The sequence below is a fragment of the Achromobacter sp. GD03932 genome, assembly GCF_029839485.1.
Classification (GTDB): Bacteria; Pseudomonadota; Gammaproteobacteria; order Burkholderiales; family Burkholderiaceae_B; genus Achromobacter; species Achromobacter bronchisepticus_A.
Window position 1 is genome coordinate 168246 of record NZ_JAOCAT010000006.1, and the last position, 54084, is coordinate 222329.

Here is a 54084-nt window from a genome sequence, read left to right on the forward strand (position 1 = left end):
CCAACGACGGCTACACGCTGCTGATGTCGAACTCGGCGCCGCTGTCCATTTCGCCTGCCCTGATGCCGCAAGGCGGATACGACGCGCTCGCCAGCTTCGACCACATCGCCTACCTGGGCGCGGTGCCCGCCGTGTTCGTGGTCCACCCTTCCGTGCCTGTGTCCAGCTTCGCGGAGCTGACCGCCTGGATCCGCGCGCAGGACCAGCCGGTGCAGTACGGCAGTGGCGGACTGGCATCGGTGGGCCAGATCGTGGGTGAGCTGTATTCGCGGCAAACCGGCGCGCGCCTGCAGCACATTCCGTACAAGGGTTCGGGCGCGATGCGCAACGATCTGCTGGGCGGCCAGATCCGCTTCGCGGTGGATGCGCTGCCGCAGAACCTGCCGTTCCTGCGGTCCGGCCAACTGCGCCTGCTGGCGGTCACCACCGGCAAGCCGGTGCCGCAGGCGCCCGACATCCCGGCGGTGGGCGAGCTGGGCTATCCGGGCCTGATCGCCGAGAACTTCGTCGGACTGTCCGGACCCGCCGGCCTGCCCGCGGCGGTCTCGCAGCGCTTGAACGACGCCATCGCGCAGACGCTGGCCAGCGCCGACATCCGCGCCAGGCTGGAAGGACAGGGCTTCGTCCTGTCGCAAAAATCCCCCGCCGAGTTCACCGATTTCGTCCGTCGCCAGGCCGAAGCCTGGGGACCGGTGGTGCGTTCCACGGGAGCCAGCCTATGAGCGCCCGCCGCATGCTTGTGCTGTTCGGCCATCCTGGCCGCGGCGGCTTCAACGAAGCGGCCGTCCGTGGCGCGGAGCGCGCCGCGCAAGCGGGCCAGCCCCTGCAGCTGGAATGGATCTCCGACCACGACTCCGCCGCGCGCGCCGGGCGCATCGCGCAACTGTGCGACGCCGGCCCGGAGCTGGTCATCGTGCATGGCGGCCAGGGCGATGCCCCCGTGGCCGAGGTGGCGCCGCGCTACCCGCGCACGCAATTCGCCATCACCCAGGGGCACTACACCGCGGCCAACGTCGCGTCATACGAGATCCAGCAGGAGCACTCGGCTTTTCTGGCCGGCGTGTTGGCGGGCCTGCGCGCGGCCAACGGGCGGGCCGCCCATCTGTCCGGCGAAAAAGTGCGGCCCGGCCTGAAAGGCCGCGCCGCCTATGCCGATGGCGTGCGGCGCGTCACGGGCCGGGATCCGCTGACCGCCTTCTGCGGCAACCAGCACGATCCGGCGCTGGGCGCGGCCTGGGCCCGCGCGCTGTCCGCCCGCGACGCGCGCGTGCTGTTCGCCATGATGGACGGCGGCCGCGACGGCGTGACGCGCGTGTGCCGCGAAACGGGCGTCTGGCAGATCGGCAATGTGCTGGACTGGGTGGCGCGCGACCCGCAGGTCTATCTGGCATCGGCGCTGGCCGATTCGGGACTGTGCGTGCAGCGCGCCGCCGCGGACCATGCCGCGGGCGCGCTGGCGGTGGGTCGCGTGACCCGTTACGGCCTGGAGGAAGCCGCGTCGCTGCGGCTGGTGCTGGGCGCGAAGGTCGGCGCGGAAGAACGCCGCGTCCTGGATGAATGGGCGGGGCGGCTCGCAGCGGGAGCGCTGGACATCGCCTCTGACTACAGCGGGCCGGAATTCACGCTGCCCGCGCCGCCCCCTGCCCGCTACGCGGTCGCTTCGAACGCCTTGTGATAGGCCACGTCTCCTTGCGCCGGGCTCGTGTAGGCCTGCGCCATGAAGTACTCGGGCGGCACCCCGGGATAGGTCAGCGCGGGCGTCTGCGCAAAACCGAATCGCGTGTAGTACGCCGGATCGCCCATCACCACGCAGCCCGCCGCGCCCAGCGCCTCAAGGCGCGCCAGGCCGTCCCGGATCAAGGCCGCGCCTATGCCCCGGCCTTGCAGTTCCGGCAGCACCGCGACCGGCCCCAGACCGTACCAGTCCGCCGAGCCGTCGCTGATCGCCACCGGAGAAAACGCGATGTGGCCCGCGACGCGCCCGTCCACCCGCGCCACCAGCGACAGCGTCAGCGCGCCGGCCTCGCGCAGCGCGTTCGTGATGTAGCCTTCGGTCTGCTGGCTGTGGGGATTGTCCTTGAACGCAGCCTGCGTCAGCGCGAAGATCGCCTCGCGGTCGTTTGGTGTTTCGGGAAGGATATGCATGCCTCGACTCCTGTAGGCTCAGGCGCAAAGTGTAGCCGGGCATGGTCGCCATTCCGCATTGACGCCTGCCGGCACGGTGGCTACAGTGGCCGGCAGTCCGGCGCCGCGTCATCGCGGCGGCGTGCAGCCCCTTTCCGAACCGCCCGCGGCGCGCCGCGGCCCTACTCTGGACCCTTATGAACAGCTACCGTGTCGGCATCGCCGGCTTCGGCGCCATCGGCCAGGCCGTGGCGCAATCCCTGGACGCCGGCCTGCCCGGCCTGACGCTCGCGGCCATCGCGGTGCGCGATCCCAAGGCCCCGCCGGCCTTCGCCTGGACCCAGGCCACGCCCGCCTACACCACCATCGATGCGCTGCACGAACACTGCGACGTGGTCGTGGAATGCGCCCCCGCCGCAGTGTTCCGCGACATCGCCGAGCCCGTGCTGCGCGCCGGCAAGAAGATGGTGGTGCTGAGCTCGGGCGCGCTGCTGCGCCATGACGACCTGATCGAACTCGCCCGCCAACACCATGGCCAGATCCTGGTGCCTTCGGGCGCCATCCTGGGCCTGGATGCCATCACGGCGGCTGCCGAGGGCGTCATCCATTCCGTCACCATGATCACCCGCAAGCCGGTGCGCGGCCTGCTGGGCGCGCCCTACCTGACCGACAACAACATCGATATCGCGGACATCACCGAACCGCGCCTGATCTTCCGCGGCTCGCCGCGGGAAGCGGCGGTGGGCTTTCCGGCCAATCTGAACGTGGCGGTCAGCGTGTCGCTGGCCGGCATCGGCCCGGACAAGACCACGCTGGAAATCTGGGCCGATCCCTCGCTCGAGCGCAATCTGCACCGCGTCGAGGTCGTGTCCGACTCGGCCTCGTTCTCGATGGAAATCCAGAACATCCCCTCGGCCAATCCCAAGACCGGCCGCATCACCGCGCAAAGCGTGATCGCCGCGCTGCGCAAGCTGACCGGTCCGCTGCGGGTGGGTACCTGAATCGCGGCGGGCGCGGCGCTAGGCCGCCGCCCGCTGCGGCCCGTCCGCCGGGCGCAGGCGCTCACCTGCAGCGCCCGCCCGCGCCATCGGTCCCACCCGCCAGTTCCCCGCGCCATCCAGGTCCAGCCTGTGCGTATGGAACACGTCCAGCGTGCTGCGATGCCCCACGCTGACCAGCATGCATGACGGCAGCGCCTCGCGCAGCAGGCTGTACAGCGCATGCTCCAGCCCTTCGTCGGTAGCGGACGTGGCCTCGTCCAGGAACACGATGGCGGGCCGGTTGTAAAGCACGCGCGCGAACGCCACGCGCTGCTGTTCGCCGATGGAAAGCATGCGCGACCAATCCGCGACTTCATCCAGGCGCCCGGTCAGATGCCCCAGATTGACCCGCCGCAAGGCGTCGGCCAGGCGCGCATCGTCCTCGGGCTGTGCCAGCCCCGGATACGCGACCGCGCCGCGCAAATCACCCAGGGGTAGATAGGGCCGCTGCGACAGGAACAGGGCAGAGGCGCCCTGCGGCCGGCGCACCGAGCCCTGCGCATAGGGCCACAAGCCCGCCAGCGCGCGCAGCAAGGTGGTCTTGCCGCTGCCCGAAGGCCCTTTGATCAGTAGCGCCTGGCCCGGCCGCAAGCTCAGGTTCAGGTCGCGCAGCAGCACCGTGCCGTCCGGGCGCGCCACCTGCACCGATTCGATATCCAGGCCGTCCGGCAGGCTCTCCGTCTGCACCGCAGGCAGCGCGCGCGCGGCCTCGTTGGCGTCCAGAAAGCCATTCAGCCGGTCCAGCGTGGCGCGGTACTGCGCGAAGGTGTCGTAGGAGGTGCGGAAGAACGACAAGGAATCCTGCACCTGCCCGAAGGCCTGCGACGTCTGGATCACGTCGCCCAGCTTGATCGCGCCGCTAAAAAAACGCGGCGCCTGCAGGATGAACGGGAACACCACGGCCACCTGGCTCACCGACAGGTTGAAGCCGTCGAATTTCAGCCCCCGGTACACGCGCGCCCACAGGTTGGCGATGTAGGCCGAGAAACGCGTCCACAAGGTGGCGCGCTCGACGTTCTCGCCCTGATAGAACGCCACGTTCTCGGCGTTCTCGCGCAGGCGGACCAGCGCGTAACGGAAGTTCGCCGTCAGGCGCTCGGACAGGAAATTCAGCTTGATCAGCGGGCGCCCGATCTTGAACGCGAACAGCGTTGCCACGATGACGTACAGGTACACCATGAACACCATGGCGCGCGGAATCGCCACCCCCGCCACCGTCAAGGCGCCGGACAGTCCCCAGAGGATGGACGTGAACGCCACCAGCGAGACGACCGCGCTCAGCGCGCCGATCGCCAGCGTGCGCGAACCCGTCACGAACATGGCGATGTCCTGTTCGATGCGCTGGTCGGGGTTGTCGACCGGGGCATCGACGAAATGGCCGCGGTAGTAGGCGCCCGCGCCCAGCCAGTCGCGGGTCAGCCTGTCGTTGAGCCACACGCGCCAGCGGATGTCGAAGGCCTGCCCGGCATAACTGTCGGCCAGGGTACGCACCACGTGCACACAGGCCAGCACCGAAAAGATGCCCAAAAAGCGCCAGAACGCGCTCTGGTCCAGCGCCTGCAACGCGCTGTAGAAGCCGTTGTACCAGAACGAAAACAGCACCGTCATGCGCACGGCGAACATCGCCAGGAACAACAGCAGCGCCAGCGTCAACAGGGGCTGCCAGCTGCGCCTGGGATCGAGATACGGCCGCGCCAGCCGCCAGAACTTGCGTCCCCAATCCGTGTAGCGCGCAAGCAGGCCCCCGACCAGCATCAGCGCGATGGCCGAAATGCCGAACGCACGCGCCAGCCAGAGCCCGCTTTCCGTCAGTTGCTGCTGCCAGTTCAGGTCCATGAGTCGATTGCCCTCCGATACGCGTTTCTGGTTAGACGGGACGCGCGCATCGAGTTCCGGCGCGGGGACCGTTTTAAGCCAGGCTTAAGCGTTGCAGCTGGGTGATCGAAAGCCATCTGACAGCCAGCGCGCCGCGGCAAGGCGGCGTACGGCGGCTATCATGGACGCCTGAGCAGCAATACCGGCAGGTAAGGAACCATGGACAAGATCCGGCTAGACAAGTGGCTATGGGCCGCGCGCTTCTACAAGACGCGCAGCCTGGCCGTGCAGGAAATCGGCAAGGGCCGGGTATTGGTGAACGACCAGCCCGCCAAGCCCGCGCGCGAAGTCGCGCCAGGCGATCTGGTCACGGTGCGCAAGGAAGACCCGGCGCTGCATGTGCGGGTGATGGCGATCAGCGGCGTGCGCGGCCCCGCCCCCGTCGCGCGCCAGCTATACGAGGAAACGCCCGAGAGCGTGGCAGCGCGCGAGCGCGCAGCGGAAATGCGCCGCCTGGCGCCCGAGCCCGCGCTGGGCATAGAAGCCGGACGCCCCACCAAGCGCGACCGGCGGTTGATAGACCAGATGCGGGGCAAGTAGAGCCTCCGGGGCCGCCGGGGCGCTTACGCATGTCCCGGCCGCATTCCATAACGCTCAAGCGCCATCGTCCGCCAACACCGCCACCGTCTGCACGCTGGTGTATTCCAGCAGCCCTTCCAACCCGTTCTCCACGCCCAGGCCCGACTGCTTGCGGCCGCCGAACGGCACGTCCGGCGACATGGCGTGGATATGGTTGATCCATACCGTGCCGGTTTCCAGGCGCCGCGCGATGGACCGCGCCAGCGTCAGGTCCTTGGACCACACCGACCCGCCCAGCCCGTAGTCGGAGTCATTGGCGCGTTGGACAACGTCGTCGATGTCCCGGTATTTCAGCAAGGGCAGCACCGGTCCGAACGCCTCTTCCACCACGCTGCGCGCGTCGTCCGGCGGATTGTCCAGGATGGCGACCGGCACGAAATAGCCCTTGCCCTGCGGCACATCGCCGCCCGCCAGAAAGCGCACGCCGTTGCGATGCGCGTCGGCGATGAGATCCTTGACCCGCTCGTACTGCGGACGGTTCTGGATCGGCCCCAGACCGGTCCCCGGCTGCGCGCCATCGCCCATGACGACGCCCCTGGCGTGTTCCACCAACGCCGCGGCGAACTCGTCATAGATGGATTCGTGCACATACAGCCGCTTGGTGGCCAGGCAGAACTGCGAGGAATTGCGGAATGCTCCCCAGAACAGCTTGGCGGCCGTGTCGCGCACGTCCACATCCGGCAGCACGATGGCCGCATCGTTGCCGCCCAGCTCCAGCGTGATGCGTTTGAGCCTGCCGGATGCGCTCTGCATGACGCGCCTGCCCGTCGCGGTCGAGCCGGTAAAGGCGATCTTGTCGATGCCCGGATGCTCGGTCAGCCAAGGTCCCAGCCGGTCCCCGCCGCACACCACGTTCAGCGCGCCTGGCGGCAGCAGGTCGCGAAACAGCTCGCCCATCTTCAATGAAGTCAGCGGCGTGAACGGCGACGGCTTCAACACGACGGTGTTGCCCGCCAGCAAGGCCGGGGCGATCTTCCAGATGGCCAGCGTCATCGGAAAATTCCAAGGTGCGATCGCCGCCACCACGCCGATAGGCACATGGCGCGTCTCGAACACGCGGCCCGCGCCGTCGTCCAGCCGCGCCGCAGGCAGATCGCGCGCCGCGGTCGCACGCAGCCAGGCGACGCAACGGCCGACCTCGGCGCGCGCGTCGGCGTGGGGCTTGCCCTGCTCGCGCGTCAGCAGGCGCATGAAGCCTTCGGTGTACTCCTCCAGCCTGTCTGCCATGGCAAGAAGCGCGGCCTGGCGCCGTGCCAGGGACGTCTCGCTCCATGGCGCAAAGGCGCGCCTCGCGGCCGCGACTGCTTCGTTCAACTGCGCCAGCGACGCGTCCGGCACGGTGGCGATGCGTTCCTCCGTGGCGGGGTTGAGCACATCGAAGGTTTGCACCGACGTTTCCGCGCGGCCATCCACCGTCATGGAATAGCCGGAATCCAGATTCAGCTGCATGGTTCTATGCCTGTTTCGCGTTGGGTTGATCGGGACAGAGGACCTGGCGCCCCACCACGCGGCCGGCCGCCAGATCGAGAAGCGCTGCCTGAGCCTCCTGCAGGCAGCGGCAGGAAATCGGAATGGCGCGCGGCCCACGCTCCCGCACCAAGGCCATGAGTTGCTGCAGTTCGGCCAGCGTGCCGATGTAGGATCCTTCGATGCTGATGGCGCGCATGGGCACCAAGGCCGTCGACAGCGGCAACTCTCCGCCGAACAGCCCGATCAGGATCAATTGCCCGCCTTTGGCCAGCAGATCCATGCCCTGCTTCACCGTGCTGGCCGCGCCCACGCAATCGATCACCGCCCAGACCTCGCCCGCGGCGCGCCGAACCTCGTCCAGCGCGCTGGCGGCGTGCGCGTCCACGGCCAGGCTGGCGCCGGCGGCCAGGGCGGCGCCCCGGCGCGCGCCATCGGGTTCCAGCACGATCACCCGCGGGCATCCCAAAGCGCGCAGCAAGCTCACGCACATGAGGCCCAGGCCGCCTGCGCCGACCACCACGACCGCCTCCGCCTGCAGCACCTCCGGCGCAATCTTGCGGATGGCGCTATAGGACGTCAGGCCCGAACATGCGTAAGGCGCGGCCTGCTCAGGCCGCAGGTCGCCGATTTCAATCAGGTAGCGGGCGTCCGGCACCAGGATGTGGTCGCTATAGCCGCCCGGCCGGAAGATCCCCAGGAAGCGCGGCGCGGCGCACAGGTTTTCGCGCCCGCGCCGGCAGACCTTGCAGTCGCCGCAACCGATCCACGGATACACCAGATAGCGCTGTCCCGTGGTCACCCCATTCGCGTCTGGCCCGGCGGCGACCACCACGCCTGCCGTCTCATGGCCCAGGGTCAACGGCAGCGTGACGCCGCGCTGCTCCACGCGCAGGCGCTTGTCGCCGCCCAGGTCGTAGTAGCCCTCCCACGTATGCACGTCGGTGTGGCACACGCCCGCGGCAAGCACCCTCAGCAATACCTGCGCTCCCTGCGGTTCGGGCGCCGGGCGCTCGATCGGGACCAGCGGCTGGCCAAAGGCGGTTACGTCGTAGCTGATCATCGCATCACCTGCTTGATCAAGGGGCAGCCGCCGCGGTCCTCTGGCCGGAATGCGACGTCGCCCGGGATGACCGCAACCTGCTTATACAGATCCCACTCGCTGCGGGATTCCTCCGGTTTCTTCACTTCGAACAGGTACATGTCGCGCACCACCCGCCCGTCCGCGCGCAACCGTCCGTTGCGCGTCATGAAGTCGTTGATGGGCGTCTCCCGCATCTTGGCCATGACGGCGTCGGCGTCCTTGGTGCCGGCCGCCTTGACCGCGTTCAAGTAATGCAGCACCGCGCCGTAGGTACCGGCCTGGGTCATGGTCGGCTTGCGTCCGACCTTGTCCTGGAAGCGTTGCGACCAGGCCCGCGTGGCGTCGTTCTGGTCCCAGTAGAACGCCTCGGTCAACAGCAGCCCCTGGCCCAAGGGCAGCCCGATGGACTTCACGTCCGACAGGAACGCCAGCAGCGCCACCAGCTTCTGCTGACCGCCCGGTCGGCCTATGCCGAAGTCCGCCGCCTGCTTGATCGCGCTGATGACGTCGTTGCCGCCCAGCGCCAGGCCGATGATGCCCGCTTTGGAAGCCTGCGCCTGCAACAGATAGGAACTGAAGTCCGGCGTATTCAGGGGCGACCGCACCGCCCCCAGCACCTTGCCGCCGTTCTTCTCGATGACCGCGGAGGCATCGGCCTGCAGCGCGTAGCCGAACGAGTAATCCGCTGTCATGAAATACCATTTCTTGCCGCCCTGCGCGGACACCGCCGCGCCCGTGCCGTTGGCCAGCGCGTAGGTATCGTAGGTCCAGTGGACGGTATAGGGCGAGCACGCCTTGGCGGTCAGCTCCGACGTCGACGCGCTCGTCACCATGACGATCCTTTTCTTCTCGCGGCCGAGTTCGCTGATGGCCAGCGCCAGCGCCGACGTGGGCAGATCGGTGACCATGTCCACGCCATCCTGGTCGAACCAGCGCCGCGCCGCCGCGCTGGCGACGTCGACCTTGTTCTGGCCATCGGTGTACACCAGTTCGACCGGCTGGCCCAACACGCTGCCGCCGAAATCCTGCACGGCCATGCGCGCGGCCTCCACCAGCCCCTTGCCGCCGATGTCGGAGTACGCCGAGCTCATGTCCGCCATGACGCCGATCTTCACTGGGCCGCCGGCAGGCTGCGCTTGCACGCCTGCCGCAACGAGTGCGGCGCCCGCCAACGCGTACACCGTTTTCACGATTGCCATCGATATGTCTCCGTTATGAGTAAACGCCATTTGCGCAGCAACTGGCCTATTGCCCCGGCACGAGTCCTTTTGTATCGTAGGCACGCATTTTTCAGCTTCGTCCAAAGCGACGATTTTCGTGTTGCTTGCGGGTTTCCCCGAGCCGGCGGCGCGCAATCGTTCCTCACCCAACAGGCAGATCATGCGCCCTATGTTTTCGCCCGGACATGCGCTGGCCAGCGGCAAGCTCGGCGTCCCCGCTGCCCACCCCGACCATATCCCGCGTGTATCGCTGTGCGCGCAAATCTGCGCGCCCGGCAGCCCCAGGGTCGTCCTCGCGCGCGGCCCCGCCGGCTACGGCAAGACCACGCTGCTGGCTCAGTGCCAGACCCGGTTGAGCGCGCAATCCGTGCACGGCGCCTGGCTGACGCTGGACCGCGGCGATAACGATCTGCCGCGCTTTCTGCGATGCCTGACCGCCGCGCTGGAGCCCCTGGCCGCGCCGCCCGGGGCGCTGGCCGACCTGGAGGCCGACGACGCGCTGGCGCTCGCCCTCATCGAAGCCATCGCCACGCAGACCGCTCCCTTTGCGCTGGTGCTGGACGAGTTCGAGGCCATCGTCGCGCCAGGCGTGCTGGACTTCGTGCAGAACCTGATCAACCGCCTGCCGCCGCAGGGCCGGCTGCTGATCGGCTCGCGCCATGCCACCGGCCTGGAACTGGGACGCTTGCGGGCCGACGGCCGGCTGCTCGAAATCGACGCTGCCCAGCTCTGCTTTTCGCTGGAGGAAACCACCCTGTTCTTCGCCCGGCGCAACCCTGTGGTCACACGCGCCGAAATCGGCCAGCTTCACCACAAGACCGAAGGCTGGATCGCCGCGCTCTGGCTGGCCTGCGCCTCGCTGGCGCGGCAGGACTCCGCCGCGGCGTTCATCGAACGCTTTTCGGGCAGCGACCAGTCCGTCTCCGACTATCTGGCCCAGGATGTTCTTGCCGGACAGACGCCCGAGTTGCGGCGCTTTCTGCTGCGCACCAGCATCCTGAAGCAACTGAACGCGGCGCTATGCCAAGCGTTGCTGCCGGACCTGGACTGCGGTCGCATCCTGCGCGAACTCGAGGACGGGCAGGTCCTGCTGTCGCGCTCCTCCGCGGACGCGGCTCAATACCGCTACCACGGCCTGTTCGCGAGCCATCTGCAATCCACACTGCGGCAGCAGGATCCAGCGGACATCCCCGCGCTGCATCTGGCGGCGTCCCGCTGGTACGCCGAGCAAGGCCGTCCCGTTCCTGCCATCGATCACGCCATCGAAGGCGGCGACTTCGAGCACGCCCTTGCCTTGCTGGGTACAACCGCGGAAGCGTTGCTGGCCGAGGGGCGCATGCGGCTGCTCTCCCGCTGGTTCGCGCAGTTGCCAGCGGCCGTCCTGGCCCGCCGCCCGGCCCTGCAGGCGGTGCAGGTATGGGCAACCTGTTTTACGCGGGGCGCCAGCGAGGCGTCGCTGCAGATGGACGAGTTGAGACTGGCCCGCAGCCCCGATCCCGACGTCCGCGCGCACGTGCAGGCGCTGCGGCCCTTGCTGCTCTCCATGACCGACCGTCACGAAGAGGCCTACGCGCTAGGCATGCCTGGCATCGCCGCGGCGGCGAACGCGTCCACCTTCGCGGCAACCGCCCTGGCCAACGCCATGGCCAACGTCGCCGCCGTGCTTGGCCGCTACCAGGAAGCGCAACGGCTGCTGGACGCCGCCCGCCGCGCGCAGAGCCTGGCCGCCAGCGCTTTCAATCAGATGTACTCCGAAGCGGTGGAAGGCATCATCGATCTGCAGGAGGGGCGCATGCGCCAGGCTGGCGCGCATTTCCGCATGGCCGTCCACGCCACCCGCAAGGGCGCGTACGGCCAGGCCAACGGCAACGCCTGGGCCGGCGTGCTGTACGCGGCCGGGGTTTACGAAGCCGGCGATCTGGAGCAGGCCGCCCGGCTGTTGCGCGTCTACGTGCCTCTTGGGCGGGACACGGGACACCCGGACCACTTGATACTCGGCTATGTGATGCTGGCGCGCATCGCATTTCTGTCGGGCGACATCGTGCAGACCTTCTATCTGCTGGGCGAACTGGAATACCTCGGCCATCAGCGCCGCCTGCCCCGGATCGCCGGCAGCGCGCGCGTGGAGCGCGCGCGCGTGCTGCTGCTGCAAGGACATCCGCAGGCCGCGCAGGACGAGCTCAAACGCGCGGAAGACAACGATCTGTGGGCTCGCATCGAAACGCTGCGCCTGCCCTCCAACGACTTGCTGTACCCGCGGCTGGGGATGCTGCGCGTGCAGTCCTACACGGGCAAGCCCGAGGATGCGTTGCGCCAGCTGGATGCCGACATTGCGTGCGCCGTATCGTCCCGCCGCATCCGGCGCGCCTACAAATTGCAAATGTTCCGCGCCGTCGCCCTGGCGCGCGCAGGTGAAGAGGCGCAGGCCCACCAGCAGTTGGCAACCTTGCTGGACACCGCGCAGGCCGAGGGGCTATGCCGTGTGCTGGCTGACGAAGGCAGCGCCTTTCTCTCGCTGCTGCCGCGCTTCTTTTCGTCGACAGACGGCTGCGCATGGTTGAATGGCTGCGCGTCGGCCCAAGCCTGGCTCAACCGCTTCCAACGCCATGCCGGGATGCCCGCGGACTCCAGCCCGGCCAAGCCAGCCGCCGAGCGCGCGCCGGCCGAGGCTTTGACAGCCAAGGAACTGAACGTGCTGCGCCTGGTTGCGGACGGCCATTCCAACAACGCCATCGCCCAGCGCCTGTTCGTATCCGAAAGCACCGTGCGCACCCATCTGCGCAACCTGAACGTAAAACTGTGCGCCGACAGCCGCACCCGCGCCGTAGCCCTGGCGCGCGAAGCCGGTCTGCTGTAAGGCCGGGACTGGCTGGCCTGCCGGCGATTAAGATAGGGACTTTTGCGCGTGTCCATCATGAAAAGCAGTTCTACAGGCGGCCTGGTCTACTCCACCGACGGCGGCCGCATGTGCCCCGAATGCCGCAAGCCGCTGGCGCAGTGCCTGTGCAAGCAGACCGCCCGTGCGGCCCCCGCCGGCGACGGCGTGGCCCGCGTGTCGCGCGAAACCAAGGGCCGTGGCGGCAAGAGCGTCACCGTGGTCAAGGGCGTGGCGCTGGACGGCGCGGCGCTGAACGCGCTGGGCAAGCAGCTGCGCAACGCCTGCGGCTCCGGCGGAACGGTAAAGGACGGCGTGATCGAGATCCAGGGCGACCACTGCGAACGCGTCATGGAAACCCTGCAAAAACAAGGCATCCGCGCCAAGCGCGCGGGCGGCTGACACCGACGGAGCAACAGCAATGACCGAATCCCAAACCAGCGCCGTCGCCAGTTGGCACGCCCATGTGTATTTCGACGCCGCCAGCCGCGACGCCGCGCACGCCCTGCGCGAACGGATCGCCGCGCGCTTTGCCGGCCAGATGGAGCTGGGGCGCTTCCATGAGCGCCCCGTCGGCCCGCATCCCCAGTGGAGCTACCAGATTGCCTTCACGCCCGAGCGCTTCGCGGAGATCGCCACCTGGCTGACGCTGCACCACGGAGCGCTGGATGTCTTCATGCATCCCAACACCGGCGACTCCCTGCGCGACCACCGCGACTGCGCCGTGTGGATCGGCCGCAGCCACACCCTGAACCTGCAGGCGCTGGGCGCCTGAACCGCTACAGCGCGCGGCCCACGATCAGCGAATCCAGCGCCATCATGGGATCGCTGCTCTTGCCTTCGTATGGCAGGCGGCTGAGCACGTAGCGCATCGCATTGATCCGCGCGCGCTTCTTGCAGTCGGACTTGACCACCACCCAGGGCGCGTCGGCCGTGTCGGTGTGCGCGAACATGGCTTCCTTGGCGCGGGTGTAGTCGTCCCACTTGTCCAGCGAGGCCAGGTCCACCGGGCTGAGCTTCCACTGCTTGAGCGGATGCACCTTGCGCTGCAGGAAGCGGCGGCGCTGTTCTTCCTGGCTGACCGAGAACCAGAACTTGATCAGGTGGATACCGCTGCTGACCAGATGGCGCTCGAAATCCGGCACCTGGCGCAGGAAGTCCAGGTATTCGTTCTGGGTGCAAAAGCCCATCACGCGCTCGACGCCGGCGCGGTTGTACCAGGAGCGGTCGAACATGACGATCTCGCCCGCGGTCGGCAGGTGCTGCACGTAGCGCTGGAAGTACCACTGGCCCTTTTCCGTGTCGGAAGGCTTTTCCAGCGCGACCACGCGCGCGCCGCGCGGGTTCAGGTGTTCCATCATGCGCTTGATGGTGCCGCCCTTGCCGGCGGCGTCGCGGCCTTCGAACAGGATCACGACGCGCTGGCCGGTGGCCTTGACCCAGGCCTGCAGCTTCAGCAGTTCGACCTGCAGGCTGTACTTCTGCTTTTCGTAGTTACGGCGCAGCATGCGGTGGCGATAGGGATAGATGCCTTCGCGCCAGTCCGCGGCCAGCTCATCGTCGGGATTGCGGCGTGTGCGCGGTGCTGCCGAATTGGCTTCCAGCAACGCGCGGTGCACGGCCTGCGCATCGTCCGGCGACAGTTCCTCGATGACCGAGCGCAGCGCCTCGCGCGCCTGGGCCGGCGCGCTGACGTTGTAGCGGCGCGCGATGTCGGCCAGCACGGCGACGGTTTCCTGACGCGCGGCGTCCTGACGGGCGACGACGCGTTTGCGCACATCGAGAGCCGGCTCGGCGGCGGCCGCGGCCGATACGGGGTCAACCGGCGCGGGAGCGCCCGCCGCGAGATCGCCCGCCGCGGGATCGCCCGCCGCGGGATCCACCGCGGCAGGCGCCTTGGCCGCGCGCGGCCTGCGGCTGGTGGTTACCGGCGTGACGACCGTCTTGACCGCCGGCCTCTTGGAGGCGCTGGCGGTCCGCTTGGCCGCGCGCCTGCGCGGCGTGTCGGCTACGGCTTGTTCGGTGGCTGGGGGGGTCTTGTCTGTCATCGATCCTGTCCTCGCTGCGCTGATCGTCCTGTCCGCGCCGGCCAGGCTTGCGCCTGCGGCCTCAGTCGGGAAAAGCGCAAACGCTACTCCGAGCCCTGCCCCGCGGATTTGACTTTGATCAAACGTTGTAACATTTTTGCAGCAACGAAGGCCGCTACACTGGCCTCCCTACACCCGCCCCTGCGCCATGTGGTCATTCATCAAACGGCTGCTAGCCGGCCCGACGCCGCCCGAAGATCCCCTGCGCGAAACCGTGAGCTTCGATGAAGCCGGTTTCACGCGCAGCAGCGAACTGGCGCGCGCCCTGGGCCAGCAGGAATTCTGGCCCTGGAGCGACATCCATGAATTCGGCTTCCGCTACACGCAGGCCGTCTTTCCCGATCCCTGGTCGGGCGACTACATGGAAGGCCTGTGGTTCCTGCGCGTACCCAGCGACGGCGGCGGGCTGATGGCCATGGAATTCGACGAGGCCACGCTCGACGCCGAACGACTGCCTGCCGCCCTGCTGCGGAACATGCCGGGCCTGGACATGGGCGCGCTGCGCGCGGGGCTGGCCGCGGCCGCGCGCGGGCCGCGCAACTTCGAGGACCATGGGGAATGGGTGGCGTGGCGGCGCGTGGCCACTACGCCCGATCCAGGCCCTGCTTGAGGTCGGCCAGGATGTCCTCGGGCGTCTCCAGGCCCACCGACAGCCGCAGCAAGCCCTCGGACAGTCCATAGCGCTCGCGGTCCTCGGCAGAGTAGCTGGCATGCGTCATGGACGCGGGATGCTGGATCAGGGTTTCCGGATCGCCCAGGCTGACCGCGATGCGCGCCAGCTTCAGGCTGTTGAGCAGGCGGCGTCCCGCCGCCAGTCCACCCTTGAGTTCGAACGCGACCAGGCCGCCGCCGGCCGATTGCTGGCGGCGCGCGATCTCCGCGCCCGCCGTATCCGCCAGGCCCGGATAGAACACGTCTGCCACCGCGGGATGCTCGCGCAGCAGCTTGGCCACCTTCAGCGCGGATTCACTGTGGCGCGCCACGCGCAGCTCCAGCGTCTTGATGCCGCGCAGCACCAGGAAGGCGGTGAAGGGCGACAAGGTTGCGCCGGTAAAGTAGCGCAGCCCTTGCAGCCGGATCGCATCGATGTGTTCCTTGCGCCCCAGCACCGCCCCCGCCAGCAGGTCGCCGTGGCCGCCCAGGTACTTGGTGGCCGAATGCAGCACGACGTCGGCGCCATGCTCCAGCGGACGCTGCAGCACCGGCGTGGCGAAAGTGTTGTCGACGATGGTCAGCAGACCCTTGCCGCGGGCAATGGCGGACACCGCCGCGATATCCACCAGGCGCAGGTTGGGATTGGCCGGCGTCTCGAAGTAGACCGCGCGCGTGTTGGGGCCGATGGCCGCCGCCACGGTCTCGGGGCGGGTGAAATCGGCAAACACCGCGCGCACGCCAAAGCGCGCCAGGCCTTGCGTGAACAGGGTGAAGGCGGTGCCATACACGATCTGGTCCACGACGATTTCATCGCCGCTCTGCAATAGCGAGAACAGGGTCGCCGAAATCGCCGCCATGCCGGAGGCGGTCACCACGCCGGCCTCCGCGCCTTCCAGCGAGGCCAGGCGCTCTTCCAGCAGCGCCTGCGTCGGATTGCGCGTGCGGCCGTAGACGTAACCCTGCTTTTCGCCCAGGCGGATCTGGTCGAAGGATTCGATGCTGTCCTGGGTGTAGGTGGAGGTCAGATAGAGCGGCGGAGCCAGGGCGCCCTGCTCGTCCAGCGGGTCATAGCCCAGGTGGATGGCGCGCGTGGCAAAACCGTGTTGCGAGGAGTCGGACATTTCAGCGTTCCTGTGTTTTCGGGTAAGGCCGGGGCGCGCAGCCCCGGCGTGGAGTCAGCGTTTGTGGTCGGCGCGGCGCGACAGCCATTCGCCGGTGAATTGCACAATGGAGACCAGCGCGATCAGGATCACGATCACCTCGAACATCACGCGGGTCTCGTAGCGTTCGTAGCCGTAGCGAATGGCCAGATCGCCCAGGCCGCCCGCGCCTACGGCGCCCGCCATGGCAGAAGCGTTGATCATCGCGATGACGCTGACGGTCATGCCGCCGATGATGCCCGGCAAGGCTTCCGGCAACAGCACGTGGCGCACGATGTGCCAACGGCGGCAACCCATGGCCCTGGCCGCCTCCACCAGCCCGTGATCCACGTCGTTCAGGCTGACCTGGGCGATGCGCGCGAAGAACGGCACCAGATTGGCCGATAGCGGCACGATGGCGGCCCAGGTGCCCAGTGTGGTGCCCACCAGAAAGCGCGTGAACGGCAGCATCGCCACCAGCAGGATGATGAAGGGGATGGCGCGGAAGGTATTGACCGTCACCGACAGGACCTTGTTGAAGCGCGGCCGGGAATACAGATTCCCCGGCGCGGTGACGGTCAGCACCACGGCCAGCGCCAGGCCGAGAACGATGGCGATGACGGCGGACACGCTCACCATCGCCAGGGTCTGCAGGAAAGCCTGCAGGTATTTATCAAGCATTGGCAGCGACATAACCCAGCACCTTGATTTGATCGGCCACCAGCGCGGCGCGCGCGGCCTCTTCCTGTAATGCGCCCGCGGGCACGGACACCAGCAGGCTGCCCTGCGCATGGCCGCGCAGGCGGTCCAGTCCGCCGTGCAGTAGCGTCGCGCCGGGGCCGAGCGCGGCCAGCGCCTGCAAGGACACGCCGTCCGGACGCCCCTGCCCCGTAAAGCGCAACCGCAGCACGGCTACGCCCGCGCGGCCCTGCAGGTCAGGAACCAGCCTGCTGGCGAGATCGGGCGGCAAGTCGTGCTGCAAGGGCCGCAGCAAGGCGCGCGTGGCGTCGGCCTGGGGATTGCCGAACACGCGCCAGACCTCGCCTTCCTCGACCTTGCGGCCGCCGTCCAGCACCAGCACCCTGTGGCAGACCTCGCGGATCACCGCCATGTCGTGCGTGATCAACACCACCGTCAGGCCCAGCTTGCGGTTGATGTCCAGCAACAAGGCCAGGATGGCCTGCGTGGTTTCCGGGTCCAGCGCCGACGTGGCTTCGTCGCACAGCAGGATCTCCGGTTCATGCACCAGCGCGCGGGCGATCCCCACCCGCTGCTTCTGGCCGCCGGACAGTTTTGCCGGATAAACGTCGGCCTTGTCGCGCAGCCCCACCAGCTCCAGCAGTTCCTCTACCCGCGCCCGCGCCGCGGCGGGCTTGACGCCCGCCACGCGCAAGGGCAAGGCCACGTTCTCGGCCACCGTCTTGGCCGACAGCAGATTGAAGTGCTGGAAGATCATGCCGATGCGGCGGCGCAGGCCCACCAGCGCGTTTTCGTCCAGGCCGCCCGCGTCCACGCCGTCCACCAGCACGCGGCCGGCGCTGGGCCGCTCCAGCATGTTGATGGAACGCAGCAGCGTGGACTTGCCCGCGCCGCTGCGGCCGATGATGCCGTAGACCTCGCCGCGGGCGATGGCGAACGACACGTCGGACAGCGCGGCCACCGGCCCCTGCGCGCCCTCGTAGCGCTTCTGCAGCCCTTCGAACACGATGTGCGCATCTGCGGCCTGGGTTCGCGGCGCGGCATCGGCCAGCGTGGCCATGGAGAATTCGTGTTGCATCATTGCCCGGCTCCGATCTCAGAAAACCGGAATCACCGAGCCTTCGTACTTGCTCAGGATGAACTGGCGCACTTCCTCGGAGTGATAGGCCTTGACCAGTTCGGGCACCCAGGGCGCGTTCTTGTCCTGTTCGCGCACCGCGATGATGTTTACGTAAGGATTGTTTTCCTTCTTCTCCACCGCGATGCCGTCGCGCGTGGCGATCAGCCCGGCCTGATAGGCAAAGCTGTTGACGATGGCCGCGGTGTCCACGTCCGGCAGCGAACGCGCCAGCACCACGGAAGCGCTTTCCACGAAGTTGAGCTTCTTGGGGTTGGAGGTCACGTCCGCCAAGGTCGCCGTGCCGGTGGCCGGATCGAACCCGTCCTTCAGCGTGATCAGGCCCTGGTCGCGCAGGATGACCAGCGCGCGCGTCTGGTTGCTGGGGTCGTTGGGAATGCCGACGCGGGCGCCTTCGGGCAGCTCATTGAGCGACTTGTACTTCCTGGAGTAGAACGCGATGGGCGAGATCAGCGTGTTGGCCACGGACACGAGCTTGTAGCCGCGCTGCTTGATCTGGTCGTTCAGGAAGGGAATGTGCTGGAAGGCATTGGCGTTCAGGTCGCCGTTGTTGAGCGCCTCGTTCGGGCTGGCGGTGCCGGTGATCACCACGGGCTCGACCGCCAGGCCGTTCTTCTTGGCGACCTGGGCCACCACTTCCCAGATCTGCTCGTCGACGCCGCCGCGCACGCCCACCTTCAACGGCTTGGGATCGGCCGAAAAAGCCGGGCCATGGAACATTGCCGCCGAAGCCAGCACCGCGCCCAGCAGGCGCTTGAAGAAACGGGAAGTCATGTTGGAATCGCCTCTCAGGCTATGCGGTTATGAGAGAAACGATTCTAGGGAGGGGGACGGACCCGGCGAACGAATAGTTCGTTGAGTCCTTATTACAGGGGCGTTTGGTTATGGCGGCTGTGCATATGGTCCCGGCACATGCCCCGCCGCGCGGATCAGAAGGGCTTGACGACCACCAGCGTCACGATGGCCGCGGACGCGATGACGGTGAAGGGCGCGTACAGATCCACCAGCGGCGGACGCTGGGCGCTGCCATTGGCCATGCGCCGCAATGCCGCGCTCTGGATGCCGAGCAGCGCCGACAGCGCCAGCGCGAAGCCCACCTTGACCCAGATCCAGGTCATGGCGAACCAGCCGAAGGTCATGGCCAGGTGCAGGCCGACCAGCCACGTGAGCACCATGGCCGGCGTGGTCACGTAGAGCGTCCAGCGGCGCAAGGCGCCCAGCATCTTGCGTTCCTTGGGCGCTTCTTCACTGTCCTGCGGCTGCGAGGACAGCAGGAACAGGGACACGAACAGCGATCCGCCCAGCCAGGCGACCACGGCCGCCACGTGTAGCATTTTCAGGAGTTGATAGGTCATGATGACCGCGATTATCGCCGGATGCGGACCGCGCCGTGTATCGGCACGGCGTATCCGTTTGCGCTACGGCAAGCGGCGCCCGGCAACGCAGCCTTACTTGGCCGCCTCGGGGCTGGCCGGGGCGGCGGGCGCGGGAGTCGATGCGGGCGCGCTGGATGCGGGGGCAGCAGATGCAGGGGCAGCAGATGCGGGCGCGGGAACTGCGGGCGCGGGAGCCGCAGCGGCGGGCGCGGCCGGCGAACCGGAACCTCCCGCGGCAGGTGTTTTCGGCGTTTCGCTGCCGCCGTTGGCCGCGGCCGGATTCAAGGTGTCCGCGGGCTTGTCGGGAGATTCCGCCGGCTCGGCCGGCGCGGCCTTGGGTTGCGCCTTGGCCCGGCCGCCTGCGGGCGCATGCGGCGCGGCGGCGGCCTGCGCGTCCGGCAGGAAACGCTGTAGCAGCTGGAAGAAGCCTTCATAGAACTTGGGCCGCGCAACCGTCTGGCTGCCCGTCTTCACCAGCGAATCGTCGCTGGACCCGAACGGCATGGACACCTGGCCCAGCACGCTCACGCCCACGCTGGCCGAGCTATTGGTGCGCTTGATCGAATAGCGGTCCTGCACGGCGTTGGCAAACACCGTGGCGCGCTCATTCGCGCTGCCATCGGAGGCGCATTCGATGTTGAAGGCAATCTGCGTATGCTGGCCGTTTTCGTCCTGAAAATTCTTGTGCCCCGTGACCCGCGAACCCTCGAACTTGTCGATGTTGTAGCCCTGGCTCAGCAAGGCGCGGCGGCCCGCGTCGCAGGCGGCGACGTTACTCGCATCGACGGTGCGCGAGTAAGTGTTGTTCTGGGTGAAGTCTTCTTTTTCGAACTCTGGCTTGGGGGATGAGCATCCCGCCAGAACGCCCACCAGGGCAACGGACAGGGCCAGCGACGGACTGCGGGGAAAACGGGGCATGAATTGGGGGAACAGTAATGCGTCAAGCGTCCGTTATAGCGCATCCCCGGCACCATTTCTTTTACGAGGAATGTGCAGTTCAACGGAGAGGTAACAGAGTTCAAAAAAAGGGCCGCATCGCGGCCCGGGCAGCCCTGGCTGCCTCGTTCAGGGCGACACGCGCGCAGGCGCGAGCGGCGGCGCCTCCTGCGCCTCCAGGTTCAGGCTGCGCCGGTAATGCTTGCAGCCCGCGGCCAGCAGGCCGATGCACAACACCGTGGCCACGCCAACCAGGACCGACATGGACTGCCCTACCGCTGCCGGGTTCTTGAACAGCCGGTCCGTCAGCATGGCCACGGCGGTGGTGCCCAGGCCCAATCCGATCAGGTTCGAGATCAGCAGGAACAGCGCCGATACCTGGGCGCGCAGCTGATTGGGCGGCAGTATCTGCATCGCGGCGGTCGAGGTCGGCATCGGAAACGAGGCGAAGAACATGGCCGGCAGCAGCAAGCCCACCGACCACCACAGCGAATCGACCTGGGTGAAGACCACCGCAGGCAGGGCCATGCCGGCCGCGCCAATCACGCCAGCGCGCAACGGCGCATCGCTGTAGCCCCGCTTGGCCAGCCAATCCATCAGCCAGCCGCCACAGAACACCCCGGCGGTATTGGCGACCAGCACCACCACGCCCAGCATGTAGCCGGCTTCCGAGGGCGACATGCCGAACTTGCGCATGTAGAACGCCGGCGTCCAGCCCAGCAGTGCGAACAGCACCATCGCATAGAACGAGAAGCCCAGGTAGTGGCAGAAGAAGGTGCTGCGATGGCGCCCCAGGAAGCGGAAGGTATCTTCCATGGCGGGCTTCTGCACCTGCCCCGAGGCATTGCGCCGCAAGCCCAGCCGCTGCGGATCGCGCACCGTCAGCAGGATCAGCAGCGCAATCAGCAGGCCAGGCAATCCCACAATGAAGAAGGTCACCTGCCAGGGCCGCATTGCGCCTATCCACGGCAAGGCAACCGTATCCACGCTCTTGAGCAGGTTGATGACGTAGCCGCCGATCAGGAACGCCATGCCGCCGCCGATGAACGAGCCGATCGAATAGATGCCGACGGCGCGCCCCAGCTTCTCGCGCGGGAACATGTCGCTGAGCATGGAGTACGTGGCGGGCGAGAGCGCCGCCTCGCCCACGCCCACGCCGATCCGCGCGAGAAACATCTGCGCGAAATTGCGCGAAAGCCCACAGGCCGCCGTGGCCAGGCTCCAGAACGCCACGCCGATCGCGATGATCCTGGGCCGCGAATAGCGATCCGCCAGCAAGGCTATCGGTATGCCCATGAAGGCGTAGAACAAGGAAAACGCCAGCCCGTGCAGCAAGCTGAATTGCGTGTCGGACAGCTGCAGGTCGTGCTTGATGGGTTCGATCATCAGCGCCAGGATCTGCCTGTCGACGAAGGAAAATATGTACGCTAGCATGCATATCACCACGACGTACCACTCGTAGGCGTAGCTAGGTTTTGATCCGTGCCGCGGGCTGCCGTCAGTCATGGTTTGTTTCCCTTGTATGGTGGTGAGATCTGCCCATGCCCAAGGGCCGGGTTGTGTCTCACTTGCTTGCAGGCCCATCTTTTGTAGGTCTTTGCGCAGCCAGCCTCTATACGCCTGACGCAAGGACTGTTCCCGCTGCGCAGGAAAGCATGTTCAACGACACCAATCCGCTGGACCGCCATTGCTTGCTGGACTCGGGCAACATCGCCGAGATCAAGGACCAGGTCAGCCAGCACCTATGGTCGCACCGCATGTGCGTTCCCCCGGGAAAACCCCTGCAATCGCGCCTGTACGGCGTCTTCTTCGGCAACGCAGCCTTGTTCGACCTGCACTATGGCGCGGAAGTCGAGATCGACGCCGGCGACATCGCCAGCTACTACCTGATCCGCATCACGCTGCAAGGCTCCGGGCTGATCACGCTGGGCAAGCGCAGCGCGTCGATGAACGCGGGCAGCCTGACCATTTCCTCGCCGTCCGAGCGCAGCGTGATCCGCATCGGCCGCGACTGCCGCAACCTGATCCTGCGCATCGAGCGCGAGGCGCTGGAACGCCAGCTGCAGCGGCTGCTCGAGCGCCCCGCCAAACAGGCGCTGGTGTTCGACCTGCAAATGGATGCCGACGCGCCCGGACCGGTGGCAGTGCGCGAAACGCTGGACTATCTATGCCGGCTGTACCGCCATCCCGCCATCGAAGGCGTCACGCAAACGCTGGCCGCCGGCTTTTCAGACTACCTGCTGACGCTGCTGCTGACCCAGCTGCCGCACAACTACTCCGAGGCCTTGCAGGCAGACCGCCGCCAACCGCTGCCCCTGCATGTGCGGCGCGCGCGCGATTACATAGAAAGCCATCTGGACCAGCCGCTATCGCTGACGGACCTGGCGGCCCACTGCGGCGTCTCCGTGCGCACGCTGCAAAACGGCTTCTCGCAGTTCCTGAAGCAAAGTCCCAGCGACTACGTGCGCAACCAGCGGCTGGCCCAGGTGCACGCGGCGCTTGCGCAAGCCGGCGAAGGCGACAGCGTCACCGACATCCTGCTGCGGCACGGCATTTCCAGCTTCGGGCATTTCGCCACCCACTATCGCAAGCGCTACGGCTGCCTGCCGTCGGACACCCTGCGCCAAAGCAGGCATTAGGCGTTGCACGGCAGCGCCAGGATTCGCTTGCCGGATCGGAACGCCGCTTGCGCGTTCGGCGCAGCCCCGCCAGCGCGCCGCCGCTAGGATCAAGGCTCCATCAGACGGAGCTTGACCATGAGAATCAGCGTCATAGGCGGCGGCCACGGCTGCTACGCGGCAGCGGCCGAGCTGTTCGAGAAAGGCCATCACGTGCGCTGGTGGCGCCGGGACTGGACGGCCTTCCAGGGCTTGCGCGACGCGGGCGCGCTGACGGTCACCGACTATCGCGGCAGCCGCCAGATTCCGCTGGGCGACGGCCCCCGCCAGTTGCAGCTGGTGCGCGACCTGGCCACTGCCGTGGAGAATGCGGAGCTGCTGGTCATTCCCCTGCCTTCCACCACCCACGAAGCGCTGGCCCGGGAATTGGCGCCGCTGCTGCGCGACGGCCAGGTCGTGTTCCTGCCGCCGGGCACCTTCGGCTGCTACGTCTTCGCCCGCGCCATGAAAGAAGCAGGAAATGCCGCGAACACGGCCTTCGCCGAGACCGGCACCCTGCCCTACCTGGCCCGCAAGCATGGCGAAAAGGTCGTGATCAGCGGCTACGCCACCCGCCTGCCCACCGGCGTCTTTCCGCGGCGGCTGTCGGAGCAGGCGCTGGCCGTGGTCCATCGCGCCTACCCCAGCGTCGAACCGATAGAGGACGGGCTTTCGGGCGCGCTGATGAACGCCGGTCCCATCATCCATCCGCCGCTCATCATGATGAATGCAGGGCCGCTGGAACACTTCGACAAATGGGACATCCACAACGAAGGCACCCAGGCCTCCATACGGCGCGTGACCGACGCGCTGGACGCGGAGCGCATCGCCATCCGCGTGGCCCTGGGCTATGCCGCGCCGCACTTCCCGTTGGCCGACCACTATGCCGCCGAAGGCGATGAATGGATGTACGGCCGCGGCGCCCATGGCAGGCTCACCGACAGCGGCGACTGGCGCGAGGACATAGACCTGCACACGCACCGCTACATGCTGGAGGACACGCGGCTTGGCCTGTCATTCCTGGTGTCCGCCGGCCGCTGGGCGGGCGTGCCGACGCCGGTCGCGCAAGGCCTGCTGAGCCTGGCCAGCGCGGTCACGGGACGCGACCTCTACGCCGAAGGACGCACGTTCGAACGCCTGGGCCTGGACCGCCTGTCGCGCGCGGACATGCGCCAGCTTCTGGCCGAAGGCTGCTGACACGGAGATGCAAGCCATGAACGAAAGACTCTGCGTAATCGGCGCCGGCCGCATGGGCGTGGGCATCACGCTGTCATACATCCATGCCGGACTGGACGTCACGCTGATAGACATCAAGCCGCGCCCGCCCGCCGAGCAGGCCGATTACTTCGCACGCGTGCGGGACGATCTGCGCCGCGAACTCGGCATCCTGTGCAGGCTGGGCTTGCTCGATGCCGCGCAGGCAGAGGTGGCGCTGGCGCGCATCCGCCTATGCACGCGCGAGGATGCCGAAGCAGATCTGCGGCAGGCGCGCGTAGTGTTCGAAGCCGTGCCTGAACGCCTGGACGCCAAGCGCGATGCCTTTCTGTGGTTGGGAGCGGCCTGCGCGCCGGACAGCATCATCGCGTCCACCACGTCCACCTTTCTGGTCACCGAGCTGGCGGAGCTGGTGCAAGGTCCGCAGCGCTTCCTGAACGCTCACTGGCTCAACCCCGCCTACCTGATACCGCTGGTGGAAGTGAGCCGCGGCCCCCAGACCAGCGAGGCCGCGACGCAAGGGCTGCTGGCAGCGCTGCGCCTGGCGGGCAAGAAGCCCGTGCAGTGCGCCCCCGCCGCCGGCTACATCGTGCCCCGCATCCAGGCCCTGGCCATGAACGAAGCGGCCCGCATGGTGGATGAAGGCGTGGCCAGCGCCGAAGACATCGACACGGCCGTGCGCCTGGGCTTCGGCCTGCGGTTTTCGGTTCTGGGGCTGCTGGAGTTCATCGACTGGGGCGGCGGCGACATCCTCTACTACGCCTCGCGCTACCTCGCCGATGCCATCGATCCGCGCTTCGCCTCGCCTGCCGTCATCGCCAGCAACATGGAACAAGGGCGCAACGGGCTGCGCGACGGCCAGGGCTTCTATGACTACGCCGGCATGGACGTAAATGCCTACAAGATGGAGCGGCTGGCGCAATTGTGCAAGCGTCTGGAAGTGATGGACCTGTTGCCCCGCCACAACGCGGCAAGGCAGCCGCCCGCGCGATAGCGCGCCGGCCTGCGCGCCTACTTCTCCAATTCGCCCAGGATCCGGTACGCCAGCCGGACCCTGGCCTCGTTCGGATAGTTGCGGTTGGCCAGTATCACGATGCCCAGCTTCTTCGACGGCACGAATGCCACATAGCCGCCGAAGCCGTTGGTCGAACCCGTCTTGTTGATCCACACGGCCTCCTGCGGCGGCAGCGGCGGGTTCAATGCGGTCACGGGCTGGCTCTGGCTGTTGTAATTGCCGGCATTGGCCGTCAGCAACGCGTCCAGCGTCGCCGGATAGCGCAATTGCTCCCAGGCCAGGTCCTGGGTCATGTCGCCCAGCTGGTAATAGCCGACGTGCGTCTGCGCAATCGCGCCGCGCAGTTCGGCATCGGCGAGGTTCAAGCCCATGTTCGCGTCGACGAAGCGGATCAGGTCGCGCGCGCTGGTCTTCACGCCATAGGCTTCGTCGGCCAGCACGCCCGGATTCACGCGCACGGGCGCATCCTGCTTGTTGTAGCCCTGCGCGTAGTCCGCCACCCTGGCGGCCGGCACGTCGATGTAGGTGCTGGTCAGGCCCAGCTTGGGAAACAGGTCCCGCTCCATGGCCGCCTTGAACGGCCGGTTCAGGCTCTTGGCCGCAACCACGCCCAGCATGCCGATGCTGGGGTTGGCGTAGGTGCGATACGTGCCGGCGGCATGCTCGGGCTTCCAGGCCTTGAGGTAAGCCATCATCTGCGCCTGGTTCGTGACCGCGTCGGGCACCTGCAAGGGAAAGCCGCCGGTCGTGTGCGTCCCCAGGTTGATCAGGCTCAGTTTGGCGAAGTCGCTGCCGGCGAGCTCGGGCAGATACTTGGCCGGGCTGTCGCTCAGCGCCAGGCGGCCGCGCGCCTGTGCGTAGGTTGCCAGGGTTGCCGTGTAGGTCTTGCTGATGGAGCCGATCTCGTACAGCGTGTCGCTGTCGGCCCGCCTGCCGGTTTGCCTGGATGCCACGCCATAGTTGTAGAAATGTTGCGTCCCGTTGCGGGTCACGGCGATCGACATTCCCGCAATGCCATGTTCGCGCATGACGGCCTGGACCGCCTCGTCGACCTTGCTGTCGGTCTCCGCCTGTCCGGCCTGCGCCAGCCCGCAGCCTGCGGCCATCAGCGTAAACAATCCCGTGCGCAGCATGCTGTTCAAGCGCATTCTCGTCATTCCCTGTCGTGTCGGATCGGTGGCGCCGCGACGGCGGCGCGCAAGCATCGTAACGCGGCGCGGCGCCTTATTGGTACTAACCCTTGGTCTCATTTTGGGGGATTTTGGCTATCCTCGCCTCGTCGATCCAAAACCCCGCAGAAGAGACCTGCCCCCGCGGCAGGCGCCGACGGAGCAACCGCCCCGGAAACTCTCAGGCAAACAGGACTGCGCGGTCTAGACAATCTGGAGAGAGGCGCGGATTGCGCCCACCGAAGGGGAACCCGCCGCCGCCTGCGCCGCGGGTGAAGCTCTCAGGTACAGAGACAGATGGGGTGCTGCGGCCGGGTGGCCGCGGCCACTCAATCTGGAGCCATCATGCCCCGCATCGCCATCATTGGCGCCGGTATCACCGGCGTCACGTCCGCCTATGCCCTGAGCAAACTGGGATACCACGTCACCGTCTACGACCGCCAGCGCTATCCGGCCATGGAGACTTCCTACGCCAACGGCGGCCAGTTGTCGGCCAGCAACGCCGAGGTCTGGAACAGCACCGCCACCATCATGAAAGGCCTGCGCTGGCTCGGCCGCCACAACGCGCCGCTGCTGCTCAATCCCCGCTTCAGCTGGCACAAGTACTCCTGGCTGGCGCAGTTCATCGGACAGATCCGCAACTACCGCCGCAACACCATCGAGACCACGCGGCTTGCCATTGCCGCGCGCCAGCACCTGTACGCCATGGCGGAAGAAGAAGGCATAGATTTCGACCTGGAGCGCCGCGGCATCCTGCATATCTACCACGACGCCACCAGCTTCGAGACCGCGCGCCGCGCCAATGCGCTGCTGCAGGAAGGCGGGCTGGAGCGCTACGCGGTGTCGCCCGAGGAAGCGCGCAGCATCGAACCCACGCTGCAAACCCCTTGCCATGGCGGCTTCTACACGCCCTCGGACGCCACCGGCGACATCCACAAGTTCACCAGCGGCCTGGCCCGCGCCTGCGAGCGCCGCGGCGTGCGCTTCGCGCAGGACGCCGACATCCGCAACATCAGCGTGGACGGCGCGCCCTACGTGCTCGACGTCGCGCGCGAGGGCGGCGCGCGCCGCGAGCAGCACGAGGCCGACGCCATCGTCGTCTGCGCCGGCGCCGTCAGCCGGCAGTTCGCCAGGCAGCTGGGCGACACGCTCAACATCTACCCGGTCAAGGGCTATTCCATCAGCGTGCACCTGGACGACGCCGCCAGCCAGGCGGCCGCACCGCACGTCAGCCTGCTGGACGAAGCCGCCAAGATCGTCACCAGCCGCCTCGGCGACCGCTTCCGCGTGGCCGGCACGGCCGAGTTCAACGGCTTCAACATGGACATCCGCGCCGAACGCGTGCAGCCGCTGGTGGACTGGACCCGCAAGCACTTCCCCGGCATCCGAACTTCGCGCGTGGTGCCGTGGTGCGGGCTGCGCCCCATGACCCCGAGCATGATGCCCCGCGTGGGTCCGGGCAGGCGGCCCGGCGTGTTCTACAACACGGGGCATGGGCATCTGGGCTGGACCTTGTCGGCGGCGACGGCGCAGATGCTGGCGGCTAGCGTGAGGGAGGGGGTGGGAGAGGCTTGAGTTGAGGCGAGCAAACCCAGCATTGATGCAACCAGGTTTGCTCGTACCGCTTCGCCTACTTTCTGTCCGAATAATGGGAGAAAAGCCGGCGGATAAGTGAACTCCAGTCTACAGTTGCACCTGTCGGTACTTGCACTGGAGGCCCATGCCGTGAAACGCTCGCATCAAGACCAGGCGATTCCATACTGCAATCGCAGCGGGGATAAGGCGGAAGCCTATGCCCTGCTCAAGCTAATCGATCGAGGCCGGCGCGAAATATCGCAGGGAAACGTCATTCCTGCGGGCCACGTCTTTGCCCAATTTGAAGCAATGGACAAAGATGCCGAGGAATGACACTCCCGATTGCATTTCTTCCGCCCGTGGTGAATCTGTTCGCGGAAATTGATCTGCAAGCTCAATAATGCAAGCTCGCTACGAATGCTCAGGTCCCGACGCTGCGCGCTCCAACTCCTTGTGTGTGTAACGCCGCGTCGGTCAATGTACTAAGGCCGCATCCCTGTCTTCGGCAGTCAGCAGTTCCGCGTCCGCATCGTGCCGGAGACTGTCCTTGCACACCTCCCCATCCTTCACAACCAGCAAGATCCTCTCCGGATCCACCAGCAGCGACAGATCCTTCAGCGGATCCCCGTCGACCATGACCACGTCCGCCAGATAGCCGGGACGCAGCATGCCCAATTCCTGCGGTCGTTGCATGATCTCGCCGCCCAGCCGAGTGGCGGACACCAGCGCTTCGGTCGGGGTCATGCCGATGTAGTCCACGAAGTATTGCAGGTCGCGGGCGTTGGTGCCGTGCGGCATCCAGGCAAAGCCGTAGTCGCCGCCGGGCAGGATGCGGATGCCCCGCTTGTGCATCTTGCGCAGCGACTCCGAGGCGATTTCCAGTTCGCGCTTGTAGCCCATCTGCTCGGCGATGGCGGGCGTGATGCCGTACTCGGACGCGTTGAAGGCCGTCCTGATCAGCCAGCCTATGCCCGGCGCGACGAAGTGGCTGTCTTTCCTGGCTTCCAGCATGTCGAGCGCCTCTTCATCGGCAAAGCTGGCGTGGTAGATCATCTCGATGCCGTGGCGCACGCATTGCTTGACCGACTCGCTGGAGCGCGCGTGCGCCGCGACGCGCTTGCCATAGCGCTTGGCCTCGTTCGCCAGCATGGCGATCTCGTCTTCTGCGAACGGCGACATCTCGGCCGGCAGCCCGGCGATGTACTCGCCGGACAGATTTATCTTCAGGTGATCGACACCGTATTTGATGAAGGTGCGCGCCGAGCGCCGGATCTCTTCAGGGCCACAGCACACGCTGCCGAAGCTAAGCTCGTCGAACGGCATGTGCGGCAGCGAGTTGTCGCCCAGCGCGCCTATGGTGGTGATCTCCTGGCTGCCCGCCAGGTAGCGCGGCCCCGGGCATTCGCCGGCGTTGATGGCGTTACGCAGCACCACGTCCAGGCGCGGCTTGGCCGCGGCCGCGCCGATGGCCGAGGTCCAGCCCATTTCCAGATAGCGTTTGGCCACGCGCACGCACCAGAGAATGTGCTCTTCCGGCGGCATGAACTGGATCGCCGCCAGCGTGGGCTGGTCGTTCCAGGAGAAATGCGTGTGCGCTTCCGTCATGCCGGGCATCAGGAAGCGGCCGCGTCCGTCGATGAGGCGCGCGCCCTCCCGACTCACCTGCTCGGGCGCGCGCGCGACCTGCGCGATGCGCGCGCCATCGATCAACACTTCGCCTTGAAAAGGTTCCATGCCGCTGCCATCGAAGATGGCGACATTGGTAATGGCAATTCTGGACATGACAGGTCTCCTCCGGCCCGCGTCGAGGGGCCGATTTCTTATGTTGAAACGCCAGGAAAACGTGGCCTAGCGCAGCGCCGCGTGGAACTCCCGCAGGGCCTGCATGCAGGCTTGGGGCTTTTCGTAGGTGGTCCAGTGGCCGCATCCGTCCAGCACGATGCGGCGGCTGCCCGCGATGCGCGCGGCCAGGGCGTCAACGTTGGCGGGCGGCGCCACGCCGTCCTGGTCGCCGGTAATCAGGACAGCCGGTACGCCTATCGCTTCCGCGGCGGCCGGCTGCGCATCCGCCAGCGCCTCGCAGCTTTGCGCGTAGCCTTCGGGCGGCTGGCGCATCACGCTTTCGCGCACCAGCGCCAGCACGGCGGGCTGATCCTGCCTGGTCTGGGCGCTGGTCGCGCCCTTGACGATGGCGTCGGCGATCTCCTGCATGGCCGCATCGCCGCCGCGGGCCAGCGCCGCCCGCGCGCGGATGCCGGGCCGGCCCGCGTCGGGCGGCGCGGCCAGCGGGCCGAACAGGGCCAGCGACTTGACCCGGCCCGGATGCGCCACGGCAAGATGCTGGGCCACGATGGTTCCGAGCGAATGGGCGGCGACATGCGCCGCATCGACGTCCAATGCGTCCAGCAGTCCGGCCAGCGCGTCCACATAGACAGCGATGGACAGGCGCTTTTCGCCCAACGCCGAGCGCGCGCTGCCCGGCAGGTCGGGACGGATCACGCGAAAGCCGTCGAAGGCGCCCATGACGGGCGTCCAGGTATTCGAGGAACCGCCCAGGCCGTGTATGCACAACAGTGCCGGCCCCTCGCCGTCGATCTCCACGGCCATGCCGTTGACGTGTTGCGTGCTCATGCCGCCGTCTCCCTTTATCTGAACAGTCGCTGTCTGCATCGGCATTGCGCCGACGATTTTTCAGGACTGTATCGGCGCAGGCGGCGGCGCGCTTATCGCCGGGTGCGCGGACTTATCGCAGAGTCAGATTTTGTGCCTAGTGAATACACCTAGCGTGGAGAAGCGCGCAAACGCCCATAAAATTCCCGGAGCGCCGCACCCGCCCGCACGCAAGCCCAGGCTTGCGCGGCGAGGCGATAAGAAAAACGGGAGACAGAGATGCAGGAGACCTACGCCTTGCACGAAGGCGCGTTCGGCCGCGCCGTCGTGCTGGAACTGCGCGACGACCTGATCGCGCACGCGCATGCGGAAGTGCAGCTGGCCCTGTGGCTGGGCGGCGCGCGCGTGCAGGGCCATGTCGGCCAGACTCCGGTCCCCTACAGCGAACATCTGGCGCTAGGCACCAATACGTACGAATCGCACGACGCCAGGCTGCTTGAACGGTCGGGCCCGGCCATTTTCCTGGTGCTCTACATCGCCAAGCCCTGGCTGGACGAACGGCGCGCCGCCACGGGCCGCCCCTTCCACTTCGCGGCGCCGGGCGTGCCCATCGACGCGGCGGTGCGCCAGGGCTGTTGGCGCTTGCTGCACAAGATCGTGGCGCCGCAGGACCACCCCGGCGCGGACCTGGATGCCGAGGTCGAGGCCCTGCTGCAAGCGGCGATCGAATCGTCCATCGAGCCGGATCGCCCGCGCAACCAGATGCCCGCGGCGCCGGCGCTGGACCGCCGGCTGCGCGCGGCGATCGCCTACATGCGCGAGCACGCCCATGAACCGATCACGGCGGAAGAGGTCGCCAGCCGCGTGGGACTGTCGCGCGGCCATTTCTTCGCGCTGTTCCGAGATCAGCTCAATACCACGCCGCAAGTCTTCTGGAGCGCCGTGCGCGTCGAAGAAGCCGTGCGCCTGCTGGTGCACCAGGAGCAGCCCCTGACCTCCGTGGCGCTGGACCTGGGCTTCTCCACGCCCGGCAATTTCTCCCGCTTCTTCCGCGAGCACATGGGCGTGTCGCCGTCGCGTTTCAGGCGCGCGGCGACGGGCGCCGCGCAGCATCTGCTGACCGGGGTTTCCTGAGCCGCCGGCCGGCCGGAAACTGCCCTGCCCGCGCCTACGCGGTTGCGGCAGGCGCGCGCGGCCGCAAATCCACGGCGTCCGAGCCAGGCCGGTCCCGGTTGAAATGCGCCCCCCTGCTCTCACCGCGCGCACTCGCCGCCCGCACGATGAGATCAGCCGCCAGGGCGAGGTTGCGCAGCTCCAGCAATTCCAGGCTCAAGCCCTCGCGCAGCAACCGCGCGTCCGTCTCTGCTCGCAACGGACCGATGAATGCGGCCGCGCGCGCCAGCGAGGCATCGCTGCGCAGCACGCCCACGTCCCGGCTCATCAACTGGCGCAGGTCGCGCCGCAGCCGCGCCAGATCGGGCGACGCCGGCACGGCGGTTGCGTCGGCAGCCGGAGTTCGATGGGGAACATCGGCCGGCACCTGGCCCAAGATGTCTTGCGCGGCAGCCCGTCCCGTCACCACGCACTCCAGCAGCGAATTGCTGGCCAGGCGGTTGGCGCCGTGCAGTCCGGTGCAGGCGGCTTCGCCCACCGCGTACAAACCGGACAGATTGCTGCGTCCGGCCTGGTCGGCAACGATGCCGCCGCAGGTGTAATGCGCGGAGGGCGCAACCGGGATGGGAGTCGTCGTGATGTCGATGCCCAGCGCCAGGCAGCGCGCCTGGATGGTAGGAAAATGTTCCTGCAGGAATCCCGGCGATTGGTGACTGATATCCAGGTACACGCACTCCAGTCCATGGCGTTCCATTTCGCCCTGGATCGCGCGGGCGACGATATCGCGCGGCGCCAACTCGGCGCGGGCATCGTAGGCCGGCATGAAGCGCGCGCCATCGGGCAGGCGCAGTATGCCGCCCTCGCCGCGCACCGCCTCGGAAATGAGGAATCCTCCCGCTTGCGCATGGTGCAGGCCGGTAGGATGGAATTGCGTGAACTCCATGTTGGCGATCCGGCAGCCCGCGCGCCAGGCCATGGCGATGCCGTCGCCGGTCGCGGCCGGCGGCGCGGTAGTCGTCTGGTATGCCTGCCCCGCGCCGCCCGTGGCCAGCACGACATGGCTGGCGGACGCATCGAAAATCCGTCCGCTGCGCAGGTCCAGCAGGCGCACGCCGCGGCAACGCGCCGCAGCCGTACCTGCGGCGCCGTCCAGGATCAGGTCCACGGCGCAATGCGCCTGCAGCAACGTGATGCCGGCTTGCCGCCGCACGCGGTCCTCCAGGGCCGCGACGATGGCGCTGCCGGTCGCGTCCGCCGCGTGCGCGATACGGCGCAGGCCGTGCCCGCCTTCACGCGTCAGATGCAATCCGCCGAGCTCCGGCGTGAACGCGACGCCCTGCTCCTGCAGCCAGGCTATCGCGCCGCAGGCCCGGGAAATGATGTTCCGCGTGGCCGGCAGATCGCACAGGCCGGCGCCCGCGACCAGGGTATCGTTGACGTGCGCCTCGATGCTGTCGTCGGCGCCCAGCGGCGCGGCAATGCCCCCCTGGGCGCGGTTGCTGGCGCTGTCGCGCAGTTCGCCCTTGGACACGAGGGCGACCCGTTTGCGCGGGGCCAGTTCCAGCGCCGCGGCCATGCCGGCCAGGCCGCTGCCGATGATGATGACGTCGAATTCCATGAGCGGACCTCCGCTAGTCCCTAGGCCGGCCCGACGCTGGCATACAGCGCCGTGTCGCGCGCGAAGTCGCCGCTGGCCTGCACGCGGCGCTTGCGCCGTTCCGCGAAGTCCAGCATGCGGTCGATCGGCGCCTTGGCACGCAGGCCCAGCGCGGGGTCCAGTGTGATTTCGTTGCGACCATGCTCCAGCGTCCCGGCCAGGTTGCCCAGGGCATTCATGGCCATCCAGGGGCAATGCGCGCAGCTCTTGCAACTGGCGCTGTTGCCCGCGGTGGGCGCGGCCAGGAAGGTCTTGCCGGGCGCTGCGGCGCGCATCTTGTGCAGGATGCCCTGGTCGGTCGCGACGATCAGCAGCTCCGCGTCGAACTTGCGCGCGGCATCGATCAGCTGCGTGGTCGAGCCCACCACGTCGGCCTGCGCCAGCACGGCGGCGGGCGATTCCGGATGCGCCAGCACCTTGGCTTGCGGGTGCTCGGCGCGAAGCAGTTCCAGTTCGGTGCCCTTGAACTCGTCATGTACCAGGCAGGACCCCTGCCACAGCAGCATGTCGGCGCCGGTCTGGCGTTGCACGTAGTCGCCCAGATGGCGGTCCGGCGCCCACAGGATTTTCTCGCCGCGCGCATGCAGGTCGGCGATTACGTCCAGCGCGATCGACGAGGTCACGACCCAGTCCGCGCGCGCCTTCACTTCAGCGCTGGTATTGGCGTAGACCACCACCGTCCGGTCCGGATGGGCATCGCACCAGGCGGCGAAATCGGCGGCCGGACAGCCCAGGTCCAGCGAGCAGGTGGCGTCGAGGTCCGGCATCAGGATGCGCTTGTCCGGGCTCAGGATCTTGGCGGTCTCGCCCATGAAGCGCACGCCGGCCACCACCAGCGTGCGGGCCTCATGGTCGCGGCCGAAGCGCGCCATCTCCAGCGAGTCGCCGACGCAGCCGCCGGTCTGTTCGGCCAGTTCCTGCAACTCCGCATCGACGTAATAGTGCGCGACCAGCACGGCGCGCTCCCGCGCCAGCAGTTCGCGTATGCGCGCCACGCAGGCGGCGCGTTCGCTGGCTGGCAAGGGTTCGGGCACGCGGGCCCAGGCCTGGCCGACGGCGCTGGGGCAGCTCGGTGTGGCAGGCAGATCGAATTCGACGTACCGGCGATTGGGGGTGTCGATGGAGGCGTCTCCTCGCGAGATTTTATGCTCATATTGAGCATTTATTGGGCAAAAAAAGAGCACGGTTTATGCTAGTGTTGAGCATAAACCGTGTCAACGTCTCTTTTGTTACGCCGCCGCGAGCCGGGGCTGCGCCCCGCCCGGCCTCAGATGAAGATCGTGCCGCGCAGGTACAACGCCGCCTGGCCGCTGATGATCACCCGGCCGTTATCCAGCACCTCGCATTGCAACTGCCCCTTGCGCGCCCCGCCCTGCTGCGCGCTCAGGCTGCGCTTGCCCAGGCGTTGGGCCCAGTACGGCGCCAACGAGGTGTGCGCCGAGCCGGTCACCGGATCCTCGTTCACGCCCACCCGCGGCCCGAACCAGCGTGTCACGAAATCGAATTGCGCCGACGGCGCCGTCACCGCCACCCCGCGCGTGTCGAAGCCCGCGAGCGCGGCGAAGTCCGGCTTCAGGGCATCGATGCGCGATTCATCGTCGATCACCACCAGATAGTCGTCCGTCTTGTAGAACGCCTGCGCGCCCGGCAGGCCCAGCGCCTGCAGCAGGCCCGGCGGGATCGGCTGCGCTTCGGGCCGCTTGGCCGGAAAATCCATCGCCAGCCTGTCGCCCGCGCGACGCACCTGCAGTTCGCCGCTGCGCGTGGCAAAGCGCAGCACGTCTTCCGTTGCGCCCAGCTGTTCGAACAGCACCCAGGCCGACGCCAGCGTGGCATGGCCGCACAGGTCCACCTCCACCGCGGGCGTGAACCAGCGCAGCTCGTGGACATCGCCCTTGCGCACGAAGTAAGCGGTTTCGGACAGGTTGTTTTCTTCTGCGATGCGTTGCAGCGTTTCGTCCGGCAGCCAGGCCTGCAGCGGCACGACCGCCGCGGGGTTGCCGCCGAAGGGCGCGGCAGTGAAGGCGTCTACCTGATAGATGTCGAGTTGCGGCATGGCGGGTCCTGGTTGATGGCTGAGGTTGCGCGTCGGAACGCGAGCCGGCATTTTCCTACGAAAACGCCGGCTTCGATCGTGGCGGCCTGCCCGCTAGACCGTGCGCACGAACAGCGCTCTCAGCTTGTTCCAGAAATCCCCGCCCAGCACGAAGAAGCTGGCAATCAGCATAAGGTCTCCGGCCAGCTGGGCCTGCCACAGATTGGGCCGCAGGCCCGGCCACATTTCGTCTATGTAGGGTTCCAGCGCCGAGGTCAGGATGGGCAGCAGGAACATGACCAGGCCGATGGCATGGCGCACGGGGCCAACCTTCTGCACGGGAGCGAGTTTCTTGGCCTGGCCGAACACGATGGACTTCAGCCGCTGGAAGCCCTCCTTGCCCATGACTGCGATGCAGCTCAGCAGCAAGACCTTGTTGGCGATGAAGATGGTGCCGGTCAACGCGGCGATGCGCGGACCCGGCACGTCCATATAGCCCGCCACCGGAAGGAGGAACCACAGGGCGAAGGCGATGATGAACAATCCGATCCCGCATTTGAAGCGCCACCCCGCCGAGTGCGAGGGTGGGGCCGGTTCGTCTGGCAATGACATGGCTGCCTCCTGATTCAAGCGTCTGAGGGGACCGCGGTTGAAGGATTCCGACGGGGTTCCCGGCTGTCCGGCGCCCGGGGTTCGAGCAGGCGCAGCATCAGGCAGGCATAGAGCGTGACGCCGATGAACAAGCCCATGCGCACCGCGAACGCGGTGTAGACGTCCTTGCCGGCGGCGCTGTCCTGCACTGACTGGCCCAGCAGGATGACGAGCGTCACCAGCGTGTTCAACCAGAAGCTGGGCGGATGGCGGGTCGGAACCAGCCGGTAGAGCTTGCGCGCGGCCATGAGGCCGAACAGCAGCATCCAGAGAAAGAACATCCACAGGTTCACGAACAGGCTCAAGGCGCACCAGAAGGCGACCGCTAGCGCGCCGCCCAGCAGGGTCGAGCCCAGCAGTTCGCGGGCCGCGCCCTGCGCGGCGGTGACGCAGCTCTGGCGCCCCAGGCTGACCGATTTCAGGATGATGGGCATGTAGCCCAGCGGGTCGGTCAGCGCCAGCAGGAACGCCGGCATCACCACGAGCGCGGCCCGCAGGGCCAGCCGGCTGGCCGCGTCCGGCGGCAGGACCGGCGCCGCGGGCGGCGCGGGCGCGGCCGCTGGCTCGGGGAACAGCAGATGGCAGCCGCCCAGCGCCAGGACCGCGACCAGCAGCCCTTTGCCCAGCGCTTCGATCACCAGGGCGGCCAGCGCGAAGTCGACGGTGCCGGCGGCGGAAATCATGGTCAACCCGATGATGAGAAAGGTCGACAGCAGGCCATTGCCGCCGCGCAGGCCGTGACGGAAGGCGAAGTAAAGGCACAGTGCGATGAGCAGCACCCCGCTCAGAGGGTAGTAGCGCAGCAAGGGACTCAGCAGCAGGCCGATCGCGGTGGCAAGCAGCGCCATCAGCAGCAGGCCCAGCCCGCTCTTGAACGACAGGGGCCGGTTCATCGATGCCAACAGCATGACGCCCAGCACCGGCGCGACCATGGGGATGGGCAGGGCCAGGCCGTAGCTGATGGCCGTGCAGTAGGCGGTGCCCGCGCCCACGCGCAGGGCGCGTCGCCCGCGGGGATCGGGATCAGTATGCATAGGAAAGCCAGCTCATCAGCCGCATGTATGCGCGGCCCAGCAGGTTGAGCGGATTGCCGGAACTGGGAAACGCCATGACCTCGGCCTGGCCGCCCACGCGCACGCCGCTCAACGCCGGCAAGTCGCCGGGATCGAATTCCACAATGACTGGAAAGCGCTGCGCGGGCCGCAGCCAGTCGCGGCTGTTCTGCACCGTGGGCAGGCTGCCGGGCGGCGTGCCGGGCCCCACGTTGACGCCATACCCGACGCTGCGCACGCGGCCCTTGAAGATCTGCCCGGGCAGCGCGTCCAGGATGATGGCCACCGGCGTGCCGGGCTCCATGTGGCCCAGGTTGTTCTCGGTCATTTCAGCGCTGATCCAGACGTCGTGGATCGCGATCAGCGTCATGACGGGATTGCCGGCGGCTGCGAATTGCCCGGCGTCGGTGCGCAGGTCGGTGATCAAGCCTGCGGAACGCGCCCGCACCTGCGTATTGGCCAGGTCCAGCTCGGCTTTCTCCACGGCGGCGGCGGCGCTGCGCAGCTTGGCGTTGTCTTCCTCGCTGCCGCCTTCCTGTTCGCGCGCGCGCTGCACCTCGGCGCGCGCGGCCGCGACCTGGCTGATGGCCTGCGTCAGATTCGCCCGCGCGATTTCCAGCCGCCGCAGCGATACGGTACCCTGATCCTGGCGGTACAACCCTTCGAGCCGGGTGCTGTCCTGGCGGGCTTTCAGCTCGTTGGCCTGCGCCGCGCGCAAAGAAGCCTGCGCCGAATCGATACCCGCGGTGCCGGCGCCGATCTGCCTGCGCGTGGATTCCAGGTCCGCGCGGGCGCGGTCGACGGCAATGCGGTAATGCTCCGGGTCGACGTCGAACAGCGCCGCGCCAACTTCGACGTCCTGGTTGTTGCGCACATACACCCGGGTCACGCGCCCCGAAACCTCGGAGGCCACCGGCACGACAAAGGCCTGCACCCGCGCCTGCTGCGTGTACGGCGTATAGCGGTCGGCCAGCAGATACCAGGCCAGGCTCAGCACGATGAACAGGACCGTCCAAAGGACGCCCTTTTTTGCGGGATCCGGCGCGGGGGGCGCGGCGGGCGGGGACGGCGAGTCACTCATCGGATCGCACCTTTTGAGCGGACACGGCGGCGGCGGAGGCAGGCGCCGGTTCGGATAGCAGATCGCCCCAATCGGTGCGCTGCCGCATCTGTTCGCGGGTCTCCGGGTCGAGCACCGGCTCCGCGCTATACCAGCCGCCGCCCAGGGCCTTGTAGAGGGCGATGAGGTCGCTCACGGCGCCGCCCCGGTTCACGACGTACGCATCCTGCTGGACGGCCAGCGCCTGCTGCGCGTCCAGTACCCGCTGGAAATCGGTATAGCCTTCGCGGTAGAGCGCGTTGGCCAGCGTGAGCGAACGCCCCGCGGCCTGCGCCGACTGCTGCAGGATGCCGTCGCGTTCCAGCGCCTTGATCAGGCCGCTGGCCGCGTCGTCGGCTTCGCGCGCCGCCTGTCGGACGTCGTCCTGGTAGGCCACGATCAGCTGCTGCAGCCGGGCGTCCTGCACCCGCACATTGTTTTGCAGGCGGCCGTGGTCGAACACGTTCCAGCTGAGGACGGGGCCGGCCAGCAGCGCGGCGCCGCCCGCCGTGCCCGCCAACGAGGTGGCGGACCAGGCGATGCTGCCCAGCAAGGTCAGCGAGGGATAGAGGTCCGCCGCGGCCACGCCCACCTGCGCCGACTGCGCGGCGATGCGCAATTCGGCTGCGCGGACGTCGGGACGGCGCAGCAGCAGATTGGCGGGCACGTCCTGCAGCACGGCGCGGTCGACCAGCGGCACCTCCGCCGTCTTGTCGTCCAGTTCCGGCATGGGACCGGGCGGCCGGCCCGCCAGGACCGCCAGGGCGTTGCGGGTCCGCATGATCTGGCTTTCGAATTCGGGAATGGTGCCCAGCGTGCTCAGGTACTGCGTGCGGGCCTGCTGCAGGTCCAGTTCGTCGGTCTCGCCGCTGCGGAACAGCTTTTGCGTGATTTCGTAGCTGCGCTTCTGGATGGCGGCATTGTCGCGGGCGATCCGCAGCCGCGCCTCGGCGGTGCGCAGCGCGTAGTAGCTCTCGGCCACCTGCGCGTGCAGCAGCACCAGCACGTCGTCGCGATTGGCCTGGGCCTCGAAGTACAGGGCGTCGGCCGACTCGATGGCGCGGCTGAACCGGCCCCAGAAGTCCAGCTCCCAGCCTATGTCGAAGCCGGCGCTGTATTGCCAGAAGCTGCTGGGGCGCGGGTTGCCTTCGGCCGAACGCGAGGACCGGTGCTGGTAAAGGGCGTTGGCCCCGACCACCTGGGATTGCGGGTAGCGCCCGCTCTGGGCGATGCCCAGCTGCGCGCGCGCTTCCATGATGCGCAGACCCGCGATGCGCAGGCCCGCGTTATTGGCGTCGGCCTGGGCGATCAGGGCCTCCAGGATGGGATCGCCGAAGATCTTCCACCACTGCCGGGCGTCCGGCTGCAATTGCTGGCGGCTGGCCTGCTGCAGCGCGGGTGTGCTCCAGTCCGCGGCCCAGCTGGTGCGCTGGGGCTCGAAGTCCGGCCCCACACGCATGCAGCCGCCCAGGCAGAGCATGCCGATCAGCAACAGCCGATTCGAACAGGTCAGCGGCGACATCGGGTATCGGGTCCGTGTAGAGCCTAACCGCCAAGGTCCACGACGCAGCTCCAGCCTTGCCGAAGCGCGGCGTGCGAATTGATTCTATTGACCTTTTCCGCTTACCGCCAGCGGATCGTTTTGACGCAGGCACTAGATAAAAAGTACTGCTGCGGCGAGCTTGTGTACAAGCGCCAACGGTCGGCGCTACAGTGAAAAATTCGAACCCTCCCACCCTTACCGCGCAGCATATTCTGGAGTCCGTCATGAACGCTCAGAAGAAAGCAGCAACAGAGGACAAACCGCTGGCGCAAGCCAAGCTCTCGGGCAAGAAATACGCCGAGGAACTGGCCCGGCTGCACGTGGAACTGGTCAGGCTCCAGGAATGGGTCAGCCAGACGGGCGCCAAGGTCTGCATCCTTTTCGAAGGACGCGACGGCGCCGGCAAGGGCGGGACGATCAAGGCAATCACCGAGCGCGTCAGCCCGCGCGTGTTCCGGGTGATCGCCCTGCCCGCCCCCTCGGACCGCGAGAAAAGCCAGATGTACGTGCAGCGCTACCTGCCCCACCTGCCGGCGGCGGGCGAGATCGTGATCTTCGATCGCAGCTGGTACAACCGGGCCGGCGTCGAGCGGGTGATGGGATTCTGCTCCAAGGACGACGTCAAGATCTTCCTGAAAGGCGTGCCGCTGGTTGAACGGGCCATCATCGGCTCGGGCATCATCCTGCTGAAGTACTGGCTGGAAGTCAGCGAGGAAGAACAGACCCGCAGGCTGCAAGCCCGCATCACGGACGAGCGCAAGGTCTGGAAGCTGACCAAGATGGACCTGGATTCCTACAGCCGCTGGTACGACTACTCGCGCGCCCGCGACGACATGTTCGCGGCCACGGACACCAGCGTATCGCCCTGGTTCGTGGCGCAGTCGGACGACAAGAAAAAGGCGCGCCTGAACATCATCAGCCACCTGCTCTCCCAGATTCCGTACAAGCGCATGCCGCGGGCCAAGGTCAAGCTGCCCAAGCGGCAGAAGGCGGGCGGCTACCGCGATCCGGGGCATCCGTTGCGCATGGTCCCCGCCAAATTCTGAGCGGCGCTCGCCTCCGACGCCCGCGGAGTCCCCAAGGAGAACGATCATGGCTGCCCTGCTGATCAACCAAGTGGAAGAAAGCACCTCGGACGAGGACATCCGGAGTTTTCTCATGAAGTACGGCTTTCCGTCCTTCGACCGCATCCAGCGCGTGCCGAGCGAGGGGGAGCGCCCAGCCGTCCTGGTGACGTTTGACGGCACGGGTCCCGAGGAACTGCGTGCGCTCGCGCCCCGCATCCATCAGGTGTTCTGGAAAAACCACACCATCGCGGTGCTGGTGATGCGCGAGCCCATCGAATAAGGGGCCGCATTGCACCCGTCCAAATCGTGACCAGATGCGCTTTTTAAGGGTTTGTCCCAGGATTCCGGCTGTCGATTTCCGGTCAACTCGTACGTCGTGTCAGTACGCACAACTTTCCTGAAAGGCGGACTCACCATGACTACCGGAACCGTAACCCTCCACCGCGTAATGCGCGCGCCGGCCGAACGCATCTATCGGGCCTTCCTGGAGCCCGACGCGATCGCGCGCTGGCTTCCCCCTTACGGCTACACCTGCCAGGTCCATCAACTGGACGCCAGGGTCGGCGGCATGCACAAAATGTCGTTCCGCAATTTCGGCACGGGCCATAGCCACGACTTCGGCGGCGAATACCTGGAATTGGCGCCGGGCCAGAAGATCCGTTATTCAGACCAGTTCGACGATCCGAACCTGCCCGGCCGCATGCAGACCACCGTTACGCTGCGGCAGGTCGCCTGCGGCACGGAGGTGAGCATCGTGCAGGAAGGCATACCGGCGGCGATACCGCCGGAGATGTGCTATCTGGGCTGGCAGGAGTCGCTGGCGCAACTGATGCGGCTGGTGGAACCGGAGATTCCCGAGTGAGGGGCGGGCCTGCCGCCCGCCTTCACTTCTTTCTGGCGATGAACTGCACCACGCATGCCGGTCCCGTGTGGAATATGCCCTCGATGACGTCGCGTTCGATTTCCCGCGCAAGCAGCACCTGGCAATCCGGAAACTCCTGCTCCAGATCCGCGCGCGCCATCAGCATGTCCGCATCCGGGGGGCCACCAGTGCCACGGCCGAACTGCGCCTTCCGGTATGCCTCCAGCAAGATGATGCCGCCTGGCCGCAAGGACCGTTCTGCCAGGCGGTGCAGTCTCTTGCGCACATGGCTGGGCGTGTGGGCGAAGATCGACACGACGGCGCCAAAAGAGTCCGGCGGCGGCTCGTACTCGGCCAAGTCTGCCTTTTCGGTGCGGATCGATACGCCCTGCGCCCCCGCCAGCCTGCGCGCCTTGGCCAGTCCGACCGCGGAGCCGTCCACGCCAAGCACGTCCAGACCCAACGAGGCCAAGAAGACGGCATTGCGTCCCTCTCCTTCGGCCAGGCTTAGCACCGGCCCGCAAAGCAGGCCGGCGTTTTCCGCCAGGAAGGCGTTCGGCTCGGTTCCATACACGTATTCTTCAACGGCGTAGCGTTCATCCCACATCTGCTTGAACTCCCAGGTTGCTGGTCAGTGGCCGCGGCAAGAAAACACTTCCAGTCCGCCGCGTGCCGGAATGCAGATAGTCTTTCACTTCAAGTCGACTTGAGGTCAAGCAAAAGGAGCCCGTGCATGGCAGAAAAGTCCCCCGCAAAATCGGTGAAAACCAGCAGGCAGGCAGATTCAGATTCGCAACCCGTCCTGCTGTCCGGCGGCAATCCCCAGATCGCCAAAGGCGCGGGCGACGCGCCGGTGCAGGCCTACATCGCGGCCATGCCAGGCTGGAAAAGCGATCTCGGACGCCGCCTGGACGCGTTGATTGAGCGCGCCGCGCCCGGCGTGCAGAAGGCGGTCAAGTGGAACTCGCCGCTGTATGGCCTGGACGGCCAGGCCTGGTTCCTGAGCATCCATTGCTTTACCAAGTACGTGAAGGTAGCGTTCTTTCGCGGCGCGCAGCTGCGGCCCGTGCCGCCGGGGCCATCCAAGAGCCAGGACACGCGTTATCTCGACATCCGCGAGGACGACGAGCTGGACGAAGCGCAGTTCATGGACTGGGTGCAGCAGGCCAGCGCGCTGCCCGGCGAACGGATGTAGGCGCGGATCCAGGCATTCAGCCGCCCTCGGGCCGGGATGCTAGCGCCGTGCCCGGCGCTTCTTCCCGGCGGCGGCCTGCGGCCCGGCCGCGCCGGACAGCAGGTCCTGCACCAGCTCGATGACCCGCTCGGCGGTCGGGGACAGCGTGCGGCGCGCGCGGTGGATGACGCTGTAGGTCAGCGGGCCGGCGGCGGGATAGGAGAGCGGCAAGGGCTCCAGCACGCCCTGCGCCAGCTCGGCCGCGATGGCCTCGCGCGTGCAGAACAGCACTACGTCGCTACCCAGCGCCACCTCGCGCAGCGTGGCGACGCTGTCGCATTCGAAGGCGATGGGCAGGTCTTCCGGGCGCGCCACCTGGTACAGCCGGGCCAGGTACTCGCGCGCCCGCAGCGGCAGGTCGGTGGCGGCCAGCCGGTACTGCGCCAGCGCGGCGCGCAGTCGCGGCTTGCCCAGGCCCTGCAGCGGATGGCCGGCGCGCGTGAACAGGCCGCCGTGCTGCGGCGGCAAGGGCCGCACCGAAAAGTCATCGGGCGGCGGCAGGCTGTGCGTCACGGCCACCGCGAAATCCAGCTTGTCCTGCTGCAGCTTGTCCAGCAGGCGCTGCCAGCTTTCGATCTCGACGTGCACGCTCAAGCCCGGATGTTCGCGCGCGATGCGCACCAGCAGCGGCGACAGGAATCCGGCCGCCGGAAACGCCCCCACGCCCAGATTCACGCGGCCCGTGTCGTGGCCGCGGATCAATTCGGCTTCGCGCCGCAGGTCGCGGGTTTCTGCCAGGATGCGCTGCGCGCGCTCCAGCACCATGCGCCCGGCCTGCGTGGGCGTGACGCCCGTGGACGCCCGGTCCACCAGCACCAGGCCCAGCGAGTCCTCCAGCGACTGGATGCTGCGGGTCAACGCGGACTGCGTCAGATGCAGCCGCTGCGCCGCGCGAGAGTAGTGCTTTTCCTCGACGAGCACGGCGTAGTGCTGGAGCGACCGTATTGTGAGGCTCATGTATTTTTCTCATCAATATTGCGCCAAATATGCATTTGATTGAGCGCAAAGGCAAGACTACAAAAGACTTGCCGCGACGGAAAATTGCAGCGCCGGCGCCCTGTGGTGAACCTCATTCCAGAGCAATGCCTGACATTGCCTACCCCCAGGAGGAGACAATATGAACCGCAAGTCGTTCTTGAAGCTGTTGGGTAGCGGCGGGGCTGCCATGCTGGGCGCCCTGGCCTGTCTTTCGGCGGCGGCCGCGCCGGTGACGCAGGCCCCGCCCTGGCCGGGCGGCGGCAAGCCCATCCGCCTGGTGGTGCCGTTTCCGGCCGGGTCCGGGTCGGACGCGCTGGCGCGCATGCTGGCGATGAAGGTCACGCAACGCACCGGGGCGCCAGTCATCGTCGACAACAAGCCCGGCGCCGGCACCATGATAGGCGCGCAGGAAGTGGCCCGCGCCAGCCCCGACGGCTACACCCTGCTCTACACCATCGTCGTCACGCACACGCAGAATCCGCATCTGTACAAGAAGCTGCCCTACGACCCGGTGAAGGATTTCACCCCGGTCATCCAGGTGGTGCGCTCGGCCACCGTGCTGGTCGCCAACAAGGACGCGCCCTTTTCGACCACGGCGCAGATGATCGACTACGCCCGGGCCAATCCTGGCAAGCTGAACTTCGCTTCCTACAGCCCCGGGTCCACCTCGCATCTGAACGGCGAGATACTCAAGCAGCAGACCGGCATCGACATCGTGCACGTGCCCTACAAGGGCACCGCCGACGCCAGCCGCGCGCTGTTGGCGGGCGACGTCCAGGTCTATTTCGACGGCACGGCCACCGCCGTGGAGAACGCGCGCGCCGGCAAGGTCAAGCTGCTGGGCCCGGCCACCGACCGCCGCCTGAGCGTGCTGCCGGACCTGCCTACCCTGAAGGAGCAAGGCATACCCGGGCTGGACATCGTCGGCTGGCAGGGCATTTTCGGCCCCGGCGACATGCCGCCGGCGCTGGCGGAGCGCGTGGCCCAGGTATTCCGCGAGGCGCTGGAAACACCCGAAGTGACGCAGAGCATCGTGTCGCAGGGCAATGAGGTCAGCGGCGCGGGACCGAAGGAATTCTCGCAGATCGTCCAGCGGGACAGCGAACGCTGGGGCGCGGTGATCAAGCGCATCGGCCTGGTCCTCCAATAAACCCGGCGCGTATCGAAAGGAGAGCGCAATGCATGATCTGGTCATCCGCGGCGGCACGATCGTCGATGGGTCGGGCCGGCCCCGCTACCAGGCGGACCTGGCGATCGAAGATGGACGCGTGGTCCAGGCCGAAGGCCGGGCCGGCGCCGCCCGCCGCGAGATCCGCGCAGACGGCTGCCTGGTCGCCCCGGGCTGGGTGGACATCCACACCCACTACGACGGCCAGGCCACCTGGGACCCGTACCTCAGCCCTTCCACCTGGCACGGCGTCACCACGGCCATCATGGGCAACTGCGGCGTGGGCTTCGCTCCCGTCAAGCCCGAACGGCGCGAATGGCTGATCAAGGTCATGGAGGGCGTCGAGGACATCCCCGGCTCGGTGCTGTCCGAAGGCATCCAGTGGGACTGGGAGACCTTTCCCGAATACCTGGATGCGCTGGACCGCCGCCCCAAGGCCCTGGACGTGGGCGCGCAGATCCCGCACAGCGCGGTGCGCGCCTATGTGATGGGCGAACGCGCCATCCACCACGACGAGGCCTCGCCCGCCGACCTGATCGCCATGCGCGAAGTGGTGCGCGCAGCGCTGGAGGCCGGCGCGGTGGGCTTTTCCACCTCGCGCACCTTCCTGCACAAGTACGACGAGCGCAAGTATCCGCCCGGCACCTTCGCCACCGGCGAGGAGATCACCGCCCTGGGCTCGGTCATGGGCGAGGTCGGACATGGCGTGTTCCAGATGACCGCCAACCATCCCGCCATGGAAGGCGAAATGCCCTGGCTGGAGCAGCTGGCGCGCCACAACCGCCTGCCCGTGCTGTTCAACCTGCAGCAGACCGACGCCGCGCCGGATGTGTGGAAGCAGATCGCCAGCAGCCTGGACCGGGCGCACCGCGAAGGCGTGCCGCTGCTGGCAGGCATCAGCGGACGTCCGCTGGGCATCCTGTTTTCGTGGCAAAGCACGCTGCATCCGTTCATCGCGCATCCCAGCTACCAGGCGCTGCATGCCCTGCCGCTGGCGGAAAAGCTGGCCCGCCTGCGCGACCCCGCCACGCGCAGCCGCATCATGAATGAACAGCGCGGCCTGCTGGACCGACGCGCCGAAACGCTATTCAGCAGCTTCCACAAGATCTACCGGCTGGGCAGCGATCCCGACTACGAGCCGCTACCCGAGGAAAGCGTGGCCGCCATGGCGCAGCGCAGCGGCCGCGCGCCGTTGGAGATCGTCTACGACCTGATGCTGGAGAACGAAGGCCAGGCCATCCTGTACTACCCGTCGTTCAACTATTCGTACGAGAACCTGGACCATCTGCACCAGCTGATGCAGCAGCCCTACACGGTCAACAGCCTGTCCGACGGCGGCGCGCATTGCGGCTACATCTGCGACGTGAGCATGCCCACCTTCATGCTCAGCCACTGGGCCCGCGACCGCCGCCGCGGCCCGCTGCTGGACCTGGAGCACGTGGTCAAGCGCCAGACGCGCGACACCGCCAGCGTGTACGGGCTGCTGGACCGGGGCCTGCTCCAGCCTGGCTACAAGGCCGACGTCAACATCATCGATCCCGATGCGGTACGCGTGCATTGCCCGGAGATGGTGTTCGACCTGCCCGGCGGGGGCCGCCGCCTGATCCAGCGCGCCGACGGCTACGTGGCCACGCTGGTCAATGGCCTGCCGATCTTCGAAGGCGGCGCGGCCACCGGCGAACTGCCGGGCAAGCTGCTGCGCGGCGCACGCAGCCAGCAGGTTTGAACAAGGCAAGGCCGGTCCGTGTCGCGCGCGAGGCTCAGGCGCGCGGCGGCTCGGGCGTGTACTGCCCCAACAGCCCGGCGACCCAATCGATGAACACGCGCAGCTTGGCGCTCACGTGCCGGTTGGGCGGAAACGCCACGTACATCGGCATGGAATCCAGGCGCCAGTCCTGGAACAGCGGCACCAGCTCGCCGCTGTCGACGTGGGCGCGTGACATGTAGTCGGGCAGCCAGAGCACGCCCAGCCCGGCCAGACCGGCCGCCAGATAGGCGTTGCCGTCGTCGACCGCCAGCACATGGCGGCCATGCACCTTGATGCTCTCGCCGTCGCGGCGCATGGCGTAGGGCAGCGCCCTGCCGTTGCGCGCCCATAGAAAGCCCACGATGCGGTGGTGCGTGTCCTCCAGCTCGCGCGGATGCGCGGGCGTGCCGGCGCGCTCCAGGTACTCCGGCGCCGCGTACACGCCCAGCCGCAGATCGCCCACGCGGCGCGCCATCAGCGACTGGTCGGCGAGTTCGCCGCCGCGCACCACGCAGTCGACGTTCTCGCCGATCAGATCGACGATCCGGTCGCTCACGCCCATGTCCAGCTGGATGTCCGGGTACTGCGCGTGGAACGCCGGCAATGCCGGCACCAGCACCAGGCGCGCCAGCGGGCTGGGCACGTCAACGCGCAAACGCCCCCGCGGCGCCGCCGAGGCCCCGGACAGGCTGGTCTCGGCATCGTCCATATCGGCCAGCAGCCGCAGCACGCGTTCATAGTAGGCCGCGCCGTCGGCCGTCACGTTGACCTTGCGCGTGGTTCGGTTCAACAGCTTGACGCGCAAGCGCGCCTCCAATTGCTGCACCAGGTGCGTCACGCTGGTCTTGCTCATGTGCAGGGTCTCGGCCGCCTTGGTGAAGCTGCCGGTTTCCACCACGCGGGCAAAGGCCTGCATCGCGTCGAAACGGTCCATCTCTGCTCCCGCTCTTCCAGATTATTTGGATTCTACAAACAGTGATGGCTGGACTTGCCCGTTTATCGCGGCGGCGCGGCCGCCTACAGTCCCTGCATCGTTAACGCCGGGCCGCAAGCGGCCCACAGATGGAGATAAGCATGACCCAACGCGACGTCGTTTTTCCGCCCGGCCGCCAGGCCCTGTATGAACGCAACCGCTATTCCCCCGCGATCCGCTCCAACGGCTTTCTGTTCGTTTCGGGACAGGTCGGCAGCCGCGACGACGGCACGCCGGAGCCGGACCTGCAGGCGCAAGTCCGGCTTGCGTTCCGCAACTTGCAGGCCGTGCTGGCGGCGGCCGGCTGCAGCTTCGACGACGTGGTCGACGTGACGGTGTTCATGGTCGATCCGGCGGCCAAGTTCGAGAAAATCTGGCAGGTGGTGCCGGAGTACTGGGGCGAGGCGCCGCATCCGACGCTGACCGCGGTGGGCGTGACCTGGCTATACGGCTTCGACTTCGAGATCAAGGTGATCGCGAAACTGCCGCAGGCTGCCGAAAACTGAACCCCCGCCCCGCCACGCTCACACCACGCCGACCCGGATCACGCCGGCGATGGTCTGCGCCGCCTGCTGCAAGGCGGGCACCATGTCGGCTTCCAGCCGGTTCCCTTCCACTTCCGAGGCGGCCACCGAAATCCCCACCGACAACAGGCGCGAGCCGGCCTGCGGCACGGGCACGGCCACCGACACCTGGTTGCTGTCCGGATAGTCGAACCGGGTCCACTCCCCCGGCGCCAGGCGCAAGCCGCCGGCCAGCGCGCTGGCCGGCGGCAGCACGCTGCCCACGCGCAGGTTCATCACCACCAGGCGGCGGCGTTCGGCCGGCGCCATGGCGCGGCCGATGATGATCACGCCTTCGGGGTTGGCCTCGCCCAGGTTGGACGTGCCGGAATAGGCGTCGGCCAGGTTCTGCAGGATCTCCTGCACGGCGTCCGTCACGCCCAGGCTTTCCATGGCGGCAAAACCCAGTTCGAACACCAGCGGCGTAAGGCGCCAGCGGCTGTCTTCGCGCGCCGCGTAGCCCTCTTCTTCCAGCGTCTGCAGAAACCGCAGCACGGTCGCGTGCGGCAGGTCCACGGCGCGCGCCAGTTCGGCCAGCGTGGGCCGGCCGTTGCCGCGGAAGGCCCGCATGATGGATAGACACCGTTGAATCGATCTATTATTCTTCAATCGTTCACCTACTAAACGTATTGATCACTAGGTGAACAATACACATAAACGACGCTCCCGGCAAGACCGGCGAGCCCGGGAAGGAGACATAGCTATGAAACGCATCGCACTCGCCTTGGCGGCGGGTCTCGTGTTCTGTACGGGATCCGCCGCGGCGCAAGCAACCTGGCCGGCGCAGCCAGTCAAATGGATCGTGCCCTACCCGCCGGGCGGATCGACCGACATGCTGGCCCGCTTGGTCAGCCACAAGCTCGGCGAACGGTTGGGCCAGCCCGTCATCGTCGAGAACAAGGCCGGGGCCGGCGGCAACATCGGCACCGATTTCGCGGTCAAGCAGCCGGCCGACGGCTACACCATCGTGATGGGCAATATCGGCCCCATCTCCATCAACCCCGCCCTCTATCCGGACCTGCCCTACAAGCCGCAGCGCGACCTGGCGCCCGTCACGATGCTGATGAGCGTGCCCAACCTGCTGGTGGTCAATCCCGCGCTGCCGGTGCGCTCGGTGCAGGAACTGATCGCCTACGCGAAGAAGTCGAAAGCGCCGCTGGACTACGCCACCCCCGGCGCCGGCACCTCGCTGCACCTGGCGGGCGAACTGTTCGCCTCGTCCGCAGGCGTGCGCCTGACCCACGTGCCTTACCGCGGCAGCGCGCCGGGCTTGAACGACACCGTGGCGGGCCACGTGCCGATGATGTTCGACAACATGCCGTCGGCGCTGCAACTGGTGAAGGCCGGCAAGCTGCGCGCGCTGGCGATCACCAGCACGGCGCGCTCGCCGCAGCTGCCCGACGTGCCGACGATGGCGGAGGCCGGCCTGCCGGGCTACGAGATCGCCGGATGGTTCGGCGTGCTGGCGCCGGCGGCCACGCCCAAGCCCATCATCGAGCGCCTGAACAAGGAACTGCTGGCCGTGCTGGCCATGCCCGACGTGCGCGAACAGATCGGCGCCATGGGCGGCATCATTTCGGCCGAAGGGCCAGCGGACTTCAGTCGCTACATCGCGGCGGAAACCGACAAGTGGGGCGCGCTGGTGAGCAAGGCGCAGATCAAGCTTCAATAGGCAAGGAGACAAGCATGACCACGTATCGCCATCTGGAAACCCAACCGATAGCCGGCGCGCTGGGCGCCGAAATCCGCGGCATCGACCTGTCACGGCCGCTGTCGGACGACCAGTTCGACGAGGTGCGCAACGCGCTGCACGAGCATCTGGTGGTGTTCTTCCGCGACCAGCAGCTGACGCCGCAGCAGCATATCGATTTCAGCTCGCGCTTCGGCGAGCTGCTGGAAGTGCCCTTCGTGCGGGCGCTGGAAGGACACCCCACCATTCTGCCCGTCATGAAGGGCCGCGCCGAAACCACCCGGCGCCTGTTCGGCGGACTGTGGCACACGGACATGAGCTACGCCGAAGAACCGCCGCTGGGCTCGGCGCTGTACGGCCGCGTCATTCCGCCCTACGGCGGCGACACCATGTGGGCGAACATGTACCGCGCCTATGACGCGCTGTCGGACCGGCTGAAGCAGATCCTGGACGGGCTGGGCGCGGTGCACAGCGCGGTGCGCTCCTATGGCGCGGGCGGCGCGGTGGTGAACAACGGCGATCCCGCCCACAAGATGGACGTGCGCACCGACGACCGCGCCACGAGCGAGGTGATCCACCCCGTGGTGCGCGTACACCCGGCCACGGGCAGGAAGGCGCTGTACGTGAACAGCACGTACACCTTGCGCTTTGACGGCATGACCCAGGAAGAAAGCGAGCCCCTGCTGCAATTCCTGTACCGCCACGCGGCGCGGCCGGAGTTCACCTGCCGCTTCCGCTGGGCGCCGGGCTCGCTGGCGCTGTGGGACAACCGCTGCACCCAGCACCTGGCCATGAACGACTACGACGGCTTCGACCGCGAGATGCACCGCACCACGATCTCGGGCGACCGGCCGATCGCGGTCGGGCGCTAAGCGGTCGGGCCGGTCAGGCGCGATGACTCAACGCGGCGGCTTCAGCGGCAAGAGCCGCCGGTAGCCGGCCGGCAGCGGCTGGGCGGCGTGCGCCGCGACCGTGCGCGCCAGCCGCTGCGCCAGCTCCGGCGGAAACGGCTTGGCGCGCCGCGTTTCCAGGTCCACGTGCAGCGACAGCTGCTCCATCGTGGCCGCGACGTAGCCGTCGCGGGTCTGCATCAGCTCCATCAGGCACAGCAGGCGCTTGTCGTCCGCTTCCAGCAGGCGGATGCGCAGCGCCAGCGGATCGCCCGCCAGCACTTCACGCAAATAGGCCACGTGCACGTTCATCGTGTAGATGCCGCAGCGCGTGGCCTCGGTGTAATCCAGCCCCACCCCCACCTCGCGCAACAACTGGAAGCCGACGCGGTCGAAGATGCCCACGTAATGGGCGGCGTTCATGTGGCCGTACTCGTCGATCCAGGCTGGATCCACGCTCAGGGTCGTGGACGGAAGGACTGATGTCATGGTTTCCTCGGGGGCAGGGTTGGGCGAAGCCCTTGACCATAGCCGACGCCCGCTGATGGAGCAACGCCTGCGACTACGCGGCGGGAAGTCCGCCAAAGGCGGTACGCCCTGCGGACCGCAAGCCGTGCCGGCCATCGCCCATCGAACTCATCCTTTGCGCCAGCCGGCGCCGGCCAGACGGCCGATGCGTCGCCGCGCCGCCGGAACAATCGTCCATATGCGCACGGCCACCTTGCCGATGGTCGAACTGCGCCATATCCCGCACCCTGGCGGACAGGCGTAAATGGACAAGTTCGCGTCTTGATTCTCAAGGCGACGCTGACAACGCGCAGGGGCGCGCGCTCGAGGTCGGGGAACCAAGATGAATATCCTGCTGGCGTTCGCGCCGTTCATCGTGTTTGTCATCATTGAAAGAACCGTCGGCGTGCTGGAAGGGCTTGCCGCCGGCACTTTCGTATCCGCCGGGCTGGTGCTGCGCGACTGGCTCAGCCCCGAGCGGCGCATCAAGATCCTGGAAACCGGCACGCTGCTGCTGTTCATGGGGATGACCCTGTATGCCCCGATGGCGGACGGGGATTCCTGGACCATCGCCCAGGCGCGCCTGCGGGTCGATGCCGGCATGCTGCTCCTGGTGTTGCTGACCCTGGCGCTGCGCCGGCCGTTCGCACTGGAATACGCACGCGAAAAGGAACCGGAATACGTCTGGAAGAACCGCCGCTACGCGCGCATGAACTATGCCGTGACCACAGCCTGGGCGCTGGCGTTTGCGAGCATGGTGGCGGCCGACGCGTTGCTGCTGTACAAGCCGCAGTTGCCGCAGGCGGTCGCCATCGCAGTGACGGTGGCGGCGCTGGCCGGCGCGATGAAATTCACCGCTTGGTATCCGGACAGAGTGTCGGCTACAACACTCAGGTAGCCCACCCGGGAGAGCATGATGCCCCCTCCAGGAAATGAAGTCGAAGTCGTGCTCGCCACCCAGGCCAGCGCTGCGCTGGTCGCGGCATTCGCCCGTCTCTTGCCGCAACTGTCCAGAACCGCGGCGCCACCGACGCGCGAGGCGCTGGACGAGATCATCCGATCCCCGTGCACCCACCTGTTCATCGCCACCATGGGCAGCGACAAGCGCATCGTCGGCACGCTGACGCTGGTGCACTTCCGCATTCCCACCGGCGTGCGGGCGTGGATCGAAGACGTGGTGGTGGACGAACAGGCCCGCGGCCTGAAGGTCGGCATGGCGCTGACGCATGCCGCCATCGTCAAAAGCCGCGAACTCGGGGCCAAGACGCTGGACCTGACCTCCAACCCGAGCCGGCTGTCCGCGCACCACCTGTACGAGTCCGCGGGCTTTGTGATGCGCGATACGCGGGTGTACCGGCACCAGGGCTGAAGCCGCTACTGAAAGTGGTAGCGCTCGCGGTAGCCCACCGGCGACATGCCGCAATACTTGCTGAAGATGTCGCGGAAGGCCTTGGTGTCGTTGTAGCCGACTTCGTACATGACTTCGGCCACGCTCTTGCGCGAGGTCTCCAGGCGCTTCTTGGCGGCTTCCACCCGCACCCGCTGCACGTATTCGACAATGCTGTTGCCGGTGGCCTGGCGAAAGCGGCGCTCCAGCGTGCGGCGTCCCATGGCATGACGGTCCGCCAGTTCCTCGACGGTGATCTTTTCCGTGTAGCGGCCTTCGATGTAATCCTGCACCGCGCGCACGACCTCGTCGGCGTGCGACTTCTGCCCCACGAACACCGAGAACGGCAACTGGCTCTGGCGGCTCCAGTCCAGCTGGAAGTACTTGGCGCACCAGATGGCGGTGTCGCGGTCGGTGTACTTTTCGATCAGGTGCAGCACCAGGTGCGCCGCGGAGAACGCGCCGCCGCTGGTGTAGATGCCGTTGTCCGCCATGACGACGCGGTCGCTGACCCATTGCACGCTGGGAAACAGGCTGGCGTAGAGGTTCTGGGCCACCCAGTGGACCACCGCCTGCTGGCCGTCCAGGACGCCGCCCGCCGCCAGCAGCGCGGCGCCCATGCACAGGCTGGCGACTTCGCCGCCCTCGCGGTGATGGCGCGACAGCCATTCGATCAGTTCGCGGTTGGACAGCACCGCGTCGGACACCGAACCCAGCAGCGGCGGCGCGATGCAGATGTCGATGTCGTGGGCATCGGCCAGGACCATGTCGGCCTGCACCGTGATGCGGCCCTGGTCCAGCCGGACTTCGCGGGTCAGGGCCAGCGTGCGCACCGTGAACCTGGGTTCGCGCCCGTGCGCGGCCAGGTATTCATTGGCGACCAGGAAGCCATGCCGGGCGGTTTCCAGCGAGGCGATGTTCGCCCCCAGGGGCAGTAGGAAGGCGACGTTTTTCATCCTGCAAAGCATACGCCTGCCAACTGTCGCAATCCACCCTCAAGATTGTCGCAATCGCCTATCTGAAATCGCCGGCGATCCCGATACAGTGACACTTACCGGAATGAGATCCGGGGTAGCGCCAAGGGCGGCTTGCGGGGCGTCCTGGCGCAGAACAGAACAACGTGGATCAAGGAGTTACTGATGGAAAAGTATGTAGACGGCTTCCTGCTGCCCGTACCCAAGGCCAACCTCGAAGCCTACCGGAAGATGGCGCAGCAAGCGCAGACGGTCTGGCTGGAACACGGCGCGCTGGATTACCGCGAATGCGTGGCGGAAGAAATCGACAAGGAAGGCGCCGGCTCGTTCAGCGCCGCCGCGGGCGCGCGCGAGGGGGAA

Annotated in this window: 55 protein-coding genes and 2 riboswitches (2 of these 57 running past the window's edge); of the genes, 26 read left to right on the forward strand and 29 right to left on the reverse strand. The window is 67.3% G+C overall.

The genetic code is table 11. From position 1 onward, the window contains the following. Both N5C88_RS07945 and N5C88_RS07950 read left to right on the forward strand, forming a co-directional pair. Positions 1-722: the 3' portion of a tripartite tricarboxylate transporter substrate binding protein gene (locus tag N5C88_RS07945; protein ID WP_059372660.1), read on the forward strand. Its footprint begins 256 nt before the window's first position; the window shows 722 of its 978 coding nt (coding positions 257-978); its start codon lies beyond the left edge, outside the window; its stop codon occupies positions 720-722. After that, positions 719-1675 carry a BMP family ABC transporter substrate-binding protein gene (locus tag N5C88_RS07950; protein ID WP_280015097.1) on the forward strand — a complete coding sequence of 319 codons (957 nt, stop codon included), beginning with the start codon at positions 719-721 and terminating at the stop codon, positions 1673-1675. The genes N5C88_RS07945 and N5C88_RS07950 overlap by 4 nt, the downstream gene beginning before the upstream one ends. Here N5C88_RS07950 and N5C88_RS07955 read toward each other — a convergent pair. Next, positions 1648-2145: an N-acetyltransferase gene (locus N5C88_RS07955; RefSeq protein WP_280015098.1), complete on the reverse strand. Its 498-nt coding sequence runs from the start codon at positions 2143-2145 to the stop codon at positions 1648-1650. The two genes, N5C88_RS07950 and N5C88_RS07955, sit on opposite strands and share 28 nt — an antisense overlap. 176 nt (positions 2146-2321) lie before the next feature. Between N5C88_RS07955 and N5C88_RS07960 the strand changes: the two genes are divergently transcribed. Next, positions 2322-3125, forward strand: a complete 804-nt coding sequence (locus N5C88_RS07960) for an aspartate dehydrogenase (RefSeq protein ID WP_280015099.1) — start codon at positions 2322-2324, stop codon at positions 3123-3125. A gap of 18 nt (positions 3126-3143) precedes the next feature. On the opposite strand, the gene N5C88_RS07965 is transcribed toward N5C88_RS07960, so the two are convergent. Continuing rightward, on the reverse strand, positions 3144-5000 hold the full coding sequence (locus N5C88_RS07965; protein WP_280015100.1) for an ABC transporter ATP-binding protein/permease: 1857 nt from the start codon (positions 4998-5000) through the stop codon (positions 3144-3146). Between the two features lie 198 nt (positions 5001-5198). Here N5C88_RS07965 and N5C88_RS07970 point away from each other — a divergent pair, with 198 nt between their 5' ends. Beyond that, positions 5199-5579, forward strand: coding sequence for an RNA-binding S4 domain-containing protein (locus N5C88_RS07970; protein ID WP_251881821.1), 381 nt, complete (start codon positions 5199-5201; stop codon positions 5577-5579). A gap of 54 nt (positions 5580-5633) precedes the next feature. Here the strand turns inward: N5C88_RS07970 and N5C88_RS07975 are convergent, their stop codons facing one another. Genes N5C88_RS07975 through N5C88_RS07985 form a run of 3 tightly spaced genes read right to left on the reverse strand, consistent with a single transcriptional unit; the run spans position 5634 to position 9368 of the window. Then, on the reverse strand, positions 5634-7067 hold the full coding sequence (locus N5C88_RS07975; RefSeq protein ID WP_251881823.1) for an aldehyde dehydrogenase family protein: 1434 nt from the start codon (positions 7065-7067) through the stop codon (positions 5634-5636). A gap of 4 nt (positions 7068-7071) precedes the next feature. Then, complete coding sequence (locus N5C88_RS07980; protein WP_251881825.1) at positions 7072-8148, reverse strand: alcohol dehydrogenase catalytic domain-containing protein; 1077 nt, start codon at positions 8146-8148, stop codon at positions 7072-7074. Beyond that, positions 8145-9368 (reverse strand): ABC transporter substrate-binding protein, encoded by a 1224-nt coding sequence (locus N5C88_RS07985; protein WP_118934597.1) that lies wholly within the window; start codon positions 9366-9368, stop codon positions 8145-8147. The genes N5C88_RS07980 and N5C88_RS07985 overlap by 4 nt, the downstream gene beginning before the upstream one ends. Positions 9369-9549: 181 nt before the next feature. On the opposite strand from N5C88_RS07985, the gene N5C88_RS07990 reads away from it, so the two are divergent. From N5C88_RS07990 to N5C88_RS08000, 3 genes are read left to right on the forward strand one after another with little or no spacing between them, the layout of a single operon-like run. After that, positions 9550-12246 (forward strand): LuxR C-terminal-related transcriptional regulator, encoded by a 2697-nt coding sequence (locus N5C88_RS07990; protein ID WP_280015102.1) that lies wholly within the window; start codon positions 9550-9552, stop codon positions 12244-12246. A gap of 57 nt (positions 12247-12303) precedes the next feature. Beyond that, positions 12304-12666 carry a translation initiation factor Sui1 gene (locus N5C88_RS07995; protein WP_059372849.1) on the forward strand — a complete coding sequence of 121 codons (363 nt, stop codon included), beginning with the start codon at positions 12304-12306 and terminating at the stop codon, positions 12664-12666. Between the two features lie 19 nt (positions 12667-12685). After that, positions 12686-13039 carry a DOPA 4,5-dioxygenase family protein gene (locus tag N5C88_RS08000; protein WP_059372634.1) on the forward strand — a complete coding sequence of 118 codons (354 nt, stop codon included), beginning with the start codon at positions 12686-12688 and terminating at the stop codon, positions 13037-13039. A gap of 4 nt (positions 13040-13043) precedes the next feature. Here N5C88_RS08000 and ppk2 (N5C88_RS08005) read toward each other — a convergent pair whose 3' ends face one another. Then, positions 13044-14312: a polyphosphate kinase 2 gene (gene ppk2 / locus N5C88_RS08005; RefSeq protein ID WP_251881831.1), complete on the reverse strand. Its 1269-nt coding sequence runs from the start codon at positions 14310-14312 to the stop codon at positions 13044-13046. Between the two features lie 187 nt (positions 14313-14499). Between ppk2 (N5C88_RS08005) and N5C88_RS08010 the strand changes: the two genes are divergently transcribed. Next, on the forward strand, positions 14500-14961 hold the full coding sequence (locus N5C88_RS08010) for a hypothetical protein (RefSeq protein WP_165867970.1): 462 nt from the start codon (positions 14500-14502) through the stop codon (positions 14959-14961). Here N5C88_RS08010 and N5C88_RS08015 read toward each other — a convergent pair. The 7 genes from N5C88_RS08015 to N5C88_RS08045 form a co-directional block, all read right to left on the reverse strand. Further along, on the reverse strand, positions 14936-16126 hold the full coding sequence (locus N5C88_RS08015) for an aminotransferase class I/II-fold pyridoxal phosphate-dependent enzyme (protein WP_059372628.1): 1191 nt from the start codon (positions 16124-16126) through the stop codon (positions 14936-14938). The two genes, N5C88_RS08010 and N5C88_RS08015, sit on opposite strands and share 26 nt — an antisense overlap. 54 nt (positions 16127-16180) lie before the next feature. Further along, positions 16181-16837 carry an ABC transporter permease gene (locus N5C88_RS08020; RefSeq protein WP_280015103.1) on the reverse strand — a complete coding sequence of 219 codons (657 nt, stop codon included), beginning with the start codon at positions 16835-16837 and terminating at the stop codon, positions 16181-16183. Next, entirely contained in the window at positions 16818-17924 is a 1107-nt protein-coding gene (locus tag N5C88_RS08025; protein WP_280015104.1) for an ATP-binding cassette domain-containing protein, read from the reverse strand. The genes N5C88_RS08020 and N5C88_RS08025 overlap by 20 nt, the downstream gene beginning before the upstream one ends. A gap of 15 nt (positions 17925-17939) precedes the next feature. Beyond that, complete coding sequence (locus tag N5C88_RS08030; RefSeq protein WP_054452716.1) at positions 17940-18755, reverse strand: MetQ/NlpA family lipoprotein; 816 nt, start codon at positions 18753-18755, stop codon at positions 17940-17942. A gap of 155 nt (positions 18756-18910) precedes the next feature. Next, on the reverse strand, positions 18911-19336 hold the full coding sequence (locus tag N5C88_RS08035; protein WP_118934751.1) for a CopD family protein: 426 nt from the start codon (positions 19334-19336) through the stop codon (positions 18911-18913). A 93-nt stretch (positions 19337-19429) separates the two neighbouring features. Next, positions 19430-20275 carry a DUF2242 domain-containing protein gene (locus tag N5C88_RS08040; protein WP_280015105.1) on the reverse strand — a complete coding sequence of 282 codons (846 nt, stop codon included), beginning with the start codon at positions 20273-20275 and terminating at the stop codon, positions 19430-19432. A 147-nt stretch (positions 20276-20422) separates the two neighbouring features. Then, on the reverse strand, positions 20423-21799 hold the full coding sequence (locus N5C88_RS08045) for an MFS transporter (protein WP_118934747.1): 1377 nt from the start codon (positions 21797-21799) through the stop codon (positions 20423-20425). Positions 21800-21948: 149 nt separating this feature from the next. Between N5C88_RS08045 and N5C88_RS08050 the strand changes: the two genes are divergently transcribed. The 3 genes from N5C88_RS08050 to N5C88_RS08060 all read left to right on the forward strand — a co-directional run bounded on the left by N5C88_RS08050 (position 21949) and on the right by N5C88_RS08060 (position 25159). After that, positions 21949-22932, forward strand: coding sequence for an AraC family transcriptional regulator (locus tag N5C88_RS08050; protein ID WP_118934745.1), 984 nt, complete (start codon positions 21949-21951; stop codon positions 22930-22932). 117 nt (positions 22933-23049) lie between these two features. Beyond that, the gene (locus N5C88_RS08055; RefSeq protein ID WP_280015106.1) at positions 23050-24147 is read left to right on the forward strand and encodes an NAD/NADP-dependent octopine/nopaline dehydrogenase family protein; all 1098 of its coding nucleotides are present in this window, start codon (positions 23050-23052) and stop codon (positions 24145-24147) included. A 7-nt stretch (positions 24148-24154) separates the two neighbouring features. Then, positions 24155-25159 carry a 3-hydroxybutyryl-CoA dehydrogenase gene (locus N5C88_RS08060; RefSeq protein WP_280015107.1) on the forward strand — a complete coding sequence of 335 codons (1005 nt, stop codon included), beginning with the start codon at positions 24155-24157 and terminating at the stop codon, positions 25157-25159. Between the two features lie 17 nt (positions 25160-25176). Here N5C88_RS08060 and ampC read toward each other — a convergent pair whose 3' ends face one another. Continuing rightward, positions 25177-26328, reverse strand: a complete 1152-nt coding sequence (gene ampC / locus N5C88_RS08065) for a class C beta-lactamase (protein ID WP_280015121.1) — start codon at positions 26326-26328, stop codon at positions 25177-25179. Positions 26329-26465: 137 nt separating this feature from the next. Then, positions 26466-26557, forward strand: a riboswitch (glycine riboswitch). 1 nt (position 26558) lies between these two features. Next, positions 26559-26650, forward strand: a riboswitch (glycine riboswitch). Between the two features lie 44 nt (positions 26651-26694). Here ampC and N5C88_RS08070 point away from each other — a divergent pair. Further along, positions 26695-27924: a D-amino acid dehydrogenase gene (locus N5C88_RS08070; protein ID WP_118934737.1), complete on the forward strand. Its 1230-nt coding sequence runs from the start codon at positions 26695-26697 to the stop codon at positions 27922-27924. Between the two features lie 150 nt (positions 27925-28074). Beyond that, complete coding sequence (locus tag N5C88_RS08075) at positions 28075-28257, forward strand: hypothetical protein (protein WP_124260413.1); 183 nt, start codon at positions 28075-28077, stop codon at positions 28255-28257. 141 nt (positions 28258-28398) lie between these two features. Here N5C88_RS08075 and N5C88_RS08080 read toward each other — a convergent pair whose 3' ends face one another. Continuing rightward, entirely contained in the window at positions 28399-29706 is a 1308-nt protein-coding gene (locus tag N5C88_RS08080; protein WP_118934735.1) for an amidohydrolase family protein, read from the reverse strand. A gap of 66 nt (positions 29707-29772) precedes the next feature. After that, entirely contained in the window at positions 29773-30555 is a 783-nt protein-coding gene (locus N5C88_RS08085) for an alpha/beta hydrolase (RefSeq protein ID WP_280015108.1), read from the reverse strand. 258 nt (positions 30556-30813) lie between these two features. Here N5C88_RS08085 and N5C88_RS08090 point away from each other — a divergent pair, with 258 nt between their 5' ends. Beyond that, positions 30814-31668 carry an AraC family transcriptional regulator gene (locus tag N5C88_RS08090; protein ID WP_059372584.1) on the forward strand — a complete coding sequence of 285 codons (855 nt, stop codon included), beginning with the start codon at positions 30814-30816 and terminating at the stop codon, positions 31666-31668. Between the two features lie 34 nt (positions 31669-31702). On the opposite strand, the gene nadB is transcribed toward N5C88_RS08090, so the two are convergent. The 7 genes from nadB to N5C88_RS08125 form a co-directional block, all read right to left on the reverse strand. Then, positions 31703-33265, reverse strand: coding sequence for an L-aspartate oxidase (nadB, locus tag N5C88_RS08095; protein WP_118934732.1), 1563 nt, complete (start codon positions 33263-33265; stop codon positions 31703-31705). A 20-nt stretch (positions 33266-33285) separates the two neighbouring features. Further along, entirely contained in the window at positions 33286-34389 is a 1104-nt protein-coding gene (gene nadA, locus N5C88_RS08100) for a quinolinate synthase NadA (protein WP_280015122.1), read from the reverse strand. 182 nt (positions 34390-34571) lie between these two features. Continuing rightward, entirely contained in the window at positions 34572-35360 is a 789-nt protein-coding gene (locus N5C88_RS08105) for a PhzF family phenazine biosynthesis protein (protein ID WP_118934728.1), read from the reverse strand. Between the two features lie 93 nt (positions 35361-35453). Continuing rightward, entirely contained in the window at positions 35454-35951 is a 498-nt protein-coding gene (locus N5C88_RS08110) for a transporter suffix domain-containing protein (protein WP_059372576.1), read from the reverse strand. 14 nt (positions 35952-35965) lie between these two features. Continuing rightward, the gene (locus tag N5C88_RS08115) at positions 35966-37024 is read right to left on the reverse strand and encodes a DUF2955 domain-containing protein (RefSeq protein ID WP_280015109.1); all 1059 of its coding nucleotides are present in this window, start codon (positions 37022-37024) and stop codon (positions 35966-35968) included. Continuing rightward, on the reverse strand, positions 37014-38123 hold the full coding sequence (locus N5C88_RS08120) for an HlyD family secretion protein (RefSeq protein ID WP_280015110.1): 1110 nt from the start codon (positions 38121-38123) through the stop codon (positions 37014-37016). The genes N5C88_RS08115 and N5C88_RS08120 overlap by 11 nt, the downstream gene beginning before the upstream one ends. After that, on the reverse strand, positions 38116-39663 hold the full coding sequence (locus N5C88_RS08125) for an efflux transporter outer membrane subunit (RefSeq protein ID WP_280015111.1): 1548 nt from the start codon (positions 39661-39663) through the stop codon (positions 38116-38118). The genes N5C88_RS08120 and N5C88_RS08125 overlap by 8 nt, the downstream gene beginning before the upstream one ends. Positions 39664-39908: 245 nt before the next feature. On the opposite strand from N5C88_RS08125, the gene ppk2 (N5C88_RS08130) reads away from it, so the two are divergent. The 3 genes from ppk2 (N5C88_RS08130) (at position 39909) to N5C88_RS08140 (ending at position 41613) form a co-directional block, all read left to right on the forward strand. Further along, positions 39909-40730, forward strand: coding sequence for a polyphosphate kinase 2 (ppk2, locus tag N5C88_RS08130; protein ID WP_280015112.1), 822 nt, complete (start codon positions 39909-39911; stop codon positions 40728-40730). A 46-nt stretch (positions 40731-40776) separates the two neighbouring features. Then, complete coding sequence (locus N5C88_RS08135) at positions 40777-41031, forward strand: hypothetical protein (protein WP_059372561.1); 255 nt, start codon at positions 40777-40779, stop codon at positions 41029-41031. A 135-nt stretch (positions 41032-41166) separates the two neighbouring features. Next, positions 41167-41613 carry an SRPBCC family protein gene (locus N5C88_RS08140; RefSeq protein WP_059372558.1) on the forward strand — a complete coding sequence of 149 codons (447 nt, stop codon included), beginning with the start codon at positions 41167-41169 and terminating at the stop codon, positions 41611-41613. A gap of 22 nt (positions 41614-41635) precedes the next feature. Here N5C88_RS08140 and N5C88_RS08145 read toward each other — a convergent pair whose 3' ends face one another. Further along, positions 41636-42220, reverse strand: a complete 585-nt coding sequence (locus N5C88_RS08145) for a class I SAM-dependent methyltransferase (protein WP_118932488.1) — start codon at positions 42218-42220, stop codon at positions 41636-41638. Between the two features lie 126 nt (positions 42221-42346). Between N5C88_RS08145 and N5C88_RS08150 the strand changes: the two genes are divergently transcribed. Further along, positions 42347-42808, forward strand: coding sequence for a DUF1801 domain-containing protein (locus N5C88_RS08150; protein ID WP_059372553.1), 462 nt, complete (start codon positions 42347-42349; stop codon positions 42806-42808). 39 nt (positions 42809-42847) lie between these two features. Here N5C88_RS08150 and N5C88_RS08155 read toward each other — a convergent pair whose 3' ends face one another. Continuing rightward, a complete protein-coding gene (locus N5C88_RS08155; RefSeq protein ID WP_118932489.1) occupies positions 42848-43804 on the reverse strand; it encodes a LysR family transcriptional regulator in 957 nt (318 codons plus the stop codon). Between the two features lie 160 nt (positions 43805-43964). On the opposite strand from N5C88_RS08155, the gene N5C88_RS08160 reads away from it, so the two are divergent. Both N5C88_RS08160 and N5C88_RS08165 read left to right on the forward strand, forming a co-directional pair. Then, a complete protein-coding gene (locus N5C88_RS08160; protein ID WP_280015113.1) occupies positions 43965-44975 on the forward strand; it encodes a tripartite tricarboxylate transporter substrate binding protein in 1011 nt (336 codons plus the stop codon). A gap of 28 nt (positions 44976-45003) precedes the next feature. After that, entirely contained in the window at positions 45004-46719 is a 1716-nt protein-coding gene (locus tag N5C88_RS08165) for an amidohydrolase family protein (RefSeq protein WP_059372546.1), read from the forward strand. Between the two features lie 34 nt (positions 46720-46753). Here the strand turns inward: N5C88_RS08165 and N5C88_RS08170 are convergent, their stop codons facing one another. Further along, on the reverse strand, positions 46754-47674 hold the full coding sequence (locus N5C88_RS08170; protein ID WP_280015114.1) for a LysR family transcriptional regulator: 921 nt from the start codon (positions 47672-47674) through the stop codon (positions 46754-46756). 140 nt (positions 47675-47814) lie between these two features. On the opposite strand from N5C88_RS08170, the gene N5C88_RS08175 reads away from it, so the two are divergent. Then, positions 47815-48219 (forward strand): RidA family protein, encoded by a 405-nt coding sequence (locus N5C88_RS08175; protein ID WP_059372543.1) that lies wholly within the window; start codon positions 47815-47817, stop codon positions 48217-48219. Positions 48220-48237: 18 nt separating this feature from the next. Here the strand turns inward: N5C88_RS08175 and N5C88_RS08180 are convergent, their stop codons facing one another. After that, complete coding sequence (locus N5C88_RS08180) at positions 48238-48885, reverse strand: helix-turn-helix domain-containing protein (RefSeq protein WP_280015115.1); 648 nt, start codon at positions 48883-48885, stop codon at positions 48238-48240. Between the two features lie 94 nt (positions 48886-48979). Here N5C88_RS08180 and N5C88_RS08185 point away from each other — a divergent pair, with 94 nt between their 5' ends. Continuing rightward, positions 48980-49948, forward strand: a complete 969-nt coding sequence (locus tag N5C88_RS08185; protein WP_118932492.1) for a tripartite tricarboxylate transporter substrate binding protein — start codon at positions 48980-48982, stop codon at positions 49946-49948. A gap of 14 nt (positions 49949-49962) precedes the next feature. Beyond that, on the forward strand, positions 49963-50838 hold the full coding sequence (locus N5C88_RS08190; RefSeq protein WP_280015116.1) for a TauD/TfdA family dioxygenase: 876 nt from the start codon (positions 49963-49965) through the stop codon (positions 50836-50838). 27 nt (positions 50839-50865) lie between these two features. On the opposite strand, the gene N5C88_RS08195 is transcribed toward N5C88_RS08190, so the two are convergent. After that, entirely contained in the window at positions 50866-51345 is a 480-nt protein-coding gene (locus N5C88_RS08195) for a thioesterase family protein (RefSeq protein WP_251881867.1), read from the reverse strand. Positions 51346-51706: 361 nt separating this feature from the next. Between N5C88_RS08195 and N5C88_RS08200 the strand changes: the two genes are divergently transcribed. After that, complete coding sequence (locus tag N5C88_RS08200; RefSeq protein WP_118932494.1) at positions 51707-52261, forward strand: hypothetical protein; 555 nt, start codon at positions 51707-51709, stop codon at positions 52259-52261. A 15-nt stretch (positions 52262-52276) separates the two neighbouring features. Further along, complete coding sequence (locus N5C88_RS08205; protein ID WP_240633248.1) at positions 52277-52732, forward strand: GNAT family N-acetyltransferase; 456 nt, start codon at positions 52277-52279, stop codon at positions 52730-52732. Between the two features lie 5 nt (positions 52733-52737). On the opposite strand, the gene N5C88_RS08210 is transcribed toward N5C88_RS08205, so the two are convergent. Continuing rightward, entirely contained in the window at positions 52738-53718 is a 981-nt protein-coding gene (locus N5C88_RS08210; RefSeq protein WP_118932495.1) for a helix-turn-helix domain-containing protein, read from the reverse strand. Between the two features lie 171 nt (positions 53719-53889). Here N5C88_RS08210 and N5C88_RS08215 point away from each other — a divergent pair, with 171 nt between their 5' ends. Further along, positions 53890-54084, forward strand: partial view of a DUF1428 domain-containing protein gene (locus N5C88_RS08215; RefSeq protein WP_059372524.1) — the 5' portion only. 162 nt of this gene lie beyond the right edge of the window; only the first 195 of its 357 coding nucleotides appear in the window; its start codon is at positions 53890-53892; the stop codon falls past the right edge of the window.

Excerpts from the sequence above, each read along its gene's own strand:
- N5C88_RS07950 (WP_280015097.1), top strand. The coding sequence starts at position 719 with ATGAGCGCCCGCCGCATGCTTGTGCTGTTCGGCCATCCTGGCCGCGGC.
- N5C88_RS07955 (WP_280015098.1), bottom strand. The coding sequence starts at position 2,145 with ATGCATATCCTTCCCGAAACACCAAACGACCGCGAGGCGATCTTCGCG.
- N5C88_RS07960 (WP_280015099.1), top strand. The coding sequence starts at position 2,322 with ATGAACAGCTACCGTGTCGGCATCGCCGGCTTCGGCGCCATCGGCCAG.
- N5C88_RS07965 (WP_280015100.1), bottom strand. The coding sequence starts at position 5,000 with ATGGACCTGAACTGGCAGCAGCAACTGACGGAAAGCGGGCTCTGGCTG.
- N5C88_RS07970 (WP_251881821.1), top strand. The coding sequence starts at position 5,199 with ATGGACAAGATCCGGCTAGACAAGTGGCTATGGGCCGCGCGCTTCTAC.
- N5C88_RS07975 (WP_251881823.1), bottom strand. The coding sequence starts at position 7,067 with ATGCAGCTGAATCTGGATTCCGGCTATTCCATGACGGTGGATGGCCGC.
- N5C88_RS07980 (WP_251881825.1), bottom strand. The coding sequence starts at position 8,148 with ATGATCAGCTACGACGTAACCGCCTTTGGCCAGCCGCTGGTCCCGATC.
- N5C88_RS07985 (WP_118934597.1), bottom strand. The coding sequence starts at position 9,368 with ATGGCAATCGTGAAAACGGTGTACGCGTTGGCGGGCGCCGCACTCGTT.
- N5C88_RS07990 (WP_280015102.1), top strand. The coding sequence starts at position 9,550 with ATGCGCCCTATGTTTTCGCCCGGACATGCGCTGGCCAGCGGCAAGCTC.
- N5C88_RS07995 (WP_059372849.1), top strand. The coding sequence starts at position 12,304 with ATGAAAAGCAGTTCTACAGGCGGCCTGGTCTACTCCACCGACGGCGGC.
- N5C88_RS08000 (WP_059372634.1), top strand. The coding sequence starts at position 12,686 with ATGACCGAATCCCAAACCAGCGCCGTCGCCAGTTGGCACGCCCATGTG.
- ppk2 (WP_251881831.1), bottom strand. The coding sequence starts at position 14,312 with ATGACAGACAAGACCCCCCCAGCCACCGAACAAGCCGTAGCCGACACG.
- N5C88_RS08010 (WP_165867970.1), top strand. The coding sequence starts at position 14,500 with ATGTGGTCATTCATCAAACGGCTGCTAGCCGGCCCGACGCCGCCCGAA.
- N5C88_RS08015 (WP_059372628.1), bottom strand. The coding sequence starts at position 16,126 with ATGTCCGACTCCTCGCAACACGGTTTTGCCACGCGCGCCATCCACCTG.
- N5C88_RS08020 (WP_280015103.1), bottom strand. The coding sequence starts at position 16,837 with ATGTCGCTGCCAATGCTTGATAAATACCTGCAGGCTTTCCTGCAGACC.
- N5C88_RS08025 (WP_280015104.1), bottom strand. The coding sequence starts at position 17,924 with ATGATGCAACACGAATTCTCCATGGCCACGCTGGCCGATGCCGCGCCG.
- N5C88_RS08030 (WP_054452716.1), bottom strand. The coding sequence starts at position 18,755 with ATGACTTCCCGTTTCTTCAAGCGCCTGCTGGGCGCGGTGCTGGCTTCG.
- N5C88_RS08035 (WP_118934751.1), bottom strand. The coding sequence starts at position 19,336 with ATGACCTATCAACTCCTGAAAATGCTACACGTGGCGGCCGTGGTCGCC.
- N5C88_RS08040 (WP_280015105.1), bottom strand. The coding sequence starts at position 20,275 with ATGCCCCGTTTTCCCCGCAGTCCGTCGCTGGCCCTGTCCGTTGCCCTG.
- N5C88_RS08045 (WP_118934747.1), bottom strand. The coding sequence starts at position 21,799 with ATGACTGACGGCAGCCCGCGGCACGGATCAAAACCTAGCTACGCCTAC.
- N5C88_RS08050 (WP_118934745.1), top strand. The coding sequence starts at position 21,949 with ATGTTCAACGACACCAATCCGCTGGACCGCCATTGCTTGCTGGACTCG.
- N5C88_RS08055 (WP_280015106.1), top strand. The coding sequence starts at position 23,050 with ATGAGAATCAGCGTCATAGGCGGCGGCCACGGCTGCTACGCGGCAGCG.
- N5C88_RS08060 (WP_280015107.1), top strand. The coding sequence starts at position 24,155 with ATGCAAGCCATGAACGAAAGACTCTGCGTAATCGGCGCCGGCCGCATG.
- ampC (WP_280015121.1), bottom strand. The coding sequence starts at position 26,328 with ATGCGCTTGAACAGCATGCTGCGCACGGGATTGTTTACGCTGATGGCC.
- N5C88_RS08070 (WP_118934737.1), top strand. The coding sequence starts at position 26,695 with ATGCCCCGCATCGCCATCATTGGCGCCGGTATCACCGGCGTCACGTCC.
- N5C88_RS08080 (WP_118934735.1), bottom strand. The coding sequence starts at position 29,706 with ATGTCCAGAATTGCCATTACCAATGTCGCCATCTTCGATGGCAGCGGC.
- N5C88_RS08085 (WP_280015108.1), bottom strand. The coding sequence starts at position 30,555 with ATGAGCACGCAACACGTCAACGGCATGGCCGTGGAGATCGACGGCGAG.
- N5C88_RS08090 (WP_059372584.1), top strand. The coding sequence starts at position 30,814 with ATGCAGGAGACCTACGCCTTGCACGAAGGCGCGTTCGGCCGCGCCGTC.
- nadB (WP_118934732.1), bottom strand. The coding sequence starts at position 33,265 with ATGGAATTCGACGTCATCATCATCGGCAGCGGCCTGGCCGGCATGGCC.
- N5C88_RS08105 (WP_118934728.1), bottom strand. The coding sequence starts at position 35,360 with ATGCCGCAACTCGACATCTATCAGGTAGACGCCTTCACTGCCGCGCCC.
- N5C88_RS08110 (WP_059372576.1), bottom strand. The coding sequence starts at position 35,951 with ATGTCATTGCCAGACGAACCGGCCCCACCCTCGCACTCGGCGGGGTGG.
- N5C88_RS08115 (WP_280015109.1), bottom strand. The coding sequence starts at position 37,024 with ATGCATACTGATCCCGATCCCCGCGGGCGACGCGCCCTGCGCGTGGGC.
- N5C88_RS08120 (WP_280015110.1), bottom strand. The coding sequence starts at position 38,123 with ATGAGTGACTCGCCGTCCCCGCCCGCCGCGCCCCCCGCGCCGGATCCC.
- N5C88_RS08125 (WP_280015111.1), bottom strand. The coding sequence starts at position 39,663 with ATGTCGCCGCTGACCTGTTCGAATCGGCTGTTGCTGATCGGCATGCTC.
- ppk2 (WP_280015112.1), top strand. The coding sequence starts at position 39,909 with ATGAACGCTCAGAAGAAAGCAGCAACAGAGGACAAACCGCTGGCGCAA.
- N5C88_RS08135 (WP_059372561.1), top strand. The coding sequence starts at position 40,777 with ATGGCTGCCCTGCTGATCAACCAAGTGGAAGAAAGCACCTCGGACGAG.
- N5C88_RS08140 (WP_059372558.1), top strand. The coding sequence starts at position 41,167 with ATGACTACCGGAACCGTAACCCTCCACCGCGTAATGCGCGCGCCGGCC.
- N5C88_RS08145 (WP_118932488.1), bottom strand. The coding sequence starts at position 42,220 with ATGTGGGATGAACGCTACGCCGTTGAAGAATACGTGTATGGAACCGAG.
- N5C88_RS08150 (WP_059372553.1), top strand. The coding sequence starts at position 42,347 with ATGGCAGAAAAGTCCCCCGCAAAATCGGTGAAAACCAGCAGGCAGGCA.
- N5C88_RS08155 (WP_118932489.1), bottom strand. The coding sequence starts at position 43,804 with ATGAGCCTCACAATACGGTCGCTCCAGCACTACGCCGTGCTCGTCGAG.
- N5C88_RS08160 (WP_280015113.1), top strand. The coding sequence starts at position 43,965 with ATGAACCGCAAGTCGTTCTTGAAGCTGTTGGGTAGCGGCGGGGCTGCC.
- N5C88_RS08165 (WP_059372546.1), top strand. The coding sequence starts at position 45,004 with ATGCATGATCTGGTCATCCGCGGCGGCACGATCGTCGATGGGTCGGGC.
- N5C88_RS08170 (WP_280015114.1), bottom strand. The coding sequence starts at position 47,674 with ATGGACCGTTTCGACGCGATGCAGGCCTTTGCCCGCGTGGTGGAAACC.
- N5C88_RS08175 (WP_059372543.1), top strand. The coding sequence starts at position 47,815 with ATGACCCAACGCGACGTCGTTTTTCCGCCCGGCCGCCAGGCCCTGTAT.
- N5C88_RS08185 (WP_118932492.1), top strand. The coding sequence starts at position 48,980 with ATGAAACGCATCGCACTCGCCTTGGCGGCGGGTCTCGTGTTCTGTACG.
- N5C88_RS08190 (WP_280015116.1), top strand. The coding sequence starts at position 49,963 with ATGACCACGTATCGCCATCTGGAAACCCAACCGATAGCCGGCGCGCTG.
- N5C88_RS08195 (WP_251881867.1), bottom strand. The coding sequence starts at position 51,345 with ATGACATCAGTCCTTCCGTCCACGACCCTGAGCGTGGATCCAGCCTGG.
- N5C88_RS08200 (WP_118932494.1), top strand. The coding sequence starts at position 51,707 with ATGAATATCCTGCTGGCGTTCGCGCCGTTCATCGTGTTTGTCATCATT.
- N5C88_RS08205 (WP_240633248.1), top strand. The coding sequence starts at position 52,277 with ATGATGCCCCCTCCAGGAAATGAAGTCGAAGTCGTGCTCGCCACCCAG.
- N5C88_RS08210 (WP_118932495.1), bottom strand. The coding sequence starts at position 53,718 with ATGCTTTGCAGGATGAAAAACGTCGCCTTCCTACTGCCCCTGGGGGCG.